The 57,671-nt window shown below is 44.9% G+C and carries 50 protein-coding genes and 1 pseudogene (2 of these 51 running past the window's edge); 45 read left to right on the top strand and 6 right to left on the bottom strand.

Annotated features, from left to right (window positions below; genetic code table 11):
- From ggt to NSQ91_RS06670, 22 genes are all read left to right on the top strand, one after another.
- On the top strand, positions 1–1,226 hold the 3' portion of the coding sequence (gene ggt, locus NSQ91_RS06565; RefSeq protein WP_076305704.1) for a gamma-glutamyltransferase. 352 nt of this gene lie to the left of the window's left edge; the window shows 1,226 of its 1,578 coding nt (coding positions 353–1,578); its start codon lies beyond the left edge, outside the window; it ends in the stop codon at positions 1,224–1,226.
- Positions 1,227–1,350: 124 nt separating this feature from the next.
- On the top strand, positions 1,351–2,781 hold the full coding sequence (locus NSQ91_RS06570; RefSeq protein WP_256716694.1) for an amidase family protein: 1,431 nt from the start codon (positions 1,351–1,353) through the stop codon (positions 2,779–2,781).
- Positions 2,782–3,680: 899 nt separating this feature from the next.
- A complete protein-coding gene (locus tag NSQ91_RS06575) occupies positions 3,681–3,851 on the top strand; it encodes a hypothetical protein (protein ID WP_340012063.1) in 171 nt (56 codons plus the stop codon).
- Positions 3,852–3,886: 35 nt separating this feature from the next.
- On the top strand, positions 3,887–4,201 hold the full coding sequence (locus NSQ91_RS06580) for a hypothetical protein (protein ID WP_340917008.1): 315 nt from the start codon (positions 3,887–3,889) through the stop codon (positions 4,199–4,201).
- Between the two features lie 486 nt (positions 4,202–4,687).
- On the top strand, positions 4,688–6,262 hold the full coding sequence (locus NSQ91_RS06585) for a PucR family transcriptional regulator (protein ID WP_076279511.1): 1,575 nt from the start codon (positions 4,688–4,690) through the stop codon (positions 6,260–6,262).
- Between the two features lie 95 nt (positions 6,263–6,357).
- Positions 6,358–7,482, top strand: coding sequence for an XdhC family protein (locus tag NSQ91_RS06590; RefSeq protein WP_340917011.1), 1,125 nt, complete (start codon positions 6,358–6,360; stop codon positions 7,480–7,482).
- Positions 7,424–7,996, top strand: coding sequence for an NTP transferase domain-containing protein (locus tag NSQ91_RS06595; RefSeq protein ID WP_339801425.1), 573 nt, complete (start codon positions 7,424–7,426; stop codon positions 7,994–7,996). Before NSQ91_RS06590 ends, NSQ91_RS06595 begins: the two co-directional genes overlap by 59 nt.
- 254 nt (positions 7,997–8,250) lie before the next feature.
- Positions 8,251–9,399, top strand: coding sequence for a BMP family ABC transporter substrate-binding protein (locus NSQ91_RS06600; protein ID WP_340917015.1), 1,149 nt, complete (start codon positions 8,251–8,253; stop codon positions 9,397–9,399).
- Between the two features lie 109 nt (positions 9,400–9,508).
- On the top strand, positions 9,509–11,041 hold the full coding sequence (locus NSQ91_RS06605) for an ABC transporter ATP-binding protein (protein ID WP_076279513.1): 1,533 nt from the start codon (positions 9,509–9,511) through the stop codon (positions 11,039–11,041).
- Positions 11,038–12,180 (top strand): ABC transporter permease, encoded by a 1,143-nt coding sequence (locus NSQ91_RS06610; RefSeq protein WP_340917019.1) that lies wholly within the window; start codon positions 11,038–11,040, stop codon positions 12,178–12,180. Before NSQ91_RS06605 ends, NSQ91_RS06610 begins: the two co-directional genes overlap by 4 nt.
- Before the next feature lie 3 nt (positions 12,181–12,183).
- The gene (locus NSQ91_RS06615) at positions 12,184–13,113 is read left to right on the top strand and encodes an ABC transporter permease (RefSeq protein ID WP_042185778.1); all 930 of its coding nucleotides are present in this window, start codon (positions 12,184–12,186) and stop codon (positions 13,111–13,113) included.
- Between the two features lie 58 nt (positions 13,114–13,171).
- Positions 13,172–14,071, top strand: a complete 900-nt coding sequence (locus NSQ91_RS06620; protein WP_340917028.1) for an FAD binding domain-containing protein — start codon at positions 13,172–13,174, stop codon at positions 14,069–14,071.
- Between the two features lie 34 nt (positions 14,072–14,105).
- Positions 14,106–16,400, top strand: a complete 2,295-nt coding sequence (pucD, locus tag NSQ91_RS06625; protein WP_340917031.1) for a xanthine dehydrogenase subunit D — start codon at positions 14,106–14,108, stop codon at positions 16,398–16,400.
- Positions 16,387–16,923, top strand: coding sequence for a (2Fe-2S)-binding protein (locus NSQ91_RS06630; RefSeq protein ID WP_081391982.1), 537 nt, complete (start codon positions 16,387–16,389; stop codon positions 16,921–16,923). The genes pucD and NSQ91_RS06630 overlap by 14 nt, the downstream gene beginning before the upstream one ends.
- A gap of 4 nt (positions 16,924–16,927) precedes the next feature.
- Complete coding sequence (uraD, locus tag NSQ91_RS06635; protein WP_076125440.1) at positions 16,928–17,440, top strand: 2-oxo-4-hydroxy-4-carboxy-5-ureidoimidazoline decarboxylase; 513 nt, start codon at positions 16,928–16,930, stop codon at positions 17,438–17,440.
- Positions 17,441–17,483: 43 nt separating this feature from the next.
- Positions 17,484–18,434 carry a factor-independent urate hydroxylase gene (pucL, locus tag NSQ91_RS06640; RefSeq protein WP_076125438.1) on the top strand — a complete coding sequence of 317 codons (951 nt, stop codon included), beginning with the start codon at positions 17,484–17,486 and terminating at the stop codon, positions 18,432–18,434.
- Positions 18,434–18,808: a hydroxyisourate hydrolase gene (gene uraH, locus NSQ91_RS06645; protein WP_076125436.1), complete on the top strand. Its 375-nt coding sequence runs from the start codon at positions 18,434–18,436 to the stop codon at positions 18,806–18,808. Before pucL ends, uraH begins: the two co-directional genes overlap by 1 nt.
- A 33-nt stretch (positions 18,809–18,841) precedes the next feature.
- A complete protein-coding gene (locus NSQ91_RS06650; protein ID WP_340917038.1) occupies positions 18,842–20,236 on the top strand; it encodes an allantoinase in 1,395 nt (464 codons plus the stop codon).
- Positions 20,233–21,489, top strand: a complete 1,257-nt coding sequence (locus tag NSQ91_RS06655; protein WP_340917041.1) for a Zn-dependent hydrolase — start codon at positions 20,233–20,235, stop codon at positions 21,487–21,489. The genes NSQ91_RS06650 and NSQ91_RS06655 overlap by 4 nt, the downstream gene beginning before the upstream one ends.
- Positions 21,490–21,523: 34 nt before the next feature.
- A complete protein-coding gene (locus NSQ91_RS06660; protein WP_340917043.1) occupies positions 21,524–22,756 on the top strand; it encodes a pyridoxal-phosphate-dependent aminotransferase family protein in 1,233 nt (410 codons plus the stop codon).
- 234 nt (positions 22,757–22,990) lie between these two features.
- Positions 22,991–24,808 (top strand): adenine deaminase, encoded by a 1,818-nt coding sequence (locus tag NSQ91_RS06665; RefSeq protein ID WP_076125510.1) that lies wholly within the window; start codon positions 22,991–22,993, stop codon positions 24,806–24,808.
- 358 nt (positions 24,809–25,166) lie between these two features.
- Entirely contained in the window at positions 25,167–25,619 is a 453-nt protein-coding gene (locus tag NSQ91_RS06670) for an IDEAL domain-containing protein (protein ID WP_076125508.1), read from the top strand.
- Positions 25,620–25,712: 93 nt separating this feature from the next.
- Here NSQ91_RS06670 and hemH read toward each other — a convergent pair whose 3' ends face one another.
- Entirely contained in the window at positions 25,713–26,726 is a 1,014-nt protein-coding gene (gene hemH, locus NSQ91_RS06675) for a ferrochelatase (protein ID WP_179088751.1), read from the bottom strand.
- A gap of 450 nt (positions 26,727–27,176) precedes the next feature.
- Here hemH and NSQ91_RS06680 point away from each other — a divergent pair, with 450 nt between their 5' ends.
- Together NSQ91_RS06680 and NSQ91_RS06685 are read left to right on the top strand one after the other, a co-directional pair.
- Complete coding sequence (locus tag NSQ91_RS06680) at positions 27,177–29,474, top strand: FMN-binding protein (RefSeq protein ID WP_340917050.1); 2,298 nt, start codon at positions 27,177–27,179, stop codon at positions 29,472–29,474.
- Positions 29,475–29,671: 197 nt separating this feature from the next.
- Positions 29,672–30,628, top strand: coding sequence for a 3'-5' exoribonuclease YhaM family protein (locus NSQ91_RS06685; RefSeq protein WP_036680004.1), 957 nt, complete (start codon positions 29,672–29,674; stop codon positions 30,626–30,628).
- 70 nt (positions 30,629–30,698) lie between these two features.
- Here the strand turns inward: NSQ91_RS06685 and NSQ91_RS06690 are convergent, their stop codons facing one another.
- Complete coding sequence (locus tag NSQ91_RS06690; protein WP_036680002.1) at positions 30,699–31,355, bottom strand: 3'-5' exonuclease; 657 nt, start codon at positions 31,353–31,355, stop codon at positions 30,699–30,701.
- A gap of 111 nt (positions 31,356–31,466) precedes the next feature.
- On the opposite strand from NSQ91_RS06690, the pseudogene NSQ91_RS06695 reads away from it, so the two are divergent.
- The 4 genes and pseudogenes from NSQ91_RS06695 to NSQ91_RS06710 all read left to right on the top strand — a co-directional run.
- Positions 31,467–31,982, top strand: a pseudogene (locus NSQ91_RS06695) (TerD family protein); the annotation flags it as partial.
- Positions 31,983–32,093: 111 nt separating this feature from the next.
- Positions 32,094–32,765, top strand: coding sequence for a vWA domain-containing protein (locus NSQ91_RS06700; protein ID WP_256715766.1), 672 nt, complete (start codon positions 32,094–32,096; stop codon positions 32,763–32,765).
- A gap of 184 nt (positions 32,766–32,949) precedes the next feature.
- Entirely contained in the window at positions 32,950–33,567 is a 618-nt protein-coding gene (locus NSQ91_RS06705) for a DNA-3-methyladenine glycosylase family protein (RefSeq protein ID WP_340917053.1), read from the top strand.
- Positions 33,568–33,589: 22 nt separating this feature from the next.
- On the top strand, positions 33,590–34,300 hold the full coding sequence (locus NSQ91_RS06710; RefSeq protein ID WP_076275372.1) for a DNA alkylation repair protein: 711 nt from the start codon (positions 33,590–33,592) through the stop codon (positions 34,298–34,300).
- Positions 34,301–34,328: 28 nt separating this feature from the next.
- On the opposite strand, the gene NSQ91_RS06715 is transcribed toward NSQ91_RS06710, so the two are convergent.
- Both NSQ91_RS06715 and NSQ91_RS06720 read right to left on the bottom strand, forming a co-directional pair.
- Positions 34,329–35,021 (bottom strand): PspA/IM30 family protein, encoded by a 693-nt coding sequence (locus NSQ91_RS06715; RefSeq protein ID WP_076136267.1) that lies wholly within the window; start codon positions 35,019–35,021, stop codon positions 34,329–34,331.
- A gap of 59 nt (positions 35,022–35,080) precedes the next feature.
- On the bottom strand, positions 35,081–35,299 hold the full coding sequence (locus tag NSQ91_RS06720) for a PspC domain-containing protein (RefSeq protein WP_038569266.1): 219 nt from the start codon (positions 35,297–35,299) through the stop codon (positions 35,081–35,083).
- Positions 35,300–35,585: 286 nt separating this feature from the next.
- Here NSQ91_RS06720 and NSQ91_RS06725 point away from each other — a divergent pair, with 286 nt between their 5' ends.
- Positions 35,586–35,999, top strand: coding sequence for a zinc ribbon domain-containing protein (locus tag NSQ91_RS06725; RefSeq protein WP_036679993.1), 414 nt, complete (start codon positions 35,586–35,588; stop codon positions 35,997–35,999).
- 292 nt (positions 36,000–36,291) lie between these two features.
- On the opposite strand, the gene NSQ91_RS06730 is transcribed toward NSQ91_RS06725, so the two are convergent.
- Positions 36,292–37,395 carry a GerAB/ArcD/ProY family transporter gene (locus tag NSQ91_RS06730; RefSeq protein ID WP_036675894.1) on the bottom strand — a complete coding sequence of 368 codons (1,104 nt, stop codon included), beginning with the start codon at positions 37,393–37,395 and terminating at the stop codon, positions 36,292–36,294.
- A 145-nt stretch (positions 37,396–37,540) separates the two neighbouring features.
- Between NSQ91_RS06730 and NSQ91_RS06735 the strand changes: the two genes are divergently transcribed.
- The 16 genes from NSQ91_RS06735 to NSQ91_RS06810 all read left to right on the top strand — a co-directional run bounded on the left by NSQ91_RS06735 (position 37,541) and on the right by NSQ91_RS06810 (position 56,891).
- Positions 37,541–39,055, top strand: coding sequence for a spore germination protein (locus NSQ91_RS06735; protein WP_076282262.1), 1,515 nt, complete (start codon positions 37,541–37,543; stop codon positions 39,053–39,055).
- Entirely contained in the window at positions 39,052–40,275 is a 1,224-nt protein-coding gene (locus tag NSQ91_RS06740) for a Ger(x)C family spore germination protein (RefSeq protein ID WP_076125410.1), read from the top strand. The genes NSQ91_RS06735 and NSQ91_RS06740 overlap by 4 nt, the downstream gene beginning before the upstream one ends.
- A gap of 6 nt (positions 40,276–40,281) precedes the next feature.
- A complete protein-coding gene (locus NSQ91_RS06745) occupies positions 40,282–40,512 on the top strand; it encodes a hypothetical protein (protein WP_076218299.1) in 231 nt (76 codons plus the stop codon).
- A gap of 239 nt (positions 40,513–40,751) precedes the next feature.
- Positions 40,752–42,311 (top strand): response regulator transcription factor, encoded by a 1,560-nt coding sequence (locus NSQ91_RS06750; protein WP_076276678.1) that lies wholly within the window; start codon positions 40,752–40,754, stop codon positions 42,309–42,311.
- On the top strand, positions 42,308–44,098 hold the full coding sequence (locus NSQ91_RS06755; RefSeq protein WP_076192957.1) for a sensor histidine kinase: 1,791 nt from the start codon (positions 42,308–42,310) through the stop codon (positions 44,096–44,098). Before NSQ91_RS06750 ends, NSQ91_RS06755 begins: the two co-directional genes overlap by 4 nt.
- Positions 44,099–44,282: 184 nt before the next feature.
- Positions 44,283–45,584, top strand: a complete 1,302-nt coding sequence (locus NSQ91_RS06760) for an ABC transporter substrate-binding protein (protein WP_076125404.1) — start codon at positions 44,283–44,285, stop codon at positions 45,582–45,584.
- 228 nt (positions 45,585–45,812) lie between these two features.
- Complete coding sequence (locus tag NSQ91_RS06765; protein ID WP_232061505.1) at positions 45,813–46,625, top strand: carbohydrate ABC transporter permease; 813 nt, start codon at positions 45,813–45,815, stop codon at positions 46,623–46,625.
- Positions 46,625–47,446: a carbohydrate ABC transporter permease gene (locus NSQ91_RS06770; protein ID WP_076185385.1), complete on the top strand. Its 822-nt coding sequence runs from the start codon at positions 46,625–46,627 to the stop codon at positions 47,444–47,446. The genes NSQ91_RS06765 and NSQ91_RS06770 overlap by 1 nt, the downstream gene beginning before the upstream one ends.
- A gap of 37 nt (positions 47,447–47,483) precedes the next feature.
- On the top strand, positions 47,484–50,555 hold the full coding sequence (locus tag NSQ91_RS06775) for a glycoside hydrolase family 2 TIM barrel-domain containing protein (protein WP_076305461.1): 3,072 nt from the start codon (positions 47,484–47,486) through the stop codon (positions 50,553–50,555).
- A 158-nt stretch (positions 50,556–50,713) separates the two neighbouring features.
- On the top strand, positions 50,714–51,424 hold the full coding sequence (locus tag NSQ91_RS06780) for a lantibiotic protection ABC transporter ATP-binding protein (protein WP_076136283.1): 711 nt from the start codon (positions 50,714–50,716) through the stop codon (positions 51,422–51,424).
- Entirely contained in the window at positions 51,421–52,167 is a 747-nt protein-coding gene (locus NSQ91_RS06785) for a lantibiotic immunity ABC transporter MutE/EpiE family permease subunit (RefSeq protein ID WP_076185382.1), read from the top strand. Before NSQ91_RS06780 ends, NSQ91_RS06785 begins: the two co-directional genes overlap by 4 nt.
- Positions 52,168–52,169: 2 nt before the next feature.
- On the top strand, positions 52,170–52,931 hold the full coding sequence (locus NSQ91_RS06790; protein WP_076305460.1) for a lantibiotic immunity ABC transporter MutG family permease subunit: 762 nt from the start codon (positions 52,170–52,172) through the stop codon (positions 52,929–52,931).
- A 15-nt stretch (positions 52,932–52,946) separates the two neighbouring features.
- A complete protein-coding gene (locus NSQ91_RS06795) occupies positions 52,947–53,606 on the top strand; it encodes a response regulator transcription factor (RefSeq protein ID WP_076305473.1) in 660 nt (219 codons plus the stop codon).
- A gap of 101 nt (positions 53,607–53,707) precedes the next feature.
- Positions 53,708–54,970, top strand: coding sequence for a HAMP domain-containing sensor histidine kinase (locus NSQ91_RS06800; protein WP_179088256.1), 1,263 nt, complete (start codon positions 53,708–53,710; stop codon positions 54,968–54,970).
- Between the two features lie 289 nt (positions 54,971–55,259).
- Positions 55,260–56,033: an SDR family NAD(P)-dependent oxidoreductase gene (locus NSQ91_RS06805; RefSeq protein ID WP_036675873.1), complete on the top strand. Its 774-nt coding sequence runs from the start codon at positions 55,260–55,262 to the stop codon at positions 56,031–56,033.
- 498 nt (positions 56,034–56,531) lie between these two features.
- On the top strand, positions 56,532–56,891 hold the full coding sequence (locus tag NSQ91_RS06810) for a hypothetical protein (protein ID WP_036675871.1): 360 nt from the start codon (positions 56,532–56,534) through the stop codon (positions 56,889–56,891).
- Positions 56,892–56,955: 64 nt separating this feature from the next.
- Here NSQ91_RS06810 and nrdF read toward each other — a convergent pair whose 3' ends face one another.
- On the bottom strand, positions 56,956–57,671 hold the 3' portion of the coding sequence (nrdF, locus tag NSQ91_RS06815) for a class 1b ribonucleoside-diphosphate reductase subunit beta (protein WP_076099522.1). Its footprint extends 244 nt past the window's final position; the window shows 716 of its 960 coding nt (coding positions 245–960); its start codon lies off the right edge, out of view — the gene reads right to left on this strand; its stop codon occupies positions 56,956–56,958.

Raw genomic sequence — 57,671 nt, forward strand, 5'->3', positions numbered from 1 at the left:
GTAAGTATGGCCGCTTTACGCTGGCGGAAGTACTGGAGCCTGCCGTTGGTTACGCTTTGGAGGGGTTTCCGCTGTCGCCGGATCAGCGGAATAACACGGCTGTTGCGGGCTCTGCGCTGTCACCGGAGGCGGCAGCGATTTACACGCCAGGCGGCGTGATTCCTTGTGCTGGATCGCGATTCCAGCAAAAACAGCTGGCGGCCACCCTGCGGACATTGGCGGCGGGTGGGCGGGATGCTTTTTATAAGGGAAAGATTGCGGAGGACATCTGTGACTTTATGCTGGCATCTGGCGGGTATCTGACTCGGGATGACTTTGCGGATCATCAGGGCGAGTGGGGCGAGCCGCTTCATACGGATTATCACGGGCATACGGTGTACCAAGTGCCGCCTAACTCTCAAGGTTTCACAGGACTAATGAGTCTTAATATGTTGGAGTATTTCAATTTTGAAGCAATCGAGCATGGATCGTATGAATATTATCACCTGCTTGTTGAAGCGTTGAAGTTAAGCTTCCGCGATCGGGACAGGGTGCTTACGGATCCGGATTTTAGTGCTATACCTTTGGAGCAGCTGCTGGAAAAACGTTATGCAGGACAATTAGCGTCTGCGATTTCGATGCAAAAAGCTGCACAACTGATAAGTCAGCCTATCGGCAGTGATACAGCTTATGCTGCGGTTGTGGATGAAGACGGGAATGCGGTCTCTTTTATTCAGAGTCTGTATTTTGAATTTGGTTCGGGCGTGATCGCTGGGGATACGGGGATTTTGCTGCAGAATCGAGGTTCGTTTTTTTCGCTGGATCCCGGGCACATCAATACGCTTGAGCCGCATAAGCGCAGTTTCCACACACTGATGCCAGCGATGGCCTGCCGCGAGGGAAAACCTGCAATTCTTTATGGGACGCAAGGTGGCGAAGGTCAACCACAGACTCAAACTCTGCTGCTCACAAGGATGCTGCATTATGGCATGAATCCACAAATGGCTGTGAATGAGCCACGTTTTGTGTGGGGGAGAACGTGGGGAGAGCCTACGCAAGAACTAAAGGTGGAGAGCAGGGTAGCTGATGAGGTGCTGGCAGATTTGGCCGCAGCCGGTCATACTGTCCGGAAAGTAGATGACTATGATGGGGTTATGGGTCATGCACACGTGATTTCGATAGATGACAATGGATACCGCAGTGGGGGAACGGACCCGCGCTGCGATGGTGCGGCGATTGGGTGGTAGGTATAGGAATGATGGAGCGGCCGGAAGGACTCTGAAGGAATCGTAGGAGAAAAGGTGACGGATTCGAAAGGCTGTTAGAGGGATTGTGATAGTAATGGTGAAGGGAGGAGGAGTAATTATGGTTTTGGATAATCGGTATGGTGCGTTTATAGATCCTGAGCTTACGGTTGAGAGTTTAGGTAGCGGGATATTGGATGGACTGACCTTTGCAGTAAAAGATGTATTCGCTGTAGCTGGACACAGCTCTTCAGCAGGGAATCCTGATTGGCTGCATAGCCACCATCCGTCCACGGAGCATGCGGTGGTTGTACATCGTTTACTGTTATCGGGTGCTACACTTCGTGGTGCTGCCCATACGGATGAGTTGATGTATAGTCTGGGCGGCGAGAACCTTCATTTTGGAACGCCGATTAATCCGCGTGCTGTAGGTCGTATCCCGGGCGGATCTTCAAGTGGTTCGGCAGTAGCGGTAGCTTCTGGTAGTGTTGATTTTGCGCTCGGTACGGACACCGGTGGCTCAATTCGAGTACCTTCCTCCTATTGCGGAGTATATGGCTTTCGACCAACGCATGGAGCTGTAGATTTTCAAGGTGTTATTCCATTATCTCCGGCTTTTGATACCGTTGGCTGGATGTCAGATCGTTTGGATGTGCTCCAGAAGGTAGGGGAAGTGTTGCTTGTGGCTGGGAGTACATCTGTGAAGATGGCGAAGAAAATAGAAAGTAGTATAGAGGAAACTGTAGGGAAGAGCATGGAAAAGAATGTAATGAAAAATTTAGAGAACAACCTAGAGGGAGACATGGTGAAGACTGATGAAAATAATTTAGAAATGAGCCAGAAGGAAAGTTTAGAAACGATTTTGGAGAAACGTATTGAGAAGAGTGCTGAGAAGAGTACGGAGAAAATTTTAGAGATTGGCCCGGAAAACAAGGTGAAAAAGTATATGGAAGACAAAAATAAAATGGGTACTTTATTTGTTGCTACTGACTGCTGGGCTTTGGTTAATCTGGAGAATGCAGCTATTTTATCGGAGGGATTAAGGTGTTTGCGATCCGGGGCAGATCATCTCATGGAGATAGAAATTGCTTTGGAGGGGTTAAGGGTCTGGATGGATGTTTTTAGAGAATTGCAGGGGAATGAAATTTGGGAAACTCATGGCGTTTGGATTGAGAACGAGAAACCAGTCTTTGGGCCTGATATTGCAGCGCGATTCTCGTGGGCTGCTAGTTTGGCGGAAGAGGATCATAGTGTTGCGAAATGTAAACAAAAAGAGATTTCTAATCAGATGCGCTTGCTGCTAGGTGAGGACAATTGTCTTGTGATTCCGACAGTTCCGGGACCAGCGCCGCTGCGTGGAGGGGATTTGCGCCAATTGGAGGAGAATCGTAGCGGTGCGATGATGTTGAGTTGCATAGCAGGGTTGGCGGGTTTGCCTCAGGTAACAATACCTATGCTCTCCACAAGTGGATTGCCACTGGGATTATCCGTTATTGCCGGACATGGTCAGGATCTCCGGTTACTCTCTTGGGTGAATGAAGTGTGGCAGCAGTCCTGAGATACTGGGTGCAGTGGTCTTGAAAAAGTGATACTAAACAGACTGAAGGTACTGAACAACATATCTTGATGATACTTTTCTAGTTACTGTTAACTGGTACTCCTCCATTACCCTCTAGGAATACACTCTTGGAATACACTCTAGAAATACACTCTAGGAGTACACTCTAGGAATACACTCTAGGAATACACTCTTGGATTACACTCTAAGAATATACTCTTGGAGTACACTCTTGGAATACACTCTAGGAATACACTCTTGGAGTACACTCTTGGAATACACTTTTGGAATACACTCTAGGAATACACTCTTGGATTACATTCTAGCAATACACTCTAACGCCACACTCACTTATTCATTCACAAATTAACGAAATGCACATGTCATTCCCTCCTGCTTTTAGTTTTATTGACACCGGGGAGCCTAGTGGAGTTGCTTTTAATACTAAGGTAGTTGGAGTTAGCTCAATAGTGGGGCAGTAGTGTGAAAAAGATAAATTCAGCGCTCGATTGTGTGGTGTAAGACCAGTGGAATTAAGTGAATACGTCGCTGGAGAGAAAAGAACGGTATAAATCCCGCAGAAATCGGAGAAATGGCTAAAGAAGCTAAAAAGTACAGTATAAATCCCGTAGAATCTAGGAAAGTGGCATAAGTAACTAAAAAGAACGGGATAAATCTCGTAGAAGTCGGGGAAATGGCTGAAGTAGCTAAAAAGAACGGGATAAATCCCGCAGAAGTCGGGGAAGTGGCACAAGTAACTAAAAAGAACGGTATAAATCCCGTAGAATCTAGGGGAAGTGGCACAAGTAACTAAAAAGAACGGTATAAATCCCGTAGAATCTAGGGGAATGGCTAAATAAGCTTAAAAGAACGGTATAAATCCCGCAGAATTCGGGGAAGTGGAACAAGTAACTAATAAGAAGGGGATAAATCCCGCAGAAGTCGGAGAAATGGCTGAAGTAGCTAAAAAGAACGGGATAAATCCCGCAGAAGTCGGGGAAGTGGCACAAGTAACTAAAAAGAACGGGATAAATCCCGTAGAAGTCGGGGGAAATGGCTCAAGTAACTAAAAAGAACGGTATAAATCCCGTAGAAGTCGGGGGAAATGGCTCAAGTAACTAAAAAGAACGGTATAAATCCCGTAGAATGTGGCGAAGACACCTATGTAGCCAAAAAGAAGGGCAAAAGTGCCCTTCATCCCGGCACTTCCGGCCGAATAGCCAAAAAGAAGGGCAAAAGTGCCCTTCATCTCGGCAGTTTCGGCCAAACAGCCAAAAAGAAGGGCAAAAATGCCTCACACCTCGGCAATTCCGGCCGAATAGCCAAAAAGAAGGGCAAAAGTGCCCTTCACCTCGGCGATTTCGGCCAAACAGCCAAAAAGAAGGGCAAAAAAGCCCTCCACTTCTACCAGCAGCAGTAGATCTATAAGCGCTTGTACCTCCGCCACAGCTACAGTGGGGTGGTATTATCTCTACTCGTACGGATCTCCTACACCGCTCAATTCCCCGTCTTGCAGCGCTGGTGTGCCTGCGACTTCGATCCGATGGCCAATGCGAATGGCCCGAGAATACCCTCCCATCAACTCCCATGTTGAACCCGTAAAAACTTGTTTTTACTCGAAAGCCCTCCCTCAACTCCACCTACTATTTTCCAATCCCCTTATACAGTTCACATGAACGATATGAGCTAAAGTTCAATAATTCATAATTCATAATTCATAATTCATAATTCATAATTCATAATTCATAATTCATCATCCATGTTCAATTTGTGTTAAGTTTATTTACATATAATCATGAAATTTTAACTTTCCTCTATTCAACACGGTTCATTTTAATTATAATGTTACATAAAATAACATTATAAATCAGAAATGGTTCTATTGATCCTAATAAGGAGGGGTGGCATGCATCTTACGGTTGAAGAAGCGTTGTCCATTTATCCTTTGTCCGAGGCGAAGCTTATCGCTGGGTCTAAAGGGAAACATCGAATTGTGAAGTCAATTAATGTGATGGATGCCCCCGATATTTCGGATTGGATCAAAGAAGGCGAGATGCTGCTAACGACAGCCTACTTGATAAAGGACAATATGGAGGAAGCCTCTGCCTTGCTGCAGACTTTAAATCGCCGGGGATCTTCGGCCTTGGGCATTAAGCTGGGGCGGTTTTGGGATGAAGTACCAGAGCAACTGGTCGCAGAAGCGGAGAGTCTTAACTTCCCTCTAATCCAACTGCCGTTCGAGTTTACTTTTTCGGATCAGATGAATGGTCTGTTTCGCGCCGAGCTTAGCCGCAGCACTCACGTTCTGCAGAGCATTATGGAGAAGCAGAAAAAGCTGATGCAATTCGCCTTAAGATCTGTCCGCAGCCGTCCGTTGTTTGACTCGGTGTCTGAAGTGATTGGTCATTCACTTGTGGTGGTTAGCGCACGGGGGGATGTGATCTACAACAACTCTGAATACCATCCTTCACAGCTGCTGGAGGGGTGGCCATGGCAGAAACGGAATCAGCGCTTTCGTGTGGGAGATCATGTGAGCTACCGTACGCCACTTTTGCAAGGAGAGAAGTGTTCCGGATATCTATTGTTTTGTGCCATCGACCCTTTATTGCTCCCAATGGAAGAAAGTTTGTTTGTTCAGGGAGCTGAACTTATTTCATATCATATTCATTCAGGATACGAAGATTATTTTGAACAGGCAGAACACAGGGAGTTTAGCGGATTGCTGAGACGTTGTTTGAGTGGTAATTTATCTTACACAGAATTGGCGCAGGCTGCTCTCGATTTGGAGATTGAGCTGCTTCAATTACCATTTTGTCTCTTATTGACCGATACAGCTGCGACTGGGGAAGAACGCCAAGGGGAGCTACTCAGGCTAAAAGAAGAATATCTTGAACATCCCGGGCTGCGGGAAGTAAAGGGAATTCATGTGATCATAGATCAAGGACTTTTGTCTATATATCCGGGAGATCGTCAGCGTCCTGAACAATTTCGGGATCTAATCCAGCTTTGTTTTGACAACATGAAGTTTGATAAGGGATATTATCCGCGAGCTGCGATAAGCAGTTGTAAAGCGAAGCCGGAGGGGCTGAAGGAGGCTTTTGCCGAGGTAAAGGATTGTATGGGAATGCTTCAGGGCGGGGGAGTAAAAGGGAGTGTTGTGCATTACCGGCAGCTTGAGCTTAACCTGCTGCTCGGGCAAATCCCGGCAGAGGTTATGGAGAAATATTGTAATGGAAGTCTTAGAGGGTTGCTTAGCCGAGAACCGGAGTATGTCAGGGAAATGCTGCGGACGCTGGAAGTTTATCTAGAGAACGATGGTCATGTTAATGAAACGGCTAAGAAACTGTTTATTCATCGAAACACGGCTACCTACCGGATCGAGAAGCTTAGTGAGCTGCTGGACGTCGATTTTAAAAAAATAAATGATCTCATGAGGTTGAAGTTAGTATTCATGTTTCGGAGGATGCTCGGACGGGACTAAGGTCTGAGTTCTAAGGTCTAAGGTTTAAAGTCTAAGGTCTAAGTTCTAAGGTCTAAGTTCTGGATTGAAATGCAAACACGGAGGAGGGGTACCTCGTGAATACACATGAGATCGCCATGCATATTCAAACCCATCAGGCGCCTGCGGTGCTGGCAACGCTGATAGAGGTGGAGGGACACTCGTATCGTAAACCCGGAGCGGTGATGTTGTTTTTTGAAGGAGGTACGATTGGGAGCCTGAGTCCAGGTTGTCTGGAAAACGATCTGCAGCTGCGGACTTCTGAAATCTGGGAACGAGGGCTGCCCGAAATTGTGGAATACAACATGCTGTCTCCGGATGATCTGTCCTGGGGTGAGGTTGTCGGCTGTGGAGGCAAAATCAAAGTAGTGCTTGAACCCGTGCAGGGTCAGCTCTACAAGCTTTTAGTGCAGGCGAGTGACAGATTGGCTAGGGGAGAAAAGCTAATTCTGTTCCGCGAAGCAGTGGAGAAAGGTTTTGCCTATAAGCTGGAGCTGGATCCAGAAATTGTACTGCCGCAGAGCAAGAAACATCCGAAATTATCCCACTCGGCAAAAGAAAACCTGGCGGCAGGTCGCTTTATGGCCGCTCCAGCAGAATTGACAGCATTCCATACGTCTTTCGTATCTAAACCGCGGCTTGTGATTTTTGGCGGGGGACGTGATGTGGTTCCTATTGCGGAACTTGCTGACAGAGTTGGCTTTCGGGTAGCGGTTGCGGATTGGCGTGAAGGAAGCTTGCACAATAAGTTTCCTCGAGCTGAACAAGTAATTTGTTCCCCCATGGAGGTTGTTCAGCGATTGGGCGTAGCTCGGGAGGATTATGTATTGATTTGCAGTCATCAACTTGGGCGGGATAGACAGTTCCTGGAGAGTGTGATTCCGCTTGCTCCTCTATATATAGGGATTATCGGTTCGAAGGCGCGAATATCTCTTTTACTGGAAGGGTTTGAGGCTCCTGCATCTTTGCATGCACCTGTAGGGTTGCCGATTGGAGGAGAAGGTCCGGAGGAGATTGCGGTCAGTATTATAGCAGAAATTATTCAAATTAGAAGGGTGGGCTCACGAGAGCTGCCCAAAGGAGCGGATAGTATTGAAGGTAGCAGGAATATATTTGGCAGCGGGGCAGAGCAGGCGGATGGGTGTGTCCAAGGTTTCGCTGAAATTGTCGCAGGAGGTCTCCCTCGGGAGCGTCGCGCTTAGTGAATTGGATCGTTGCAATCTAGAACCGCTAATCGTGGTAGTGCGTGCGGATGACAACTTGGAATGGCTGCCACCCGCGATTGAGCCGCAAGGCTCCAGACGTACCGAAACTTGCTTAACCGCACATCTAGGATTGTCTTTTTCACTGCGCTGCGGCCTTAATGCGGTATTGCCTTTACAGCCCGATGCAGTAGTTGTGGCGCTTGCGGATCAGCCATTTATTACTACAGCATTAGTGAACCGTCTAATACAAACGTTTGAACAATCTCCGGAGATGGATTATGTCGCTAGCGTCAGTAATGGGTCGGCTATGCCCCCGGCTTTGTTCTCGAAGACGTTGTTTCCAGCACTACAGGGATTAGATGGAGATCGAGGAGCGGCGGGGATATTGCGTTCACCTGATTATAAGGGGATTGTTCTGGAATCTGAGTCTGCCCATTATTTCATGGACGCAGATACAAAAGAAGATTTTGGTGAGATTCAGGAGCAATGGATTCTGAAAAATGGAAAGTGAAGTAAAGAATAGTCTGGAAAGTAATCTGAAAAGTAATCTGAAATAGTGTTCCTTTTCCACCTTTGGTCATATAATATGACACGCAACTCACCTTACAAAAACCAATTAGTGCATTACACACAAAAAAAGTTCTGATTCTTATATTCCTATACAAACGTATGTTATATAAATTTACGCCAAGGCCACCTCTAAGTATAGTAGAAGTACATTAATGGTTGCAGCCATGATGAGAGATGATTTGGAGGAGGAGAATTATGAAAAAAAGGGGTCAGTTCATAACATCTTGTCTTGCATTAATGGTTCTAATGACGGTGGCTTTGGTGGGGTGTGGCAGCAATAATAATACTTCTACAAATGCAACGGAGGCACCAGCGACAACAGAGGCAACTGCAACAACAGAACCGGCTGCAAAGAAACCGACGGTTGCTTTTGTTTATATCGGACCTCCAGGGGATGGCGGCTACACGTACCAACATGATCAAGGACGGCTGTATATGGAGAAGGAGCTGGGGATTAAAGCTGACTTTGTAGAAAATGTCCCTGAAAGTGCTGACGCCGAACGAATCATCACAGAGCTTGCGCAATCACACGACATCGTGTTTACAACGAGCTTCGGATATATGGATTTTACATTAAATGTAGCGGGCAAATTTCCCAACGTGAAGTTCCTGCATGCTTCGGGTTACAAAACCGCAGAGAACATGGGGACCTACTTCGGGAAAAACTATCAGGCCAGCTATCTGAGCGGCATAGCGGCAGGGAAAATGACCAAAAATAATCAGTTGGGTTATGTAGGGGCTTTTCCGATCAGCGAAGTGATTTATAACTTGAATGCTTTTACCCTTGGAGCACAAAGTGTCAATCCTGATGTAAAGGTGAATGTGGTATGGACGAATACATGGTATGACCCGACGACTGAACGTCAAGCGGCAATCAGCTTGCTGGATAAGGGGGCGGATGTGCTTTTGGCCTATCAGGATTCACCTGCAACCCTGCAGGCTGCTGCTGAACGAGGGGCTTTTGCCGGGGGAAATGACTCGGATATGAGTAAATACGCTCCGGACAATTATTTGACGAATCCGGTATGGAATTGGGGGCCGTATTACGTAAAAGCTGTGCAGGCAGTTATGGATGGAACCTGGAAGAGCGAGCAATATTCCGGTGATATGGCTGACGGTATGGTGGAGCTGGCTCCTTTCGGGAACAAGATCCCAGATGATGTGAAAAAGCTTGTCGAAGACGCCAAAGCCAAAATTATCAGTGGTGAGCTTGAGGTTTTCACAGGTCCGATCTCAGATAATCAAGGGAATGTGAAGGTTCAGGAGGGTCAGAAGCTGACCTTGGAGGAAGTGCTGGGCATGAACTGGCTCGTAAAAGGTGTGGAAGGAACTATCCCGCAATAATGTTTAAAAATAGGGAATAAGATGTGCACAATCTATGGGTGGGGCGGGTTCCGTTAAGCGGAAACTTCCCCACCCGTACTACAACTTGAAGGAAGGAGGGGTTCAGGCCATGCGGGGAACTTCAGTTGAAATGCGGGGGATTGTGAAAAAATTCGGCTCGGTAACCGCCAGTGATCAAGTTGACTTTTCGGCAAATGCGGGTGAGATTCATGCGTTGCTTGGGGAGAATGGGGCCGGGAAGAGCACGGTGATGAGCATGCTGTCAGGGGTGTACAGAGCAGATGAAGGAGAAATCTTCATTCATGGGAAAGGTGCTCAGATCCGTTCTCCTAAAGATGCTGCGCAGCTGGGTGTAGGTATGGTGTTTCAGAACTTTAGGCTGGTGCAAAGCCTCACAGCAGCAGAAAATATCGTGCTTGGCGAAAAGTCGTCTTTCTGGCGCGGCCGTAAGTGGATGAAGAACAAACGCGAGGAGATAGAGGCATTAGCGGAACGGTTTGGACTGAATTTCCCGGTGGATCGCCCGATCTGGCAGTTGTCCGTGGGTGAGCAGCAGCGTGTTGAAATCGTTAAGACGCTGTATCGCGGGGCTGACATTATTATTCTGGATGAACCAACCTCTGTATTGACCCCGGGAGAGGTGGAACAGCTATTTGAAACGCTGCGGGTCATGAAGCAGGCAGGAAAAACGGTCATTATGACTACTCATAAAATGAAAGAGGTTATGGCGTCCTCCGATCGGATTTCCGTCATGCGCAAAGGGAAAATGATCGCCACACTGACCACGGCAGATACAGATGAACTGGAGCTGGCTCGTCTGATGGTGGGCAAGGAAGTAACCATCACCCGTCAAGAACGGGAAGCCACTGAAGGGGATTCTTTATTAGTAGTGAAAGATGTGGACGTATATGCCGATCACGGGCGAAAAGCACTGGATCACTTCTCACTGAACGTATGTAAAGGGGAGATTGTAGGCGTAGCTGGGGTAGCTGGTAACGGGCAAAAGGAACTGGCTGAAGTGTTAACAGGTCTTAGAGGCTGGAAAAGTGGTGAAATCACGTTTGATGGAAAAACGGTGAAATCGGCTTCGGTTAGAGGGGCAATTGATTCAGGAATCTCCCACGTGCCGGAGAACCGGATGAAGAGCGGTTTAGCTGGACGCCTCGGATCGGTGGATAATCTTTTGTTTAAGTCTTACCGCTCAGAGGAGCACTCCAAATTTGGTTTCTTGAAGTCCGCGAAGAACCGTTTGTGGTCACAGGAGCTGGTCCAGCGCTTTAACGTCAAAACACCTGAGCTGGAGACGCCAGTACAACAGTTGTCAGGTGGTAATCAGCAGAAGCTGCTCTTTGCACGTGAAATCAGTCATCGGCCTAAGCTGATGGTCGCCGTTCATCCGACACAAGGGCTGGATGTAGGTGCCACGGCTGGTGTTCACGACCTTCTTATGGAGTTGCGCGGTTCAGGTAGTGGCGTGTTGTTAATTTCGGAGGATTTAGATGAATTGCTTCAGTTGTCCGACCGGATTCTAGTGATCTATAACGGCTCAATTATTGGTGAGAGTACACATGAGGAAGCGAATCGAGAGAGCATCGGACTACTAATGGCTGGTATTCATAATAGAGAGGAGAGCGCCGTATGAGCCCGGAGAATGGAAGAAATACCGCAGCAGCTGTACTGGAACCCCTCCCCTCTCACTCCGGAAAACGATTCTCTCTACGTTTCGAATACGATGCCAGCCGCATCCGTTCTCCTTGGTGGACACCTATTGTATCTATAATTTTAGCGCTATTGTTGTGTGCCCTATTTATTGCGGCGAATGGCATGAATCCGGTGCTGGTCTATGAAAAAATGTTCCGTGGCGCATTTGGCACTGCGTATGGGCTCACGGAAACGATGGTTAAAGCGATCCCGCTACTCCTATGTGGGCTTGGGATTGCTGTGGCTTACCGCATTTCGGTATGGAATATTGGAGCAGAAGGCCAGTTAACTGTTGGGGCTATGGCGGCCACAGCGGTCACGATTTATTTTCCTGACTTACCTTCATTCTGGTCCCTGAGCTTAATGCTGCTGTTCGGGATTGCCGCGGGTGCGCTTTGGGGACTGCTGACTGCTATTCCGCGGACGCATTTTGGAGTGAATGAGCTAATCACTTCATTAATGCTGAATTATGTTGCCCTATTGGCGCTCGATTACGTGGTATTCGGACCCTGGAAAGATCCTAAAGGATTTAATTTCCCGGGATCCCCTATGTTTACTGCGGCTCAGTCGCTGCCTGTTCTCGGAAGTACAAGATTGCATATTGGATTGTTATTTGGACTTATCGCCGTTGTGATTTATTACTTAATGATTCGTTTTACCAAGTGGGGTTACGAGCTCCGTCTGATTGGGGCCAATCCTGTTGCAGCCAGATACGCGGGGGTTCCTATCAAGCGCCATATTATTATCGTCATGCTGATCAGTGGGGGGCTCGCCGGGATCGCTGGCATGGCGGAGGTCTCCGGTGTTACACACAAGCTGATGCAGGGCATTTCACCGGGTTATGGATACACCGCCATTATTGTGGCTTGGTTGGCCAAATTGAATCCACTCGGTCTAATCGTTACTTCTATTTTATTCGGTGGCTTAATTGTTGGCGGATATAGTGTTCAAACCATCGGGCTGCCCTCATCGATATCAGAAATGCTGCAGGGCTCCATCCTGTTTTTCTTGATTGCTGGCGATATGATCTATCGTTTCCGCATTCGTCGTAGCCGGGTTGAGCTGAAAGGGGGGAGATAGGCGATGGATTTTACAACACAGCTACTTATTGCCGCTATTTCCGCAGGGACCCCGCTGCTGCTGGCTACGCTGGGAGGCATTCTAAATGAACGAGCCGGCATTATACAGCTTGGGGCTGAAGGTCTGATGCTGATGGGAGCGGTCACCACTTGTATCGTGTATATTCGCTCCGGAAACCTGTTGCTGGCTCTGTTGGCTACCGTAGCTGTAACGGCTGTGCTTGGTTTGCTGCATTCTTTTCTCTGTGTGACCTTGCGGGCGAATCAAACGATGTCCGGTCTTGCGATGACCTTGTTCGGCAGTGGGTTGAGCGCTTATCTTGGTAAACCAATCAGCGGCATTCCTTTGCCGGGAACCTCCCCTAAGCTGCATCTGGCTTGGCTGGAAAATGTACCGTTCATCGGAAAAATATTCGGCAACATGGATTACCTAACCTGGTTCAGCCTGCTGCTAGTGCTTGCTTTGCATCTGCTAATTCACCGCACTTCATGGGGCCTGCATTTGCGGGCAGTCGGAGACAGTCCGGCTACCGCAGATGTGATGGGGATCCGTGTGCAGCTTATCCGCTACAGCTATGTGATCACCGGTGCTGCTCTCATCGGCCTGGCCGGAGCGGATATGGTATTGGCCTATGCGCCAACCTGGAATGAAGGGCTGACAGCCGGTCGAGGCTGGATTGCGGTAGGGCTAGTGATTTTTGCCAGATGGAATCCGCTGCGCGCCTTGTTCTGCGCTTACTTTTTTGGGGCATTGGATTCACTTGGCTTCCGCATTCAATTGCTGGGCAGTGCAGTTCCGCCCTATTTTCTCAAAATGATTCCGTACCTTGTGACCATTCTGGTCCTGATGTACCTGGGGTACCGCAATCGCAACAAACCATCCGGTACACCGGAGGCGCTCGGAGTTCCTTATATTCGGGAACAAAGGTTTTAAGGCAGGCTATACGAGAAGGGAAGCGGCAATCTGGTACTCAAAAAGGGAGGCGGAGTGTATGGGAGTTATACGGGAAGAGGATGGAAGACTACCTGAAGTAATTCAACCCCACAGCCTGCACGAAGCTTGGGAGAGAAAAACGGCGTTTGGAGACAGTTCCCGATATGTCGCAGGAGGAACATTGCTGAGAACAGGGTGGGAAAATGGAACGGATCATATGCCGAAACAGCTGATTGATCTTCGGCAAATCACAAATCTCGGCGACATTACCTTAACGGAATTTCACTTATCTCTGGGCGCTCTTGTTCCACTCTCCCAGTGCCGCAGTAATGAGCATTTGCAGGCCGTGGCTCCTGCGCTGCAAGAGGCTGCACGTTGCATAGCGGCTCCGTCGGTGCGTAATCTTGCCACGCTCGGGGGCAATATCGCTTCTGGCTTCGGAGATATTCTACCTGCGTTACTGGTCTATGACGCGGAGTTAATCTCCTTTGACGGCAAATTTATGACGGCACTACCTTTGATAGAGTGGCTAAACAATCACTGGAGCGGGGTAAAACCTGCGGCAGATCTTGTGGCTGAGATTCGCATCTCACCTACTCGCTTAGAGAGTCCGTTAACGGATAGGCTAGAAATTTTTCGTAAGGTTGGCCGCAGGGAAGCGTTCACCCCTTCACTTGTAACGGTAGCAATCTCAGCATCAATCGATGAGGAACTCCGTTTCCGTGAGGTGCGTATCGCCGCAGGTGGGGGCTCTGGGCGGCCGCAGCGACTAAGTAGGGCTGAAGTTATGCTTGAAGGTGTGAGGTATACAGAGGAGCTGTTGGCTTCTTTATATGAAGAGGTTGAGAACAGCTTTGAGACGTATAGTGATCCCTTTGCATCAGAACTTTACAAGAAAAAGACTGCTGGGAATTTGGTTGTATCTGAGCTGTGGAAGGCTATGAATATACGGAGTTAAGAGGTGAATAACCCGACGAAAGGAGAGAGGGAAAATGCTGCTGAATAAGGAATCCAGCGGTAGCCGCTGGCGTACACGACCCGATGGAGAGGGCAAGGTATCCGGTAAGCTGCAGTATTTGACCGACATGAGGGCAGAAGGAATGTTGATCGGCCGCGTGCTCCGCAGTGAGCAGGCACATGCTCGTATTTTGTCCATACGCATTGAGAAGGCCGTTGAAGTCCCTGGTGTACACGCTGTAATTACTCATGAGGATGTGCCCGGACTTAACGGCTTTGGCATAGCTTTGCCGCATCAACCGGTATTTTGCAGTGACCGTGTGCGTTACACTGGCGATGCGATTGCGGCAGTCGCGGCAGAGACGGACGAAATTGCGGAATATGCCTTATCTCTTATCGAAGTGGATTATGAGCTTCTACCCTTACTTGAGAATCCGGAAGAGGCGATGAAAAAGGACGCAATTCTGCTGCATGCCGAGGGAAACGTGCTTCATCATACGGAATATCGGAAAGGGGAGCCGGAAGCGGTATTTACGGATTGCTGTCATGTGGTAGAGGAGACTTATTATACACCACGCCAAATGCACACCTATATGGAGACTGAAGGTGGACTGTTTATCCCAGAGGATAACGGACGGCTTACCGTATATTCAGCTACACAACATGGGTTGATGGATCGCCTGCAGCTATCCAGAATTCTGGCTATTCCTCAAGAAGATATTCGCGTCATCTCGAGTCCTATCGGCGGGTCCTTTGGAGGAAAAGACGAGCTGAATGTACAGCCATATGGAGCGCTGCTCGCCTTGCGGACACTCCGTCCGGTAAGACTGCATAATTCGAGAGCTGAATCGGTACGTGCAGGACTAAAACGCCATCCCATGAAAATCACCATGAAAACTGGCTGCGACCCCGAAGGAATCATCAGGGCACATCAGGTCAGAATTATTTCGGATACGGGAGCTTACGCAACACTGGGGGCGGAGGTGCTCAACTTCGCGACAGAACATGTGATGGGCCCCTATATCATCGATCATGTGGATGTGAAGGGTTTTGCTGTATATACCAATAACGGTGTATCTGGTGAATTTCGCGGTTTTGGCGGCAATCAGGCGATTTTTGCTTTGGAGGGACAAATCGATCGGTTGGCTGAGCGATTGCAGATCGATCCGTGGGAAATGCGCCGCCGCAATTTGCGTAAATATGGAGATCTGGGGCCGCTGGGTCAGGAAATTGCTCAGACCGATGGTGCCTTTCAGGTGTGGGAAGCGCTGGCGGGTTCGCCTCTTATGACTGAGGCCGCATCTACAGACAGTGATTCAGGTGTGGTGGAACCTTGGATCGTAACTGGAACGGGTGCTGCTATAGCTATGCATGGTGCAGGACTTGGCTATGGTATTCCCGATCCGGCGGGTGGCAGGCTCTCTTTGACGCTAGAGGGCAAAATTGAGGCGGTGTTTGGTTACGAGGAGTTTGGTCAGGGGTTAATCGCAACAATGGAACAAATGCTGATTGAACAGTTTGGCTTGGCGGCAGAGGATCTAAGCATCGTCATTGGCGATACGGATGTTGTGCCCGATAGCGGATCTAGTACGGCTTCCCGATCAACCAGCATGATGTGGATGGCCTTAAAACGGCTGCGTCCAGACTTCACCGCTCGAGTGCTGCAGGCAGCTGCGATGATAAAGCCAGAGCTGGATAACTATGAAATGAAGCTCGGCCCTGGCGGCATTTGGCTAAAAGACGGCGGTCTGCTTCTGACTTACAAGGACTTGGCACAGCATATTTCAGAACCCATTGTCTGTAATACAAAGTTTACTTATCCAACCACACCCTTTAAAAGAGTGGGGGCACATTTCCTATACACCTATTCTGCAATCGCAGTCCGCGTGGAAGTTAATCTGCTTACTGGACGTGTTCGTGTACTGGATCAATATCATGCGGTAGCGGCGGGACCGGTGGCTAATCCGCAAGGTTATCTTGGACAGATCGAAGGTGGCAGCAGTATGGCGGTCGGTTTCACCTTGTCAGAGGATGCTGTGATGTCTGGCGGCAGCTATGTCACCAAAAATTTAGACACCTATTTGGTGCCGACCATTGCCGATATGAATGGCAGCATTCAGGTGCAGCCGATAGAGGATTTGCCGGATCATGACACGTACGGTCCTCGCGGCATTGGAGAGGTGGGTTCCGTCAATTTAGCTCCGGCAGTCGTGTCGGCCATATTTCAGGCTGTAGGGAAGCGGATAACCAAGCTTCCCATTGATCCCGAATGGCTGCAGTCTACACCGTTTATTCCACAAAAGGTGGTGAACATCCATGTCGAGCCATAATTCAGATGCGAATCTAGATGAAGATAACCTTGCCCCCTTATCGTCTGAGGAAGCTTTTGCAGAAGAAAGGTTCACCTTTAATTGCAATCTCAATGGTAAAGCGATATCCACGGAGCTTCCACCCTCCCGCCGGCTTTTAAAGGTCATTCGTGAAGATTTGGAGCTGACCGGCACAAAACGTTCTTGTGAGATTGGCCGCTGCGGGGCATGTATGGTGCTGGTGGATGGACGTCCAGTGAATTCATGTCTGGTCATGGCCTATCAATGCTCAGGTGCGGAAATTACAACGATTGAGGGTCTTAGTGAAGTAGGCCTGCATCCCGTTCAGCGGGCTTTTTTAGAAGAGGGGGGGTTCCAATGCGGTTATTGCACACCAGGGATGGTTATCTCGGTGGTTGCTCTGCTGGAAGAGAACCCGCATCCTACTCAGGCTGAAGTGGAAGAAGCTTTATCGGGTAACATTTGTCGCTGTACGGGGTACGGTGGCATTTTACGAGCTGTTAACAAAGCTATTGGAGGTTGAGTGGATGGTCGTTTCTGAAGGCAGGTTTACGATGGAAGAGATAAATGCCATGAGTATAACGGATTTTGTGAAGCATCTAGGCGGCATTTTTGAACATTCACCGTGGGTAGCAGAGGAGGCTTATAAGCAGATTCCGTTCCATTCTTTAGAGCATTTGCATAGCACCATGATGCAGACCGTACTGAGTGCTGACCGGAGCCGAATGGAGGGACTATTAAAAGCTCACCCGGATTTGGCGACTAGGCTTCAAGTTACGGCTTTGTCTGCCTCAGAGCAGCAGGGAGCTGGACTGGATCGGTTAACAACGAAAGAGTTCAATCTATTAAATGATCTGAATCGAAAGTATACGGACAAATTTCATTTTCCTTTTATTCTAGCTGTTCGTGGCAAAAACAAAGATGACATTATCAGCGCCATTGGAGTGCGAGTAGAGCGTTCCCCTCAGGAGGAATGGGTTCAAGCCTTTTCTGAAGTCGGTACAATTACGAGATTTCGCCTAAGTGATTTAATTATTTAATTATTTAATTATTCATTCATCATAAACGGGGAGGGTGTCAGCCATGCTGGAACCAATTAACGGACGTACAATGTTTTATGGAAAAAGTGATGTGCTAACTTATCGTACCTATGCTAAACCGCTGGCCGTTACCCCCGTTCCCGAATCTTCCTTCACGGGCTGCGACAACATTATATTCGCACATAATATTACATTCGCAGTCACGGGCGAAGCGTTTCTTCCTTCTTTTTCAGAGGGGGATAATTCCATGGTTGTTGCTACCGATTCTATGAAAAATTTCATCCTGCGCAATACCGCGGACTACACTGGAAGCACAACGGAGGGGCTACTGCAGCTTCTAAGCAGCCGTTTTCTCGATAAATACGATCATGTCACCGCAGTTTCAGTTTCCGCAGACCGGTTACCTTTTGAACAGGTGATGGTGCCCGGGGTTGAGGGGCTTAAACAGAGTCATTTAGTACTGCGTCACTCCAATAATGAATCTTATTCGGCTTCGTTAACTATAAAACGTGGAGAGAATGGGACTGAGGTTATCGCTCATGAATGCCGATTGAAGGATTTACAGCTGATAAAAGTGAGTGGAAGCTCGTTTTATGGATTCGTCCGTGATGAGTATACAACATTGCCGGAGAGCTTTGACCGTCCGCTTTATATTTTTCTGAATATTAACTGGACCTACAGTGATGTTCAGCATGCTCTGGATGGAGATCTAGGCCAATATGTGGCATCGGAGCAGGTTCGCGATATCGCCCATAGCGCTTTTCATGAGCTGAACAGTCCATCAATCCAATCGTTGATTTATCAAATTGGGCTGCGCGTATTGTCCCGTTTTCCACAGCTGGCTACCGTTTCATTTGAGTCCAATAACCGGACTTGGGAAACCATTGTTGAGCCTGAAGAAACTAAAGGTGGAGTCTTCACCGAACCTCGTCCACCCTATGGCTTTCAGGGCTTTTCTGTCAGCCGTGCAGATCTGGCCGGAGAGACAGCGTAATGAGCGGGCGTCTTACCACCCATGTGCTGGATCTGTCGCGGGGGATTCCTGCTACAGGTCTGACGCTTCAGCTCTGGAAGCTTACGGATGGGATGAGCAAGCTTCTGTGTGAAGAAGTCACGAACAGTGACGGGAGGCTGGATGCTCCGCTGCTGGAGGGAAACGAAATGGAGTCTGGATGTTACGAGCTGCTGTTTATGGTTGGCGATTACTACCGTAGAGCGGATGCCAAAGCGTCAGCAGACACTCAACGTGAGATGCCTTTTTTTCTAGAACAGATACCTATTCGCTTTCATATAGAGAGCTCCATGCAACACTACCATGTACCTTTGCTAGTAGCACCTGGTGGATATAGTACGTATCGGGGAAGTTAAGAGAAAGTTGACGACCGGAGGAGGTGGCAGCTCATGAAGGAATCCTATGAACTTGTGATTAAGAACGGGAATGTAGTGCTGCCCGATCAGGTACTCAAGCTGGATATTGCAGTATCAGAGGGTAAGATTGTCGCACTTGGAAAGGAACTTTCGCTTGCGCCGCTAACCAAAGTCATCGACGCAGATGGGTTCTATGTGCTCCCCGGTATGATTGATATGCATGTCCACTTTAATGAACCAACGTTTGGACATTGGGAAGGCTTTCGCAGCGGTTCTGCGGCGTTGGCAGCTGGCGGCTGCACAACCTATGCAGATATGCCGCTTAACGGCAATCCACCTACTGTGAACGAGGCTGGGCTTCGTCAAAAGGTAGATGCTGCGGCTGGAAACTCTGCCGTTGATTATGTGCTGTGGGGTGGGCTCGTTCCCGGCAATCTGGATGATTTAGAAGTTTTGGCAGCCGCTGGCGTCACTGGGTTTAAAGCCTTTCTCTCCAATCCTGGAGGGGAGGGCGAAGGCAGATTCCGTGAAGTGGATGAGGATACACTCTATCAAGGGATGCAGCGAATCGCTTCTCTGGGCGGGATTCTGGCGCTGCATGCAGAAAGTGAGGCTATCACGGCGGTGTTGACCGCAGATGCAGTGCGAAATGGCAGAACCAGCGCAAGTGATTTTGCGGCTTGCCGCCCTGCTGAAGCAGAGCTGGAGGCAGTGTCCAGGGCGCTGCTGTACAGTGAACGTACGGGCTGCCGGTTGCATTTTGTTCATATCAGCACGGCCGCCGCCATTGAGAAAATCTATGAAGCTAAGCTTCGAGGTCTGGACGTTTCGGCCGAAACCTGTCCACATTATCTGGTCCTCACTGAAAATGATATGAAGGCTTTAGGCCCTGTGGCGAAGTGTGCACCTCCGCTGCGAAGTGCGATGGAGCAGGAGAAGTTATGGGAGATGCTAGCCCAAGGCAAAATCGATCTGATTGCTTCGGATCATTCCCCCTGTCCAACGGAATTGAAGGTGAAGCCGGACTTGTCTTTTTTTGCAGCTTGGGGTGGGATCTCGGGTGCGCAGAGCAGTCTGGAGCTTATGTTCCATGAAGGCGTGAATGTGCGGGGTTTGGATGTTACATTAATTTCCAGTCTGCTTGCAGGGCAACCCGCAAAACGTTTTGGAATAGAGCATCGCAAAGGCGCTATAGCTCTAGGTCTAGATGCCGATCTAGTTCTGATGAATCCAAGCACAACCTATACGCTGACTGCGGAGGATTTATTGTATCGCCACAAGCACAGCCCCTACATCGGAAGAACTTTATCCTGCAAGGTAGTTGCTACGATCTGTCGCGGGAATGTGATCTATACCTCTGAAGAAGGAGTGATCAGTGAGGGAGGTGGACAGTGGCTGCGAATTAGGAAGGAGCAGTACAGCCTATGAATGATTGCAGAGTTCAAGCATCGACTCAGAAACTGTTGGAGCTGCTGGAGGAGCTGGCGGCATTCAGCACACCTGGGCCAGGAGTTACTAGACTGCTATATACGGAGGAATGGAGCCGGGCGCAGATTTTTTTGCGGGAAAAAATGGCTGGGTTCGGCTTAGAAGTTTCCATAGACAAGGTTGGCAATGTATATGGACGATTGAGTGGATGCAATCCGCAGCAAAAGGTTATTTTAACCGGATCGCATATCGATACTGTAGTCAATGGCGGAAAATATGATGGTGCCTATGGAATCGCTGCGGCTATGATTGCGCTTCAAGATTTGCAGAGGAACTTTGGCCAGCCGCAGCGGACGCTTGAGGTCGTATCTTTTTGTGAAGAAGAGGGGAGCCGATTTCCGCTTGCTTATTGGGGTTCGGGCCATGTCACGGAAAGGTATGACGGAAGCGAGGCCGAGACCTGTATGGATGCAGAGGGCGTGACGTTAAAAGCAGCAATGGCACAATCCAGCTTCTTACAGGACATAACGGAGGAGAAAGCTTCTAAGCGGACTGGAGTCAGAAATGATATTGGTGCTTTTGTAGAACTGCACATCGAGCAGGGGATTATTCTGGAGAAGACGGACACTCAGATAGGCGTAGTTCAGGGGATTGTTGGCCAGAGACGATATGTGGTCAAGGTCAGTGGTATTGCTAATCATGCGGGCACGACACCGATGTTTATGCGGCAGGATGCACTGGCTAGTGCGGTTGAAATGCTGTACGTGCTTGAAAGTTCTGCTAAAACGGCTGGTGAACCTCTTGTAGCAACCTCGGGTAAGCTTGAGGTGTATCCGAATACGCCAAATGTGATCCCGGGTGAGGTTCTTTTTACACTAGATATCCGCCATAGTGAAGAGGACGAACTGGAACGTTTCTGTCAGAAGCTTCTTGTGGAATGTAATGAAATTGCTGTTAAACGTGGGGTGATTCTTGAGGTTACATCCGTGCTCCACACAGTCCCTGCACCTATGGATACGAAGCTATCTGCAATGCTGGAAAATATCTGCCGCCAAGAGGGGAAGACGTACCGCATGATGGTAAGTGGAGCGGGACATGACGCCCAGCTGTTTGCGCCGCGTTGCCCTACTGCGATGATATTTGTGCCAAGCCGAGCTGGCATCAGCCATTCTCCGGAAGAGTATACTTCCCCTGAGCAGCTCGTTGCTGGGCTTGAGGTTCTGACTGCGATGTTATATGAGTTAGCTTATTAAAAAGAGTTCGCCGAACTTTTAAGGGAGGATCATCATGAAGCGTTACGAAGATTTGTCGCCGTCCCAACGCTGTATTATGACTCCGGGTCCGGTCGAGGTAGATCCGCGTGTACTGCGGGCGATGTCTTTTCCGGTGCTGGGTCAGTTTGATCCAGAGTTCACCTCTATTATGAATGAAACGATGGAAATGCTGCGGGAGTTGTTTGCTACTTCTAATTCATGGGCTTACCCAATTGATGGTACCTCCCGTGCTGGAATTGAAGCCGTGATGGTTAGTTTGATCCTGCCGGGTGAGCGTGTGCTGATTCCGATCTTTGGCCGCTTCGGACATCTATTGCATGAGATTGCTGAAAGATGTGGCGCTGAGGTGTTCGTGTTGGAAAAGCCATGGGGGAGTGTGTTTGAGCCGGATGAAGTGATAGCAGCTATGGAGACTTTTAAGCCACATGTGGTGGCAATGGTTCATGGGGAGACCTCTACAGGACGTGTGCAGCCACTCGCGGAAATTGGTAGAGCTTGCCGCCGGATGGATACTTTATTCATAGTCGATGCAGTTGCAACCATTGGGGGCATTCCTGTCGAGACAGATGCTTGGATGTTGGATGCCGTCGTTGGCGGTACACAGAAATGCCTGTCCGTCCCTTCCGGAATGGCACCGATAACGTATAATGATCGTGCTGAAGCTAAGCTCATGACCCGAAAACGAGTAGAACGCGGGATTAGAACAAGTGATGTCCAGCCAGGTGACTTATCTTTTGTCCGCAGCAATTATTTCGATCTCAGCATGCTTCAGGATTACTGGAGTCCACAACGTCTCAATCATCATACAGAGATGACCTCAATGCTTTATGCACTGCGGGAGGGCTTGCGGCTTATCCTTGAAGAAGGGCTGGATGCCAGATTCGCCAGACATATCCTCCATGAAAAAGCACTTGTAGCTGGATTAACAGCTATGGGTTTAGAACTATACGGGGATCCTTCCTGCAAGCTTACTGTTGTTACCTGTGTGCTGATCCCTGAGGGGATAGATGGGGAAGCTGTCCGTTCGCTGCTGCTGGGGCGGTTCGGAATTGAAATTGCCAGTTCTTTTGGACCGTTAAAGGGAAGGATCTGGCGCATCGGTACGATGGGTTTTAGCTGTCGTGAGAATAACGTGTTGCGGCTGCTTGGAGCGCTGGAAGCCGCATTACAGCGTCATGGATTTAAGGGGCCTTGCGGGTTTGGGGTTCAGGCAGCACTTGACGTATATGAGGCAAAAGTAAGATAATCGTTGGAATAGAGCGGATGGCGGGAGAGTAAAAACAGGGGCATGTCCGGATGGTTCGGACAATCTTTGGGAATAAGTAAACGGCTATCATCTACAGGGATGATTGAGCCGTTTTTTCTTACAAATACAGACCTGCGCAACTATATTATCCTAGGCTTAATAGTTAGGCAATCCTCTATGATTACGGATCTATTCACTACATCAAGACAACACTTGGATACTAACGGGGGAGAGATGAAGATGACAACTTTTACAAGAAAGCCTTTAGCGGATTGTGTACCTGAGCTTGTGGCTACGGCAAGAGGCGATAAACCGGCAACGCTGGTAATTACAGGTGGAAAGCTGGTCAACGTATGCTCTGGTGAAATTCTAGAAGGAATGTCTGTTGGTGTTCAAGGTGGACGAATTGCTTATGTTGGTAAAGATGTGACACATATGATTGGCGAAGGAACGCAAGTTATTGATGCGAACGGCAAGTATATAGCTCCGGGATTGCTCGATGGCCACTGCCATATTGAGAGCACCCAGCTAACCGTTACTGAATTTTCCCGCGCTGTTCTGCCGCTTGGCACAACAGGTGGTTTCTTTGATGCGCATGAGATTGCTAATGTATTCGGGCTGAAGGGTATTCAATTGATGCTGGATGAGATGCGGGGGACGCCGTTAGCTGCTTACATGCAGGTGGCTTCTTGTGTGCCTGCGGCAGGTGCGGAATTCGAGACAACGGGTGCCTCAATTGGTCCTGAAGAAGTTGCCGAAGCTTTTACGTGGGGCAAAGATGTGATTGCTCTGGGCGAAGTGATGAATTTCCCTGGCGTTGTTTACGGCGATGAGAAAATGCTTGGAGAGATTCAAGCTACGCTGCGGGCAGGCAGATTTGTTGACGGTCATTTCACATGGCCTTCCAGCGACTGGAGACTGCCAGTGTATGCTGCGGCAGGGGTGACTGGTGATCATGAGTGTGTGACAGCAGACGATGTGATTGAGCGCGTTCGACTGGGGATGTATGCCAAAATGCGCCGGGGCTCGGCTTGGCATGATGTTGCCAAGACCATCACCGCTCATACAGAGCGTGGACTTGATCCGCGTCGCATGATGCTGGTAACTGATGACCGCAGCTCGGAATCGTTACGGGACGAAGGTCATATGGATTTCGTTGTTCGCCATGCGATTGCTCAAGGCGTGAAGCCAGTAACAGCCTTCCAAATGGCAACTATTAATACGGCAGAGCGTTTTGGGTTGTCTCAGGATATCGGATCTATTACTCCAGGTTCTTTTGCGGATATTATTCTGCTGGACGGGAATTTGGCCGATGTTCGTGTGGTACTTACGATTGCTGCTGGTGTAGTCGTTGCCGAAAACGGTGTGATGACGGCAGAGCTTGCTAAATTCTCATATCCAGAGGAAGTTTTGGCTTCGGTTCATTTGCCGCAGCGTCCTACCGCCGAAGATTTTATTATCGCGGCTCCAATTGAAACAGGTGAACTTACTACAAGAGTTATTAAAGTAAGAGAAAATCATGTGGAGACCATTGAACATATGGTTTCGGTACCTGTAGTAGCAGGGCAGCTGGATGTAAATGCTGTAGAGGGTCTATGTAAAATCGCTGTGCTCGAACGGCATAAAGGAACAGGAAATAAATCAGTGGCTGTTGTGGAAGGCATCGGTTTTAAAGAACCGGCTGCTATCGCAATGACTGTTGCTCATGATAGTCATAATGTACTCGTCATAGGCAATGATAATGAGCTAATGGCCAAAGCTGCAAACGCGGTGGCGGACGCTCAGGGTGGGGTCGCCGTAATTACATCTAGTGGAGAAACGTTATTCCCGTTGGCCATTGCAGGCCTAATGTCTACAGAGCCATTTGAAATTGCTGCTGAGAAATCAGCTGCGATCAGCAAAGCGTTGTATGATGCCGGCTGTACTTTGAATTACGCGTTTATGACTTTATCGCTGCTTGCTTTGGCGGTTATCCCAACGTTACGTATCACAGATAAAGGACTCGTGCGGATTTCACCCGAGGGAATACAGTTAGTGCCATTGTTTGTTTAAGTAAATTAACTGAAGTATAATCCTAATGCAAAAAACTGTTCTGAGGTCGTAATGACCCTTCAGAACAGTTTTTTTTGTTTAAATATAAGAAAGCAAAAGCTTCACATGATGCGTAATCTTTATACATCTTATTGTAATGAACAATAATATTAAACAGATTTTTAGAGAATGAAACATTTTTCTGAGCGAAATCCTAAAAAAATATAAATAAAGCATAGTCAGGTGACGATAATAATGTTAAATTAGATAAAATTAAAGTGAATTAATGGAGTTAATTTTACATTAATGGCATATAAAGAATTATAGATAATGGCAGGTTTCGAATAACCCAACTAAGAGGGACGAGGTGCATGGAGAGATGATCAGACTAGAAACGCAAGATATTTTGAATATTAGCATGAAGCAAATTGCTACTATTTTTAAGATGAAGCCGCTTGAACTGAGATTTGTCACCGATTTTCAGGGTGAGAAATATCTCTTAACTAATGATAAGTTACACCTCAACAACCAGCAATATTGGGCAAAGGTTATGGAATGTGTCTTTGATGATCATGTTAGACCTGTGTTAATGTGTGAGGTATTATATTTCCTTCGTAATGAATTTCTGGAAAGTGACATTAAGTTATGTTTTTCTTATGATTACGCAGAGGATGGGAATGGCGCAGCTACAGCTACGGCTGAAGTATCCTTTAATGACTCAGCAGATTTACAGCCGAGTGAGATTGCCGAGCTGATTGATTTTGCGTTGACCTTGCAGGACAAGCAGTGGTTCCATGAACTGACTACGAAATATAAGCAGCTTACAGCATAAGTATCCTTTCGATTCTTCATGCTTAACAATTGATATAGATAACCGTCTTGTCTGCAACAGAAATGATCTGTGGACAAGACGGTTTTTTTTGATTTACCATCCTTGGGCGTTTTTTTCTACATGTTCAGCCAAAAAATCAAGCCAATCCTCATGGTCATTCAAACAGGGGATTGCCATAAATTCCTCTGCTTGTCCTCCACCAGCCTCGAATTGTTCTCGTCCTTCTATGGCTAGCTCATGCAGCGTTTCCAGACAATCGGTCACAAGACCCGGTGAAAAAATCAGAGGCTTACGTATTCCTCGTCCGGCAAGCTCTCCCAGAACATCCGCAGTAGAGGGTCCTACCCATTCTTCTCGTCCGAAACGTGATTGAAAACTAAGCTGCCAGCGTTCGGGCTCCCAATTCATAGCAGAAGCAAGAAGATGCGCGGTTTCCATGCATTGCTGCGGGTAGGGATCGCCGGTATCCGCATACCGTTTGGGAATCCCATGGAAGGTCAGTACAAAATAATCAGGTTCTTTGCCCAGAATCTCCATTTGACGCAGTAGGTGTGACTTCAAGGCTGAAATATAACCGGGCTCATTATAGTAGGCATCAATAAATCTTAGAGCCGGAATCAGACGTTTAGTTACAGGTCCAGTGGAGCTTTGGCGACCTAAGGCTGCAAAGCTGGCCTGATCGAATACGGACGCGGTAGTCGTGGACGAATATTGCGGAAACAGCGGCACAATGATAATTCGGGTAACTCCGGCGGTGTCGAATTTCGCCATCGCTTGCTCCATGCTGGGTTCGCTATAAGCCAATCCAAGCTCTACCTGATACCGTGGACCCAGCAGTTCTTGTAATCCAGATTGCTGAGCTAAAGAGTGAAAGAGCAATGGTGATCCTTCGGTTGTCCATATTTGACTGTACAGCTCAGCGGACCGGTGTGGACGTGAACGCAGAATGACACCTCGCAGCAAAGGCTGCCACAGCAGAGGAGAATAATCTATGATTCGGCGATCTGATAAAAAACGTTTCAGATAAGGCCGTACAGCTTTTGCAGTTGGTGCAGTAGGGGTGCCGATTTGGGCGAGTATAACTCCAATAGGTGGCTGTTTGCTCAAAGCACAGAACTCCTTTCCCATATAAGAGATCGTTCTAAAATAGCATAGCTAGCCTTGAATGCACAGTTATTGAGATCACTTTGCGCGTATAAATTAAATTTAATCGCAAATAGTGATGTTTCTTATAGGGTGTGTGATTTTCGATACAGAAGAACCGCAGAAAGGTCTGGTAGTATCAAACCAGAAATTGATGGAAAACGGGTGTAAGTGTTTTTATAGTAACTTATGTGAATTATTTCACCTTTTATACAGCTTTGTGTTAAAAGGAAGAAATGAAATAGATTCAAGCTATTTTTTATTGAAAATCGAGCGTGTAAAGGCATGAGAGGGGGGATGAGTTCTTATGAAGAGAGAAGTTATGCTTCATAAGAAGAGAAGGGGCATCGTACGAAAAAGGTTTGGTTAACAAAAAGCTACATATCACTGGGGTTTGGTAAAGGAGAATTTTCATTGAAAAAACTAATTTCTTTAACGGTTAGCGCGGCTATATTGTTAGCGCCGTTTGCTTACACACTTAATGTGCCTGCTGTAAACTTGAAGGTGGATGCAGTATCGGCAGCCTCCGAAGAAGCGGATGCACCGGCAGCAAAACCAACAGCAAAACCCACGGCAAAACCAGCAGCAACACCAAAAGCAACGGCAAAACCAGTAGCAACACCAAAGCCAACGGCAAAACCAACAGCAACGCCAAAGCCAACGGCAAAACCAACAGCAACACCAAAGGCAACAGCCAAACCAGCAGCAACCCCAAAAGCTACAGCAGCACCAGTAGCAACCCCAAAAGCAACCGCTGTACCAGCAGAGGCAGTAGTACCAGCGGAAACTGTTAAGCCTGTGGCTACAGCAAAGCCTGTTACAGTTAATGAAAACGTATACCAAGATGGAGTTTACGTAGCTTATGGCGATGCATACTCCAAAGGCACGGAAGGTGCCAAGATCGAAATTAAAGATGGCAAAATTACTAGCATTGAGCTTTTGAGAACCAGTCCTAAGCTGATTGATAGAGATGCTCGTAACAATTATAGTGCTTTATGGCAAGCTTATGGATTGATGAAGGATAGATTGCTTGGCAAAACAAGAGATGGAGCAGCGGCAGTTGATGCTGTTTCGGGAGCTACCCGCTCCAGTAATGGCTGGAAATTGTCTGTAGATAGAGCGTTTGAAAGAGCTCTGACAGTGAAAGATACAAATGCCGTTTACTTTGATGGAGTTCATATGGGCGTAGATCCTACAGGTAAATATTCTGTATTCGCGACCTACGAATCCAACAAGCTTACAGATGTTAAAGTGTATCCTATGAACAGCGCTGGTGATTTCATTGAGGAGAAAGCTTACACAGCTGAGCAAGCGGCAGCGGTTGCAGCTATAGCTCCAGCCTTGCTGGCCAAAGGAACAGAGGCACAGCCTGTTGCAGGTCTTGAAGCCGACTTTATAGCAGCGATTAACGCTTTCTGGGATGCTGAGCAGAATGCAATAATCAACAATACATCTGCTTATGTAGACGGATTCTATTCCTCTTATGGTACGGCAAGAAGTGTTGGCGTTGAAAGAGCCGACATCGTGATTCGCAACGGTAAGTTGGTTGATGTGAAGCTGTTTAGACTTGGCAACAACCTGATTGACAGAGGCGCAACAGCTTATGCGGAAGTAGTAAAAGCAAATGCTCCTATGACAGCTAAGCTGCTAGCGAATGGTTCATATATCGCTAACTATGATGAAAAGGTTGACGGAATTTCCGGAGCTACGGAAAGCAGTCACAGCTGGAACCAAGCTGTAGAAAGAGCATTTGAGAAAGCGCTGAAGGTTCCTGCTGAAGGTCAATATTTTGACGGCAAATTTGCCGGAGTAGATAACCAATCTAAAGTACTGCTGCTAGTTGATGTAGATGCAGATGCGGTAACAGGTATTAAAGTAAGTCTGTTTGGAGCTGACGGCAAGCTGATTGCTGACGATAAACTGAGTGCAGAACAAAAAGGATGGGTAGCTACACTCACATCCGGGCTGTTAGAAAAAGGTGTGCAAATGGCCGATATTACAGGCCAAGAAGCATTGTCGGCAGCAGCTAAAGCAGCACTGACAGATGCTTTGACCAATGCATCCAAAGTCCAAGGAACCTATAAAGACGGAACCTTTACTGCATTTGGTGATGCTTATGATAAAGGAACGAACAGAGCGGACGTTACCCTGCGTAACGGCAAAATCGTAAATGTAGCCTTGTACCGTGTAGGAATGAACCTTATAGATAGAGGGAACGCTGCTTATCCTGAGGTGGTAAAAGCAATTCCTCAGTTGACGGCTAGCTTCCTCGCAGCAGGGACTAGAGAAGGTGTGCAGGAAGTAGATGCTGTGTCTGGTGCAACTAGCAGCAGCGTGGCTTTGAAGACTGCGGTGGATAGAGCATACGGAAAAGCTGAGATTGTAGAAGCTAATAAAGCGGCTTATTTCGATGGAATCTTCATTGGTGTAAGTGCCGATAAGCTTGTAAATGTTATGGTGAATGTAGAGTACGGTGTTCCTGTCAAAATGCTTGTTTATTATTTGGATAAAAACGGAAGTGTAAGAACAATCAATCAGTTAACGGACGCGGAGCTGGCAGTGAAAGGTGAAATCGAGTCGACATCGACCGGATACAGCCTGCACAAATATGGTTACCGTCCAGCAGCCTTCGGAAAAAATGATGCAGAGAAAGAAATATCCGCTAAAGCGGTAGAAGCTATTAAATCAGCGCTTGAATCGGCTGGTAAATAATTATCGTTTTATAATAAAAGGAGGATATTCCAGTGCCAGAATATGGCCGGGGAGTAGCCTCCTTTTTCAAATATTCTTGGCTTGTACATAAATATGAAAATAGATCGTATAGTGATTTAAAGGGATTTTGGAGGTGAGTGTCTAAAGTTTAATATAGAGAGCAGGCCAAAAGCCTGTTATTAATAGGAGGCTCCAACATGACACAAATTAAACAGCTCGCTCCACAAGATGAATTTGTTGGCTTTTATCTTTTAAGAGAGCTGGCAATTAAACAAACGAACGGCACTCCTCCAAAAGATTATTTCGACATCGTTCTGGGGGATTCCACTGGACAATTATCTGCGAAATATTGGGATGCCAGCACAACCGATAAAGAAACTTTTTTTCCTATGGCGCTTGTGAAGGTACGCGGGATTGCTCATACTTATCGTGAGAAATTACAAATAAAAATTACTAAAATCAGGTTGGTTAACGATGAGGATGGTGTTGCACTTACGGATTTCATCCGTTCTGCCCCAATTCGTCCAGTAGACCTTATTCATACGATTAAAGGGGTTATGGCAAGTATTTCAGATCCGGAAATTGCTTCGATTGTCTCTTTTTGTGTGGGTAAAGTGGAAGAGAAATTGATGCATTATCCGGCAGCCAAAACACATCATCATGCTTATTTTGCCGGACTTGCTTATCATATGGTGCGTATGCTGGAGATTGGTGATTTTCTGTGCAAGCAGCGTCCGTTCTTGAATCCAGATCTAATGAAGGCAGGAATCATTCTGCATGATATCGCGAAGCCGGAGGAGATGGTCTCCCAGCTTGGGATTGTCTCGGAATACAGCGTTCAGGGCAAGTTGATTGGCCATATCTCGATGGCGTCTAACTGGATCACGGAAGCGGCTATCCGTTTAGATATTGATTTGAATTCGGAAAAGGTTATGGCGTTACAGCATCTCGTATTGTCACATCATAATTTGGGCGAATGGGGTAGTCCTGTTCAGCCACAGACAGCTGAGGCAGTCGCTCTGCATCATATCGATGCGATGGATGCGAAGCTGCAAATGGTGGAGGATGCTTTGGACACCACACCGGAGACCGAGGAATGGACACCGTTCATCAGAGGTCTAGAGAATAAGGCTGTGTATCGTTTGAAGATTTAAGAGATACCCTGTAAAACCAAACCCCCAATCAGCAGAAAGGAGCTGGTTGGGGTTTTTTGATGTTCTTTGGTTATTTGGACAAAGTGGCGCGGCTGCTATAAATGGAGGGTTTATGTTTAGTGCCTTGTTTCTTAGCAGGCTTTTTCGCGCGAGTGGAAAATGGGGTATACCCGCCGGCAAACATCGTTCCGCTAGTATATCCTTGACTGGCAGAGAGCAATAGAGGATCATAGTGCTCCTCCTGCTCCATAAGTTTTACTAGAATTGCAGCGGCTGCGCGTGCGTCATCCAAGGCATCATGGTGCTTTAGCGTAATGCCGAAAAAATCGGAGACTACATTAAGTTTATGGGAGGGCAGGTCGGGCAGCATTTTTTTGCCTAATAAATAGGTACATAAGTATTGAAAGCTTGGGTAGCTCAGGGACATTCCATCGAGACAATAACGCAGGACACTCATATCAAAAGCAGCATTATGCGCCACGACGATTTGTCCGTGTAGTAACGGTTCAACGGTGGGCCACAGTTCTTGAAAAGTAGGTTGCCCGATTACCATTGATGGCGTGATGCCGTGTATCGAAATGTTCATGCCATCAAACCGCTGCTGCGGGTCAATTAGCCAAGAATGTTCTGCGGTTATATTTCCAGCTTTAACTTCCACAAGTCCCAAGGCACATGCACTGGATCGACTGGAGTTCGCGGTCTCAAAGTCAATTGCTATAAAGTCCATTCGTAAAGCTCCTTATCTATCATATATACGTTTCATATTAAAGTAGTAAAATGATAAATACAATCTAGTGAATCACAATGAGCTGTTCAGTAAAAATAAGGAGATGATAGAGTGCGGCTTATAAAGGGGCAAAAGGTGGATATTACGAAAGGGAGAAACGTGAACAAGCTTTTGCTGAAATTTGGGTGGATGACTGCTGATACTAGAATTGGCATAGACTCTGCTGCTTTTTTACTGTCAGAGCAGAACCGTTGCGAACGCGATGAGAACTTTATCTTTTATGGTAATCCGTTGTCTATAGACGAAGCTGTAACTCATTCTGTCTTACAACTAGGGGATAAAGAAGCTATCGCCATTACACTTTCTCGACTTCCTAAGGATATTACTAGAATAGCTTTAACTTTAACGATCTATGAAGGAGAAAAATTAGGACACTCTATGAAGCAAGTAACCTCTCCTTATCTACGCTTAGTGGATGCTGCTAGCGGCGAGGAAATATTCGTTTTCGAGTATGGCTCTGACCTGTCGACGGAGACAGCTATTGTGGTTGGAGAGGTATATCGCTATGGTCCAGAGTGGAAATTCAGTGCGATTGGTAGTGGCTTTGAGGGAGGATTGGCTGCGTTATGTACAAACTATGGGCTCGTTATTGAAGAAGACGAAGGGAACCCTGAGGTAGCGGCCACAGCTGAGTTAACCCTGCCTTTAGAGACGATCCGTTATGAAGAGAAGAATGTACTGTCCTCTATTGATTTACGTAAAAAAATTGTTCAGATTACCTTAGAAAAAAAGAATCTGACAGGAGTCATTGCAAGGGTAGGCGTTGTCCTGGATATTACAGGATCTATGAGAAATCTCTATAATAATGGAACCGTTCAAGAAGTAGTTGAGCGTATATTAGCCGTTGCCTGCAAATTTGATGATAACCAATCGTTAGATGTGTGGGTGTACGATACGGAGTTTAGCCGGCTGCCACCTGTGACAGAGCAGGATTTAGGAAGATATGTGTTTACACATATTTTAAATAATCGTACCATTCATAAGTTTGGCCGCAATAATGAACCGCCAGTAATGGAGGATATCATTAAAAAATATACGGAGGAAGAACCCGATTCTACACCGGTATTTATCATATTTATTAACGATGGTGGTGTAGTGAAATCCACTAAAAATGTGATTATGGCTGCTTCGGTCCAACCGATTTTCTGGCAGTTTGTCGGAATCGGTAACTCGGATTTTGAAGTATTGAAGCAACTTGATACGATGAAGGGCCGTTTGGTGGATAACGCCAATTTTATTCATCTGGACCACATTGAAAAGGTGACTGATGAAGATCTGTATGATCAGCTGCTGAATGAATTCCCCTTGTGGCTAAGCGCAGCGAAAGAAAAAAGAATCCTGCGAGCATAAAAATACATTACTGAGAATGAATAAGCCTGTGCGCTACAATAGGCCATAACCACCTATCTTAGGAGGTCTTATGGCTTTTTTTAGTTTCGCTATCTTGCTATTCTATTCAACAATCCGTACACTGCCAAATAGGTATTGTATATTAGGATTAGGATCATCACTATCAGATACGGGAGGAAACACTTTGAGCAGCGTAATTACTAAGTTTTTTGATTATGGGCAAGAAGACATAGATTATCTCCGAAGTGTGGATCCAGTACTTGGTGCAGCTATGGCACGGATGGGCAGAGTGGAACGTGTAATTATACCGGATCTTTTTACTGCGCTTATCTATGCTATAGTAGGACAGCTTATTTCAGTAAAAGCGGTTCGGACCATTTGGAACAGAATGTTGGCTCATTTCGGAGACATCACTCCGCAACAGTTAGCCTTACATACGGCGGATGAGATTCAAAGCTGTGGGATGACGATGAAAAAAGCACTATGTATCCATGAGATTTCCAATTTGGTCGCTCAGGGTGATTTTAAGCTGGAGGAATTGCCTGGGTTATCAGATCAAGAGGTTATACAAAAACTTATGACGTTAAAGGGCATTGGCAAGTGGACGGCAGAAATGATGTTAATCCATTCTATGGAACGACGGGATGTGGTCAGCTGGGGAGATATTGCGATTCGTCGGGGGATGATGAAGCTGTATGGACTTGATAAGCTTACCAAAGATCAATTTGAACAATACCGGCTAAACTATTCTCCTTTGGGTTCTGTGGCTTCTATATATTTATGGGAAATTTCATTTGAATAATGGACGGGTAAGGAGTACTACTATGGAAAAAACAATAAGAGAACAGCTATTGAATTTGGTAGATGTGGACTACCAAAAGTTTTCTGCGGCCTTAATTCCGACGATAGATAATGTTATAGGCGTCAGGCTACCGGAACTGCGCAAGCTTGCCAAAATCATTGCAAAGGGTGATTGGAGAGCCTATTTGGAGCATGCCGAGACAGATTATTTTGAAGAAGTGATGCTGCAAGGTATGGTGCTTGGCTACGTGAAGACAGATCTTGAAGAAATCCTACGTTATATCGCTGACTTTATTCCCAGAATCGATAACTGGTCGGTATGCGATAGCTTTTGCACAGGCCTGAAGTTTACCGTAAAGAATAAAGAACGGGTATGGGAGTTTATAATGCCGTACTTATCATCAGATAAAGAATATGAGATCCGATTTGCTGTGGTAATGCTGCTTAATTTCTTTATTGAAGAAACGTATATCAGCCGGATTTTACCATTGCTCGATAAGGTCAGTCATGAAGGCTATTATGTAAAAATGGCGGTTTCTTGGGCGCTTTCGATTTGTTATGTGAAATTGCCAGAGCCTACGATGAGTTATTTGAGAAACAACAGCTTAGATGATTTCACTTACAACAAGGCTTTGCAGAAAATCACGGAGTCTTATCGCGTGGATCCGGAAACGAAAAAATGGATTCGCGGGATGAAAAGAAGTAAAAAACAAACCCCTTATTCAGCACAATAGCTGAGTAATAAGGGGTTTATTGTCCTATTTATTTTTTCTCAGTGTTTACTTCAGTGTTAGTTTTACGGTTGCGGATTCGCTCGATTTCGATGTCAACAGCGCTACGCAGGTTAGGATCGATGGAAGGACTTATTCCTGTACCTGTATTGAATTTATTTTTGGAGTTTTCCGCCAATGCTTCCCACTCGAAAATCTTCTCTTCCATACGTTCGAAGCCTTGCGAAGCTGATCCTACATTTAGTCCTTTCGTAGAACTACGTGGAGCTGAGTGGAGTGTTTCTGTGGCTTGTTGAGCGCGAGCGATAAGCTCAGTTCTTTTCGCTTTGAGATGTTCACGCTCTTCTTTAGCTCTAGCGATATTGATCTCAAGCTCTGCCAGGGATTGCTTAGTTTGTACTTGGCTATTTATGGACTCTTCCAGCTGTTCCACGTACCGTAACTTGGCTATGAGTGCCAGGCGAGCTCTTTCTTCATTTCCTTGCTCAACTGCTTGAACGGCTTCGGCTTCACTTTGCTCTACTAACTGAGTATATTCTTGCTTGCGGCGTTCCAACACACTTGCTGTAACTTGCAGATCACGCTCATTACGTTCCGCCTTAGCAATATCATTTTCAAGATCACGTAAATACTGACCTGTCAGCAATACCGGGTTTTCTAATTTATTTAGACCTTCGTGTAGGGCTGCTTTAGTAATTGTGGAAATTCTTTTTAATAGACTCATATTCTATCTCTCCTTTTTTATGGCTATATTAGGGCTGGCTTGTATTAAACGACGATTAATTAATAGAAATCATGTCCATCTGAAAAGCTGTTAAAAGGTTCTTTAGGAACGATGATACTAGCGATGACGTAGAAGATAAGTACAGTTCCGAAGCTGAACAATGCTGCGGCAACAGCAACAAGACGGATTACTGTAGCATCAATACCAGACCAACGAGCAAGACCTCCGCACAAACCACTTATCTTCTGATCACTTTGGGAACGATATAATTTTTTCATTTATTGTTTTCTTCCTCTCGTATGGGTGTGATTGTTATTGAATCCTGCAACCCGTTTGCTTATGTACTCATTCTAATGTCTTTTTGCATGCGAAAAAACGGCCTGGAGGCGGTTTTGTATACCAGACCTGAGTCGAGGTTCGTTCCCGCAGGAAGGCGGGGAAAGGGTTAGTAAATCGGTTATAGGCTACAAACCATGGACGAAGTTAGGTACAATAAAGAAAGGAATACTTCTGGCGGTGTCGAAATATGCTTATATATGACTACTACGGAATTGGGGGCTGAATATGAGTTTTTTTAACAAAGTAAAAGCAGGGGTAAGCGAGGCTGGGAATAAAGCAAAAACAGTGGTGGAGATTAACCGGTTGAAGCTGCAAAATAACGGTAAGCAAAATGATATTGACCAGCAGTATCAGGTCATGGGCAAACTGTTATTTGAAGCCGTAACTCAAGGTGCAGGACCACTGCCAAGTGAGCAAATCGAGACTAATATTAATCGTATTCTCGAATTGAAGGCGGAGATTGAGACGAACCTTCAGCAAATTGCTGAGTTGTCCGATGTAAAGCATTGTAAAGCATGCGGTGGGAATGTTGCGATCGAGGCTCGCTTTTGTCCGGCCTGCGGATCCACTTTTGAAGTGGCAAAAGAACCTGTCAGTGATGTAACTCCATCGTCGATTTCTTTGGATAAGAAGGAATAGAGTTACTTCATACAAGAAACTTATGAACAAAGAGGCTGTCTTAAAAGTAGTGAATACTACTTATGAGGCAGCTTCTTTTTTAGTAAAAAGGCTATAAGCGGATTCTTGCTTTAGCCAATAGACTATGGGCTACGCACACAAAGTATTCTATGCCATTAGGTTGGGCGGCGGAATATTCACTTTGTGAATTTCAGGGAAAAATTCCCAAATTATTTTAGTGGATCGTAATTAGATCATTAAGTGGGATTCGTATCTACAATCTTAATTTCACTTATTCACAATCTAGTGTCGTTTAAACCTTAGAAGCGTGGCGTTTCTTAAATTTATACACAACTAGCAACATAAGCGGCAGAACAAATGCACAGGTGAAATCCCAATCTACCCAGTAGGCGGGGATCTCCTTCACATAGAAAATGATGTCTTTGGCAATCAGCTGTGACATCCCGAATAACAAAAATCCAGTGGGGATGATCAGAGGACGGTGGCTTTTGAGTTTAAATAATTGGGCTGTACCTAAGGTTAAAGCATAGTAATAAACTGCAGTTTTGAAGTATGTGCTGATAATCCATGCTGTAGCCATAAGCGCTTCAATACGTTGCAGAGAATTAGCAATATTAATTTTTTGAGCAAGAATATAAGCGGCATAAAATTGATGTTCAGAAGCGTAAACACCTAGAACGGTAAGGGAAAACAATAAGATGAGGTTAAGGCCCAGAGCTCCGATGATCAAGGCTATGAAAATATCCCGGCTTGTTTTACTATTTTTCTGAGCATAAGGATATATCATTAGAAACACGCATAATTCGCCAAAAGGATAAAAAACACCATACATCAAAGTATGAAGCATGTCCGGTACTGGTGTGTTCAAGATGGGGTATAAACGTTCCATTTTGACATCGGGGGTCAGCAGGAGCAGCAGACCGATTAAAAAAACTGCAAATAAAGGGAAAAAAAGCTGAGCTGCCCGGCCCAAGGTTTCTAGGCCAAGTCGTACCCCATATACCAGCAGGAAAATGGCCATGAAACGAATAACCCCCCCGGGTGTTTTCTCGTAAATCTGTGTACACATGAAATCTTCAATTTCTCTTATGTAGGTGGAGGCAGCAATCAGGAAGAACCCTAAATAGAATAAGGCCACAGCAGTTCCGACCCATTTTCCTAAAATTTGTAGGCTAAGCTCGATAATATTCTTGTTGGGTTCAAGGTCTGCTAAGCAGAGTAACAGTTTTATGGTCACTAGACCCAAGGGAATGCTAATCAAAGCAGCAATCCATGCATCTTGCTTCGCTCCTGATATCATTAACGCCGGATACACAAGCGCCATATCCCCAATAAATGTGAATAGCCCGAGTATAATCATTTGATTGGTACTAATTCGATCTTTCTCCAAACTCATATACCCCCTCAAATTTATTGGACTAGTTTTAGTATGGTTGTAGTTACCAGAATTATGCCATCCCGATTTTTTAATCCGAAGGAATAATTATCATAATTAACATCAAACTATACTCATCTATCTATGGAGAAGTGGAGGTTGCATCATGAAAGATACGGAGATTGGTACATTATCAAGCCGGTTGGAAGTTAATATTGCTAATTTGTACCAATTGATGGGGGAAAGCTCTGATGTAGTCATAAAAGAGTTGCAGATAGAAGAAAACACTCATATTTCTTTGGTTTACATAGATGGTCTTGTGGATACTCAGGTGCTGCATAATTCAATTTTGTATTCCTTGCAGGAACACATTCCTTACGAACAGCTGAGGGGGCTTTCTCCCGAGCAGAAGTTTGAGATGATTAAGAAACAGATATTAATAGCCGGCGATATAGCCGTCATTGACGATTACAGCCAATTTATTCATCATTTATTGTCCGGTAATATAATGCTGCTGCTTGACGGGTTATCCAGCGCTCTGCGGATCGGCTTACCAGGCTGGGAAGATCGTAATGTAGGGGAGCCTAGCTCACAGTCGGTTGTTCGGGGTCCAATGGAAGGATTCACTGAGAATTTACGGACGAATACGGCACTGGTTCGGCGAAAAATCAAAGATAGCCATTTATGGCTGGAAACCGTTCAGATCGGAAGGGTGACTCAAACCAGCGTATCCATTATGTATCTAAGTAACATCGCGAATAAGGAACTGGTGCAAGAGGTAAAGCGCCGTCTGAATAAAATAGATACGGACAGTATTCTCGAGAGTGGATATATTGAAGAGTTTATTCAAGAGACGGCAGTTACACCTTTTCCTACCGTATACAACAGTGATCGTCCAGATACGATTGCAGCGGGTATTTTGGAAGGAAAAGTGGCCATTCTTGTTGATGGAACTCCTTTTGTACTGTTGGTGCCCACATTTTTTGTGGCATTTTTCCAGTCAGCTGAGGATTATTACCAAAGGGCCGATATTGGAACATTGCTGAGATTAGTTCGTTTTATTTCATTTTTTATTACTTTGCTTGCCCCTTCATTGTATGTTGCGATTACTACTTATCACCAAGAGATGATACCGACCAATCTTGTAATCAGTTTAGCTGCCCAGCGGGAGAGTGTTCCTTTTCCTGCTTTTATTGAGGCGCTGATCATGGAAATGACTTATGAAATTTTGCGGGAGGCCGGGGTGCGGATACCCAAAAATATTGGTCAGGCGATTTCCATTGTCGGAACGCTGGTGATAGGACAAGCCGCGGTAGCAGCGGGTTTTATTTCATCCGCAATGGTCATTATTGTATCGCTAACAGCCATTTCTAGTTTTGTTATTCCGGAGACAGGAATGTCTATTGCTGCGCGGATGATCCGTTTTGTGCTTATAGCTTTGGCCGGATTTATCGGATTATATGGAATTCTCTTCGGTATTTTCATCATCGTATTGCATTTGTCGAGTCTGCGTTCTTTCGGAATGCCTTATATGAGTCCGCTCGGACCGTATAATTCCAAAGATTTAAAAGACTCTATTTTTCGCTTTCCGTGGCCGTTTTTAAAGACAAGGCCTGCTGAGAATAAGACGCAGAACCTGTTTCGTCAAAGCACATCCAGTGATAAGGAACCAACAAAATGAATAAAAAATTAGTTAGAGGCGTTCTTCGATTAATGATAGCCCTCCAATTTACGTTAGTGCTAAGCGGCTGTTGGGAAAGAAATGAGCTGAATGAGATAGCTTTTGTCTTGGGGATAGGGATTGACAAGGCAGAAAAAGGTTATACCGTTTCGATGCAGGTCGTTATTCCATCTGCGATTTCCTCCCAAACGAATGGAGGAGGGGGAGGCAGTGGAGTCCCAGTGGTTGTATATAAATTTACTGTACCTACGTTTTATGATGCGCTGCGTAAGCTGAATCTGGATAGCTCTAGGTCAAGTTATCTCGGTCATATCCGGGTGTTGGTGATTGGGGAGGAGCTTGCCCGCACCGGAGTGGGTGAGATACTCGATGTATTTAAAAGAAGTCGGGAACCCCGGATGGATTTCTACGTTATGGTTGCCAGAGATACAACCGCCAGCAATGTCTTGAATGTCCTTACACCTATGGATAAATTACCAGCGAACAAATTATTTAGTTCCTTGGATAATTCTTATAAAGATTCAGCAAAAACAGTCGCTGTCACGCTGGATGATTTTATTGAGAATTTATTGTCTGAAGGCGAGAATCCTGTGCTAACCGGAGTGAAAATTATAGGCGATCCCAAAGATGGAGAGGACAAAAGCAATGTAGAGCGAACAATGCCTAAGGCAAGATTGGAATACCATACTGTAGCTGTGTTCAAAAAAGACAAGTTGATCGGTTGGCTAACCGAGGGAGAAACGATTGGTTACAATTATATCAACGATAAGGTAACCGCACATTCTGGCCCGATCGCAGGGGAAGATGGAAAGCCCATTGTAATCGAAGCGATCCAGGCTACAACTAAACGCAAAGTGAAAATCATTAATGGGGAGCCGCATATTTACCTTAGTGTTAAGACGCTTTGCAATATTGAAGAAGTGCAAAGTGTAGAAAATTTGGAATCGGAAAGCACTATAAAACGTTTGGAAAAGGAAACAGAGGAGCGGATTATAGAGCGGATGCAAAAAACTGTGGAGCATGTAAATGATCGTTTCAATGTTGATATTATGGGATTCGGACAATCGATCTACCATGCCAGCCCTAAAGCTTGGGCAAAGCTGCAGCAACAAAAGGGTGACGATTATCTTAAATCATTGCCCATCCATTACAAAGCCTCAGCAGTTATTAACCGCGTGGGTCTCACAGATAATTCTTTTCTTGAAAAAATCAAGGAGTGAAGTAAAATGCTGGTACTGTTATTCTTGGTGATTGCTGTAGGTTGTATGGCACTTGATTTGCCTAAATTAATGCGAAAGCGCCGAGTGCCTGATCTTAGCATATATTTTATTTTTTGGATTTTGGGTCTAGGTGCGACCTTCTGCTCGTTGTTAAAATTGAACATCCCCAGTCCGCTGTTTCTTATTATTTTTATCTATAAGCCAATAAATAATTTATTTGGATTATTGTTTCATTAACAAAAAAGCTGCAATTATCGCAGCTTTTTTTGTTGCATCATCTAGAAGTTTTTTCCTTAAATTTAAGAATATTTCATGGGATGAAAAATGAGAGGTTGACCATATTTGTCAGTGGGGCATATGATTTGGAATGAACAATTTTTAAGTAAGCTTACGGCTTTACTTGTCTAGAAGCTTGCTCCTTGTTGGATGTATTGTATACTAACAAATGGAAAGAAAACGGTTACAAGGGGGAAGAAATGAAACCAATATTCAAAATTATGATTGTTGATGACGAGATGCTAGTAAGACAAGGAATCAAACATCTTTTGGATTGGGAGAATGAAGGGTATCGAATTGTTGGTGAGGCTGCTAACGGTCTTGAAGCACTAAATATGATGGATGAGGTCAGCCCACATATCATCATTACAGATATTGTTATGCCAATCATGGGCGGAGAGAAACTGGTTAAGATAGTTAAGGAGAAATACCCTCATATTGAAGTAATCGTCTTAAGTAGTTTCAGTGAATACGATTATGTCCGATCCACATTTCAAAGTGGGGTAGCGGACTACATTCTGAAGCCAAAGCTAGAAGCTGATTATTTGTTATCCATCCTAAATAAAACCACTGCTAAATTGGTAGGGATGGAGATGTCCGATCAAGGAACGGATTCTGGCGAAAAGCAAATTTTGCTAGTTATCGAGAAGCTTATGACCGGATATGAGTCTGGGATTGAACCTGCTTTGCTTCATGCGAAGTTTCCACACCCACTATTCGCTTTCTTCGGAGCGGATATGAGACATATTAAAGATTCTGGGGATAGGTTAACTTTCACACAGAAAATAGAAAAAGGGCTTAGTACGCTCCCTTTGGGTGATACAGTGTTTATTCGGTTGAAGTTTGTCAATGATTCAGTTATTTATTTGCTTAATGCAAACCCGGAACAGTGGGACGAGCTTGTTATAGAGCTCCGATATCTGGTCTCGGAAATGGATCATTGGGCGAGAGAAACACATTTCGTTATCAGCCAAAGCTTTACGGATTTTAATAAGCTGGGAGAGATTTATCGAGACAATTATTTAAAGCTTACACGATACAGTTTCTACTTGCCGGATCGAAGCTTAATTGAAAACGATCATTTGCCCAGCCTTCCGAGAGCCTATCAGGAATATGATATGGGCGAATTAATGGAACAACTGAAACGTAAGCAATACCAGAAGGCATTTACTGGATTTCTGGAATATGTTCATCTCCGTTCGATGGATTATAGGACCGATATTTTCGAATTCAAATCGTTATTGGGGAATTTCATATTTAACGTAGCGACCACACTTGGAAAAATGAAGTACGAGACTGGAGGCTTGGAGGCATCCAAATACGACTTCTTTCGAAAAATAGATGAAGCGATGTATGCCGGAGACGCAATCGCTGTTGCTGAAGCCTTTATTCGCGAAGCTGAACGTGCGATTGGTGAGACGAACCTAACGATCAATCCCAATATGACCCGATTGCTTGAATACATTCAGACTCATTACGCTGATCCCATCACGTTGACTGGGGTTGCACGGCAGTTTCATTTCAACGCTTCTTATTTATCGAGCCATTTCACTGCTCAGAATGGTGAAGGATTTAATGAATATTTGAACAAGGTCCGGTTGGAGAAAGCCATGGAGTTACTCGTGACGACGGAAAAAACAATTTCTGATATCAGCGCTAGTGTGGGGTATTCGGATCAGAGTTATTTTACTAAAGTGTTTAAGAAACAGGCTGGTATTTCTCCGAGCCAGTACCGAAGACGGGACGTAGAGCGACCATGATTGGAACTATCATTAACAAGATTAGAAAGCAGGGCCTATTTCTTAAGCTTTTTCTTGTGACCCTCATAAGCATTGTTGCTGTATCCCTGCTGACTTTGTCTATTACCATCCGTATGTCAGAAAATTTATTCTTAAAGACCTTCAGCATAACGAATGGCAAACTACTAAATCAGATGAAGACAAACTTGGAGTCCTACAACAACGTTGTAGCTACGGGTGCTACAATGACAGCTCAGAAAGGTGCCATCCGCAGCTATTTGTCTGGGGGAGAGACGGATTCATTGACACTCGCTATCAAAACCTACCAGATGACAGAAAGCATGCGGGCAGTCCGCTCCAACCTCAGTGCTTTTGATGTGGGGATTATGATTGTAGGTGCGAATGGCAGAAGTTACTCAACTGACCCTTGGTATTGGTCTGCTACTGCTGAAGAATTGAAGAACCACCCGATTACGAAAGCGACAGTGGCTCATCCGCAGCAAATTCTGTACCAGCTTTATCAAAAAGAGGATGGTCAAACCCATAAGAAAGAGATCATGTTAGTGGCTTCTAAAGCTCTATTTGATCATTCGACCGGCAGTATCTATGGCACTATGTACATTGCAATTCGTGATAGCGATTTCAAGGCCTTCTATGCCAATTTTACGAGTGAAGGTAATGATGTTGTGTTGCTGAATGCAAAAGGGCAAATTGTATCCAGCAACAGGACAGAGCTGATTGGACTGAACGATCAACAGCTGCTTCAAGAAGTAGTTGATGAACAGAGCACAGGAGACAATGGAGAATCTGTCTATGTGATGGGGAATGAACGGGTAGTATTCTCGGAATACTTGCCTGAATTTGATGTTTATTTGGTGAATCTGATCGATAAAAAAGCTGTGACCGGGCAGATGGTTAATGCCAAAGCAGTGTCGTTGACGATCATGGCTATCGTAGCCATTTCGCTTATTATTGTATTTTTAATTACAAGGAAAATGACGAAGTCCCTGCGTGTACTCGTTGAACAGATGTCGAGTATTCCTAAGGGGGGATTCGATAACCACGTGGATGTCGCTACTAGTAGTTATGAAGTTAAGGAGCTAGGCAATGCCTTTAATTTTATGCTTGATTCCCTACATGATTATGTTGATCGGTTGATGGAGACCCAGAAGCAGCAGCGTAATGCGGAGCTGGCCGCCCTTCAAATGCAGATCAATCCCCATTTTTTATACAATACACTGGCTTCTATCAAATTTCTGGTGCAACAGGGTAACAAAGAAAAAGCAGCTGGCACGATAAATTCGCTAATCTCACTCCTGCAAAATACTGTCAGTGATGTTCAATCCACTATACCTGTTAGTCAGGAATTAGAATCGCTGAAGCATTATGTATATATCAATCATGTAAGGTACGGCGAGAAGATCCGCGTGAATTATTTTGTGGAGCCTGAAAGCTTGGATTATCATATGCCAAAGCTAATTCTGCAGCCTTTTATCGAAAATGCGTTCTTTCATGCATTCAATCTTAAAGATGAGGGAAGAATTCTAATCATGATCGCTGTTCAGGAAGATCAGCTTGTATGTGAAGTTGTAGATAATGGTGACGGGATGGACCTTGATCCTAATTTTCTGAAAGAAGAACAGTTGCCAGCCTCGAAGCACAAACGCCAATTGTTCTCCGGGATCGGTATACGGAATGTGGATGACAGAATCAAATTGCTGTACGGAGAGAGTTACGGTATTAACATTACAAGCAAACGAAATGAAGGTACGAAGATCATAATTACGCTTCCATTGTTAAAAGGCTAAAAAATTTACAAAAATCTAAAATTAGTACCATTGTCGATCTCAGAGGGAAAATAGAATCCAATAATAACACCAAAGCTAACAAAGATACTGCCAAAGAAAGCGAATACAAAATGATAATATGGAATTGTAGCAGAGAAAACGCTTCCATCTTTATTATTTTACAGATTAACAAGGGGGTTACGAAGTGAAAAAATTATTATCCGTGATGCTGGCTAGTGTGGTTCTACTTTCGGCATGTTCCTCAGGTGGAACGAAAAACGAAACGGGCAACTCCGGAAGCGAAGGTAGCAGTAAGCCACAAGAAATCACAGTTTGGGCTTGGGACCCAGCGTTTAACATTGCAGCCATGAATGTTGCCAAAGAAGCTTATGCGAAAGTCAATCCAGACATAACGGTAAACGTCGTAGAGAACGCACAGGCTGATATCGTGCAAAAGCTGAACACAGGGCTGAACTCTGGATCTACGAAGGGTCTTCCTAACATTGTATTGATCGAGGATTACCGTGCGCAAAGCTTTTTACAAGCGTATCCGGATTCCTTTTATGAATTGACTGATGTTGTAAAAGCCGCTGATTTTGCGGATTATAAGATTGGCCCGACCAGTGTTGACGGCAAGCAATACGGTGTTCCGTTTGATTCTGGTGTGACTGGAATGTATGTACGGACAGACTATCTTGAGCAAGCAGGCTACAGCCTGGATGCACTACAGGATATCGACTGGAAGCAATATATCGAGATCGGTAAAGCTGTAAAAGAAAAAACCGGCAAAAGCATGATCACACTGGATCCCAATGATCTTGGACTTATCCGGGTCATGATTCAATCGGCGGGTGCATGGTATACGGGTGAAGACGGTCAGACTCCGACCATTGCAGACAACGCTGCTTTGAAAGAGGCACTTGTATTGTACAAAGAAATGATGGATTCCGGCATCGTGAAAGTTAACTCAGACTGGAGCCAATTTGTAGGCGCATTTAATAGCGGTGAAGTGGCAACCGTGCCGACGGGTAACTGGATTACCCCTTCAATTAAAGCCGAAGCTTCCCAATCCGGTAAGTGGGCAGTAGCTCCACTTCCTAAGCTGGCAGCAACAGCAGGCTCCGTCCATGCATCTAACCTTGGGGGCAGCTCCTGGTATGTAATGAATGTAGATGGTAAAGAAGCCGCTGCGGAGTTCCTTGCAAAAACATTTGCTTCTGATGCTGATTTGTATCAGACGTTGAATACAAAAGTTGGTGTTATCGGCACTTTAAAAGCTGCGGCAAGCGGAGAAGCTTATTCAGCAGCGGATGAATTTTTCAAAGGTCAAAAGGTTGTATCAGATTTTGCGGCATGGACCGAGCAAATTCCTAACGTCAACTACGGCATGAACACTTACGCAATAGAGGACATTATGGTTGTAGCAGTGCAATCTTATCTTGGTGGAAAAGATGTAGATACTGTTCTGAAAGATGCCCAGAAGCAAGCAGATACCCAAGTTCGCTAATCACACTTAGGCTGTACAATCTAAGCCCTTGCTTCTACTTCTCCTGTAAATTGGATTTCTACAGAAGGATGGGTAGCAGGGGCTTTCATCTCTAATAAATCAGACAGAAGGGTGTGAAGTGGAGTGGAAAATGTAAAGCCAGGGCTAAGCTCTCAAAGACATAAAAGCTCTAAGGGTCAACGGCAGATCCATCTGACAGGTTGGTTATTCGTTATTGTGCCGGTAATTATGATCAGTATTTTCTATTTCTATCCAATGATTCAAGCCTTAATTCTATCCTTCAAGACAGGTAGAGGCAACAATCTTCATTTTACCGGCCTTGATAACTATATTCGGCTGTTTAGCGACACCACTTTCCTTACAGCCGTCAAAAACACTTTTATTTACTTGATTATTCAGGTCCCAGTTATGCTGGTGCTGGCGCTCTTTATCGCTGTGCTGCTAAATGACGAAAGACTGAAATTTAAAGGATTTTTCAGAACGGCCATATTTCTGCCAACGGTAACTTCACTTGTAGCGTACTCCGTTGTTTTCAAGTACATGTTTGGAGCCGAAGGTATCGTCAATAAATTTCTGGTGAATCTGCATCTAATCAGCGAACCGATTCAATGGATTACTGACCCCTTCTGGGCTAAAGTCACTATCATTATCGCTATCACTTGGCGCTTTACTGGCTATAATATGATTTTCTATTTGTCCTCACTGCAAAATGTCGACAAATCAATATATGAGGCTGCTCATATAGATGGTGCGAGTGCATTTACACAATTTTTCAAAATTACAATTCCCCTATTGAAGCCGATTATCTTGTTTACGACGATCACATCGACCATTGGTACCCTTCAGTTGTTTGACGAGGTGGTTAACATCACGAAAGGTGGACCCGGCAATGCAACCATGTCGATTTCCCAATATATTTATAACCTTTCCTTTGAATACACACCTAACTTTGGATATGCTGCAACTGTCTCCTATTCGATTGTTGTAATGGTGCTCATTCTGACGCTTATTCAGAACAAAGTAGGAGGGGATAAGAGATAATGAAAACCAAACGCATGTTTACTTACGTATTTCTAATCATCGCTGCGCTGATCTCTATCTTTCCATTTATCTGGATGGTTATAAGCGCCACGAACCAGTCGGTTGATGTAACCAAAGGAACATTGTTGCCGGGTGCACATTTAGTGAAAAATATAAACAATCTTTTTAGTTCAGTGGATATGTGGCAGGCTCTCTGGAACTCTGCAAAAATCTCTGTGGTGACTACTGTGCTTTCACTGCTAGTCGCATCGGCGGCTGGATATGGTTTTGAAATGTACCGCAGCCGGAGTAAAGATATCGTATTCAATATTTTACTTGCTTCAATGATGATTCCATTTGCGGCGATCATGGTACCTCTATTTCAAATGTTCGCAAAAGTATCTAGTGTAGTGCCTTTTCTGGGCATCGATACAGCATCGGCGGTCATTCTTCCGACATTTACAACAGCATTTCTAATTTTCTTCTTTCGTCAAAGTACAAAAATGTTTCCTAAGGATATGATGGAGGCTGGGCGCATCGATGGTCTTTCGGAATTTGGTCTGTTCTTCCGCATTTATATGCCAACGATGAAATCAACTTATGCCGCCGCTGCGATTATCACATTTTTAAACAGCTGGAACAATTATCTGTGGCCTTTGATCGTACTGCAATCACCAGAAAATATGACTGTGCCCCTTCTTATCTCGAATCTAGGTTCAGGTTATGCCCCTGACTATGGTCTGATCATGTCTGCGATTGTCATTACGACCTTGCCGACAGCACTAGTGTTCTTCATGATGCAAAAGCAATTTGTAGCTGGGATGACGGGTTCGGTTAAATAAGTTAGCGATTATGTTATGAATAGAGGAGGATATATAGATGAAGCAGCAGGTTGAACGAAACCTCACTCCAAGTCTGGAATGGTTATCAGACCCTTCCATTTATGCAATAGGCAGAGTGCACGCGCATTCTGACCATCGATATTACCAAACGAAAAATGAAGCCGAAGCGCTTGGAGAAATGCCCTGGCGCCACAGCCTGAACGGCAGCTGGAAATTTAGCTATGCCCAAAATGCCATGGAACGACAGGTTCATTTTTATAAGGAGAACGTGTCTTGCAGAGGCTGGAAGGATATTAAAGTTCCCGGTCATATCCAACTTCAGGGTTATGGGCAGCCTCAGTACGTGAATACGATGTATCCATGGGACGGTCATGAGCATCTTAGACCTCCAATGATCTCTGAGGACCACAATCCTGTAGGCAGCTATGTCAAATATTTTGAAGTTCCTGCGGGCTGGGAGCAACGTCCGGTGTATATATCTTTTCAAGGAGTTGAATCGGCTTTTTATATATGGCTAAACGGGGAATTTGTTGGCTATAGCGAAGATAGCTTTACACCGAGTGAATTTGATTTAACATCGTACTTGACGGAAGGTGAAAATAAGCTGGCGGTCGAAGTCTATCAGCGCAGCACGGGGAGTTGGTTGGAGGATCAGGACTTCTGGCGCTTTTCGGGAATCTTTCGTGAGGTGTATCTATACACCGTGCCGGATGTTCATGTGCGGGATCTCCACGTTCAAACCGATTTGGATGAAAAGTTTGAGCAAGGAACGCTGACGGCTGTCATGCAATTGATAGGTAATTCTGCCTCAAAAGTGCTCCTTGAGCTAAAGGATAGAGCAGGTAATCTTGTAGCTAGTGGGGAAAGTGAAGTTTCAGGAGATTCCCTTTCGCTTACGCTTGCGGCAACAAAGGTGCAGCTGTGGAGCGCAGAAGCTCCTAATCTGTATACCCTTTACGTCTCTGTTTACAACGCATCCGGGGATCTTGTAGAAGTTGTGCCGCAAAAAATTGGTTTTCGGAAATTCGAAATGATAGATAAGATTATGCACTTAAACGGCAAACGTATTGTATTTAAAGGCGTCAACCGACATGAGTTTAATCCGCGCTTTGGACGCAGCATTACAAAAGAAGATATGCTATGGGACATAAAAACCTTAAAGCAGGCGAACATCAACGCTGTGCGGACCTCGCACTATCCGAATATGACGCTCTGGTATGAGTTGTGTGATGAATACGGAGTCTATGTCATTGACGAGATGAATTTAGAGTCGCATGGATCATGGCAGAAAATGGGGGCCATTGAGCCGTCTTGGAACATCCCCGGCAATAAGCCTGAATGGCAGGATATCGTGATGGATCGTGCGATTTCCATGGTAGAGAGAGACAAAAACCATCCCTCCATTCTAATTTGGTCCTGTGGGAACGAATCTTTTGCAGGAGAAGTAATTTTGAACGTAGCCAATTATTTTCGAGAGAAGGATCCTACTCGTTTGGTTCATTATGAAGGGGTGTTCCATAACCGTGAATATGATGATTCGAGCGATATGGAAAGCCGCATGTATGCGAAAGCGGCAGATATTGAAAGATATTTAACAGAAGATCCGTTAAAGCCATATATTAGCTGTGAATACATGCATGCGATGGGTAATTCCGTCGGGGGACTGCATAAATACACAGAGCTAGAACAGAAGTATCCAATGTATCAGGGTGGATTTATCTGGGATTATATGGATCAGGTGATTATAAAAAATGATCGATACGGTAAGCCCTTCATGGCTTATGGAGGAGACTTTGATGACCGTTCAACCGATTACAACTTCTCCGGTAACGGAATTGTGTATGCGGATCGGAGATGGTCGCCAAAAATGCAGGAAGTGAAATTTCTGTATCAGAACGTCAAGCTGCTCCCGGACAGTCAGGGTTTTACAATCAGAAATGAAAACTTATTTGTGGGCTTGGATGCTTATGAATTACAATACGCTCTGAACTATGAGGGTAGGGTCATCCAGCGTGGAACTGTATTCGCTCAGGTTAATCCAGGCGAGGAAAAATATGTAGAAGTTGATCTACCCGATATCAAGAATCAGTCTGGCGAGTATAGCTTGGATGTTTCACTTGTCCTGAAGGAAGATTCATTATGGGCGAATAGCGGTTATGAAATCGCTTTTGGCCAGCATGTTTTTCAAGTGGCCAATACGTCAGCCGAGGAGTCTTTAACAGTTGCTAAAATAACATCTGTCGTGAATGATTTTCGCGTGGTTGAAGGAGATGTGAATATTGGTGTACATGGTCGTGACTTCTCCGTAATGTTCTCAAAGCAGGCGGGTACATTAATTTCTGTTAAATATTCAGGACAGGAAATGATCTCTTCACCGCCGGCACCACTCTTCTGGAGAGCAATGACAGACAATGATAAGGGGGCAGGAATGCATTTCGACTCTTCCCCTTGGTATGCAGCAAGCTTGACCCGTAGAACGTTAAGCTTCGAGCTCGTGGAGGAGAAAGATCGTGCGACCGTGACTTACGTGTATAAGCTTAGTGTATCAGAGGAGGTACGTGCACGTGTAACTTACACAGTGTTCTCCGATGGAAGCATACAGGTGAAATCAAGCTACCATGGAGCAGCGGGTTTACCAAAGCTTCCACTCTTCGCTTTAAGCTTTAAGGTGCCAGCGGATTATCACCAGCTGAATTGGTATGCAAATGGGCCGGAAGAAAATTATATCGACCGTGCGTGTGGAGCGAGATTGTGTCGCTTCCAGAATCATGCGGTGGATAATGTGTCGTCCTATTTGGTGCCGCAGGAATCGGGCAACCGCACAGGTGTGCGCGAAGTATCCATTAAGAACGATTATGGTCAAGGCATTATAATATCGGCACCAGCTACAGCCCCTGTTGAAGCCAATATCTCGCCTTACTCGGCAATGGAGCTGGAGAATGCGACACATCATTATGAGCTGCCGAACGTTCACTATACCGTTGTTACCATTGCTGGACGTCAAATGGGCGTAGGCGGGGATGACAGCTGGGGAGCTCCAGTTCTTGATGAATATCAAATCAATCCATCCTTAGATATGGATTTTGAATTTACAATTCGCAGAGCATGATGATAAAAACTCAACAGGCTCGGTTCAACGTTAAATTTGAACCGAGCTTTTTTTTATGCTCGTTATAATCCCGTATAATTTGAGCTCAGTAAAACCTTATAAAGTCCTTAGATTTGCTATATATGATTAACGTATAGCAAATGAGAGGATGATATAGGATGGGAGAGTATATTTTACAAACTAATAATTTATCCAAGAGTTTCAGGGGGCAGCGTGCGGTTAATGATATCAGCATAACCGTAAAAACTAATTCGATTTATGGACTGTTAGGCCCAAACGGCGCAGGTAAATCGACGACTCTAAAAATGATAACAGGGATTCTTCGAGCGACGTCAGGACAAATTTTATTTGACGGTCATCCATGGACACGTAAGGATTTACTACACATTGGAGCGCTGATTGAGTCCCCGCCACTTTACGGGAATTTGACTGCTGCCCAAAATTTGAAGGTACATACGACAATATTAAACTTACCGGATTCTCGGATTCGGGAAGTTCTTGAAATTGTTGATTTAACAACAACAGGCAAAAAAAGAGCGGGACAATTCTCTATGGGCATGAAGCAACGTCTCGGGATTGCGATCGCCTTGTTAAATCAACCTAGACTCTTGATTCTGGATGAACCGACAAATGGGCTTGATCCGATTGGGATTCAGGAATTACGTGAGCTTATACGCTCATTTCCTGCACAAGGGATTACCGTCATCTTATCGAGTCATATTCTTCATGAGGTGGAGCAAATTGCCGATCATATTGGGATCATTAGTAATGGTGTTCTAGGGTATCAGAATGCAATATATCCTGGTGATGATTTGGAGAAATTGTTCATGGAAGTCGTGACTCGGAACAGACAGGAGGTAACAAGATGATCCACTATCTGTTATCCGAAAATCTTAAATTCAAACGAACATTTTCGCGAAAATTGATTGTTGCGGTGCCACTGTTTTTTCTTCTATTTTCATTTTTCACACAACAGAACCTGCAAACGGAAGACCACTATTTTATGGAAATGGTATTTAATTGGTGGCCGCTGTTATTCATGACCATAGGATCTGCTTTGTTGTCTACACTATCGAATAACAAGGATCGTAAGGCTGGAGGGTACCGTAGCTTAAGCAGTCACGGAATTAGTATCGCTAAACTTTGGCTCAGTAAAATAATTGTGGTGTCATATTATTTGTTGCTGTCTTCGCTGCTTCTTATTGCAGTAATGTACCTATCTGGTCTTTTGTTTCCTTTGGGTGCAGCACCCTTATCTGAAATTACAACAGCCGCTATTGTTGTTTGGTTGACCTCTTTGGGGATGATTCCAATCTATCTATTCTTAGCCGAACAATTTGGGGCGGTAGTATCTATTCTTGCAGGTCTGTTTGGGATGATTGTGAGTGTACTAGCAGCGGATCAACCTTCATGGATTTATGTTCCGTGGAGTTGGGCTTTAAGGTTAATGTGTCCCATTGTTGGTGTGCGTCCCAATGGTGTGGCTCTTTCAGCACAGGATGCTCTAAGAGACTCTTCGGTTATTTTACCTGGAATTGTGGTGTCGCTGGTATTCTTTTTGGTGACCCTCACCTTAACTAGCTGCTGGTTTAGTAGAAGAGAGGTGCGATAGAGATGGTGATACTCCGACTATTACAAGCTGAATGGTTGATGACTAAGCACACTGCAATTCGTTGGTTGATATTCCTTGTTCCTGTTCTATATCCGATGATGGTACTTTGGTATTTTTCACAGCGTGCGGATCAGCTTCACATCTATGATGGTTATTTTTCATTAATAGCCTTTGGGTTGCCTGTTGGGATAGGATTATTCTCTGCTTTAATGAGTGGTTTAGAGGAGGGGGCAGGGGGATTCTATAATCTATTAAGTGCTCTTTCACGTCCGAAGTGTTATATAAGAAAACTAGGGTTCATAATCTTGGCGATGATATGGATCGTATTCGGTTCAACATCAATTCTAATACTGGGCATGAAAAAAATTTTGCATATAGAGCGGATACAATATCTAATATTCTGGCAAGGAGCTTGTTGGGTAGTAGGCACTGCTCTAATCTTAATGATCTTTCATCTCGTCTTAAGTTATGCTGGAGGCATGGGACTTTCTCTAACGGTGGGTAGTGCAGGTACGCTAATTGCAGCTATCGTAGGTGGAACAATTGTAGGCGATAAAGTGTGGTTATACATACCGTGGGCATGGTCGATGCGGATGATTCAACTTCCCTTATTTTATGCTCAACCCAACAGGCTCATTGAAACGGAAGTATTGAAGCTGCAACTTATTCATTCCGTACCTGCTATACTTATTAGTACAATGGTAATGGCAGTGTTAGGCTTGATATGGTTTCATTACTTTCAGGGTAGGAAATCATATGAATAAATAGGAGTGAGGTCACTGGCTAATATTTTAATAATAGATGATGAACCTGATATTTTGGCGCTAGTAAATAATATTCTTAGCAAAGATCACCATAGGGTTACGGTAAAAACAAGTGCACGACATATGCCTTTGAACGAGTACTCGACATTTGATTTAATTCTGTTGGACGTGATGATGCCAGATATCGATGGTTTTGAGCTCTGTACTCAAATCAGGGATATCGTAGACTGTCCGATTCTGTTTCTTACAGCTAAATCAATGGAAACGGATATTATGTTTGGACTTAGTGTAGGTGCAGACGACTATATCGTGAAGCCTTTTCGTGCAGGCGAGTTGAAGGCTCGGGTGAACGCTCATTTGCGGCGTGAAAATCGAGAGAAAAATCATATGTTAAGCGCATCTGGAGTGAAATTCAATCTCTCGGCAAAGGAGATTTTTGTTGATAAAGAGAAAATAAATCTCACTAAAAGTGAATATCAGATATGTGAATTTCTTGCTAGAAATAAAGGTCAGGTTTTTTCCAAAGAACAAATTTATGAATCGGTTTATGGCTATGACAGAGAAAGCGATAGCTCAACTATTACAGAACATGTGAAAAATATCCGCAGTAAGCTGAGTGCGAGGGAGGTTTCACCGATTGAAACCGTTTGGGGGATAGGTTACAAATGGGTGTGAAACGAATACGGCTCCGTACAGTCTTCATTCAATATTTATTATCATTAGGTGCGTGTACTCTATTATTGGCATTTCTGTGTTTAGGGGTATTTACTCTCTTAATGCAGTATGGAATGATTGTTCCAGCAAACCATACCGAGCAATCCATTGCAAAGTCTTGGGATGTTTTGCAGCGTGCGCCACAAATTACGGAAGAAATGATCCCTTGGGGAGCGGAATATGCGGTATTGGATCAGCAAAAGAACTATATTTCAGGAAATATTCCTAAAGAACGCGCTCTAGATATATTGCAGAAGAATCAAAGCAGTTGCAATCTCATGGGTACAAACTGCAGCGATGTGATTGAGCGGGAGCATGAGGTTATCGTACTGCAATATGCAATTGTACCGCAGTTCACCTCAAATTTTCTGCATAACACGCTGCCTAATCCGCAATTAACGCTATTGCTGTTTTTTGTAGTTCTGATGTTACTGGAAGTTATTCTGATTTCTGGATTTTTCGCTCGAAGACTGAGTCAAAAAATGGCTTCCTTGCAGGAAGCTGCACATCACATTGAAGCTAAAAATTTGGATTTTACTGTCGTGTATTCTGGGGTCAGTGAAATTGATGAGGTGCTATCATCCCTGGAACAGCTGAGAGAGGAATTGAAAAAGTCACTAGAACAGCAATGGAATCTGGAACAAATGAAAAAAGAGCAGATTTCTGCGCTTGCCCACGACATTAAGACTCCTCTTACGATTATTCAAGGAAATGCAGATTTGCTGATAGACTCAGATTTAGCAGAGAATCAGCAAGAATATATAGGGTATATTTCCAAAAATGCAGATCAAATCGAACAATACATGGCAACACTCATTGAGATTTCTAATACAAGAAAACAAATTTCTCCCCGCTCTAAATGGGTTGCAACGGATGCCTTTATCCAGCAAATTCGTATGCAGTTAGATGCGTTGGTTGTCCCTAAGCGTCTTCAGATAGAATTTCACCAGGACAATAATCTGCCCCCTGAGGTGTTGATTGACGATGAGCTACTTCATCGGGCTGTGATGAATGTACTCGCTAATGCGGTAGAGTATTCCCCGTATGAGAGTGTGATTTATTTGCAGGTTGAGGCAAAACAAGATCGGTGGAGTATAACGGTAGCAGACAGTGGATCAGGATTTACGAGTGAAGGACTCCAATCAGCACTTAAGCAGTTTTATCGAGGGGACAGTAGCCGTACCTCCAAAAGTCACTATGGATTGGGACTTTATATTGCCGACACCATTGTCAGGCAGCATCAGGGCAGTCTGCATATTAGCAATTCTACCCTCACGGGTGGAGGTCAAGTTCGAATCGACGTCCCAGTTCGTGGAGTTAGGTAGAGGTTTATTACACCTCTTAGAATAACATTGGATAAAACTTCTGGTTTATCTGATGAAATTCTAAGGGGTGTATTTTTTATGACGATCAAAACCAAATTCTCAATTGTTGGAAAAGTAGATTAAAATATTGATTGCTATATACAATTAAATACAATAAAGTTGTCATATAGAGGATAATTTTGTCGATTTTTCTGCAAAAATGTTCCAATCCACATTGTATCAGGTGACATTAGGGTCTATGAGGTTCAAATCCTCTTCCTGAAAAAGACATAAGAAAGTGGTGCGCATAATGAGTAGCAACAGATTTGAAAACAAAGTAGTTATTATTACGGGTGCTGGTACCGGAATCGGAAAAGCTACAGCATTGAGAGTAGCAAGAGAGGGTGGTACTGTAGTAGTTGCCAATCGATCAGATGCTGGCGCTAACACAGTCGAAGAAATCAAAGCTTTAGGTGGAGAAGCGCTGTTTGTGCGGTCAGACGTTTCAGTTGAAGCAGACTGCAAAAATATCGTAGATCAAACCTTAGCAGCTTATGGAAAGATTGATTGCCTTTATAATAACTCAGCAATTACAGGAGATAATGCGGATGTTACAGAATATGATCCGATATTGTTTCAAAAGGTGATTCAGACAAATCTTAATGGCCAATTCTACATGTTGCATTATGCATTACCACATATGAAATCCGGTGCTTCCGTTCTAAACTGTTCCTCCTTGCATGGTATTTTTATTGGGATGGCAAATGATGCAGCTTATTCAGCAAGTAAACACGCCATTGTGGGCATGACTAAATCGGTTGCTAAAGAAGTGGGTCACCGTAATATCAGAGTAAATGCTATTTGCCCTGGTCCTATTCCTACACCAACCATGAACAGATACGAAAAGCTGTTGTCTGATGATGTAGAGATGCTTCAATCTCTTATCGCTTCTGGAACGGCTTTGGGCAGATATGGTACGCCTGAGGAAGTAGCTGCTTTTGCATGTTTCCTTCTAAGTGATGAGGCTTCATTTATTACAGGTACAGCACATGTGATTGACGGGGGCTACTCCGCAACTAAGTAATTAGACGGATTAATTTACTTATATAAGCATCTAGTATTGAAGGCTTTGCGGCGTATTCCTGTTCGAATATCCTGTAGGATGAATGGACTGGAGTTGGAAGGCGCACGCAGAGCCTTTTTTAGTTGTTTCTAAACGATAACGGAATTACACAATTGTGTATGAAATTAAGGCAAATATAACCATGAATATGTTGGAATTTGTAGAAATTTGTATTTTAATATAAATAAAAAAAGAAATTTGTCGATAATAATATAGGTAATAGGTATGAGTTAAAATATATTAGAAAGGATGTTGCAATAAAACGATACAGGAAATAGATGTCATTAACTATTGATTGTAACGATATGGCATCATTTAAACAAGGCAGTTTGTTCCAAACCCAGTTGCCAAAAGTAGAAGTTACTGAAAAGCCTGGGCAGAAATTTTTTGTCTGTTGGAGTTACATACATTACTTTCTATTATTAAAAAATAACTATTAAAACTTGGAGGAATACAATTATGTCATACACAATTAAGTACAACAAAAGTGAAAACCACATCGATGTAGTATCTATCGATTTTTCTGCTGAGGATGTTCCAGGATACTTGAAAGATTTTGAGAATATCATGAAGCTTGTTAGTCCTAAATTTACGGGTACAACTGATGTAACTGAATCTGCAAGTGTACTTTCCCCTGAAGTTGCAGCAATGTTGGCTCCAACAGGTGAGATGGCGAAAGCAGCTGGCCAAGCAGGATGGGCTTATGTAACTAAAAACCCAATTTGGAAAATGCAATTGAAACGTATTTTTGGCAGAGATTTTGCTGATGCTTACGATACCTATGAAGAAGCTAGAACAGTACTGAAAAAATTGCAATAATCTAATAAATAGAGTTAGCAAAAAGTGCGGAGAGTTTTCTCCGCACTTTTTGTTTTATCTATATTTAAAATTGAAAATCTTCATCCTTCAGTGGCTCCACATTAAGCGCCCGGACATATCCGTTGCCTTTCTTCGAGAAGAAGTCATGCTGCTTGGTGTGGGTGCTGATCCCGTTCTGTACAATCGGGTTGATCTCTTCCTCGTCAAATAGCGGATCATGGCCCAGATTCATCATCGCTTTATTGGCATTGTATCTTAGGAAAGTCTTAACCTCGTCCACCAATCCGATAGGGGCATAGATCTGCTCGGTATAACGCTCTTCATTCTCATGCAGCAGTCGAAGCAATTCTACCAGCGTATGGTGAAGTTCGCGTTGCTCGTCTTCTGGGAGCCCGTCAAAGATCTCCTGTGCCAGCACACCGACATATACCCCATGGATGCTCTCATCCCGTAGAATAAGGTCGATGATCTCACCGCTGCAAGTCATTTTGCCCTGCCCAGCCAGATATAGGGGATAGAAGAAACCACTGTAGAACAAGTAGCTCTCGAGCAGCACGGAGGCTGCCATGGCGAGGTACAGGTCTTTTGGTGAGTCTATGTTTTTGTAATATTGTGAGATAGTCTCCGCTTTGAACTGGAGGAAGGGATTCTCTTCTACCCAGCGGAATACACTGTCGATCTCCTCTGTAGAGGACAAAGTGGTGAAAATACTGCTGTACGATTTGGCGTGAATTTGTTCCATCATACCCATGAAGCCCAGTACGGCTTTGCGTTGAAGGC

The sequence above is a fragment of the Paenibacillus sp. FSL R7-0048 genome (assembly GCF_038004505.1).
In the GTDB taxonomy this organism is placed as follows: domain Bacteria; phylum Bacillota; class Bacilli; order Paenibacillales; family Paenibacillaceae; genus Paenibacillus_AQ; species Paenibacillus_AQ odorifer.

What these genes read in the sequence shown, in the direction of transcription:
- NSQ91_RS06580 (WP_340917008.1), top strand. Translation starts at nt 3,887, where the DNA reads ATGGCTCAAGTAACTAAAAAGAACGGTATAAATCCCGTAGAATGTGGC.
- NSQ91_RS06585 (WP_076279511.1), top strand. Translation starts at nt 4,688, where the DNA reads ATGCATCTTACGGTTGAAGAAGCGTTGTCCATTTATCCTTTGTCCGAG.
- NSQ91_RS06600 (WP_340917015.1), top strand. Translation starts at nt 8,251, where the DNA reads ATGAAAAAAAGGGGTCAGTTCATAACATCTTGTCTTGCATTAATGGTT.
- NSQ91_RS06605 (WP_076279513.1), top strand. Translation starts at nt 9,509, where the DNA reads ATGCGGGGAACTTCAGTTGAAATGCGGGGGATTGTGAAAAAATTCGGC.
- NSQ91_RS06610 (WP_340917019.1), top strand. Translation starts at nt 11,038, where the DNA reads ATGAGCCCGGAGAATGGAAGAAATACCGCAGCAGCTGTACTGGAACCC.
- NSQ91_RS06615 (WP_042185778.1), top strand. Translation starts at nt 12,184, where the DNA reads ATGGATTTTACAACACAGCTACTTATTGCCGCTATTTCCGCAGGGACC.
- NSQ91_RS06620 (WP_340917028.1), top strand. Translation starts at nt 13,172, where the DNA reads ATGGGAGTTATACGGGAAGAGGATGGAAGACTACCTGAAGTAATTCAA.
- pucD (WP_340917031.1), top strand. Translation starts at nt 14,106, where the DNA reads ATGCTGCTGAATAAGGAATCCAGCGGTAGCCGCTGGCGTACACGACCC.
- NSQ91_RS06630 (WP_081391982.1), top strand. Translation starts at nt 16,387, where the DNA reads ATGTCGAGCCATAATTCAGATGCGAATCTAGATGAAGATAACCTTGCC.
- uraD (WP_076125440.1), top strand. Translation starts at nt 16,928, where the DNA reads ATGGTCGTTTCTGAAGGCAGGTTTACGATGGAAGAGATAAATGCCATG.
- pucL (WP_076125438.1), top strand. Translation starts at nt 17,484, where the DNA reads ATGCTGGAACCAATTAACGGACGTACAATGTTTTATGGAAAAAGTGAT.
- uraH (WP_076125436.1), top strand. Translation starts at nt 18,434, where the DNA reads ATGAGCGGGCGTCTTACCACCCATGTGCTGGATCTGTCGCGGGGGATT.
- NSQ91_RS06650 (WP_340917038.1), top strand. Translation starts at nt 18,842, where the DNA reads ATGAAGGAATCCTATGAACTTGTGATTAAGAACGGGAATGTAGTGCTG.
- NSQ91_RS06655 (WP_340917041.1), top strand. Translation starts at nt 20,233, where the DNA reads ATGAATGATTGCAGAGTTCAAGCATCGACTCAGAAACTGTTGGAGCTG.
- NSQ91_RS06660 (WP_340917043.1), top strand. Translation starts at nt 21,524, where the DNA reads ATGAAGCGTTACGAAGATTTGTCGCCGTCCCAACGCTGTATTATGACT.
- NSQ91_RS06665 (WP_076125510.1), top strand. Translation starts at nt 22,991, where the DNA reads ATGAAGATGACAACTTTTACAAGAAAGCCTTTAGCGGATTGTGTACCT.
- NSQ91_RS06670 (WP_076125508.1), top strand. Translation starts at nt 25,167, where the DNA reads ATGATCAGACTAGAAACGCAAGATATTTTGAATATTAGCATGAAGCAA.
- NSQ91_RS06685 (WP_036680004.1), top strand. Translation starts at nt 29,672, where the DNA reads ATGACACAAATTAAACAGCTCGCTCCACAAGATGAATTTGTTGGCTTT.
- NSQ91_RS06690 (WP_036680002.1), bottom strand. Translation starts at nt 31,355, where the DNA reads ATGGACTTTATAGCAATTGACTTTGAGACCGCGAACTCCAGTCGATCC.
- NSQ91_RS06710 (WP_076275372.1), top strand. Translation starts at nt 33,590, where the DNA reads ATGGAAAAAACAATAAGAGAACAGCTATTGAATTTGGTAGATGTGGAC.
- NSQ91_RS06715 (WP_076136267.1), bottom strand. Translation starts at nt 35,021, where the DNA reads ATGAGTCTATTAAAAAGAATTTCCACAATTACTAAAGCAGCCCTACAC.
- NSQ91_RS06720 (WP_038569266.1), bottom strand. Translation starts at nt 35,299, where the DNA reads ATGAAAAAATTATATCGTTCCCAAAGTGATCAGAAGATAAGTGGTTTG.
- NSQ91_RS06725 (WP_036679993.1), top strand. Translation starts at nt 35,586, where the DNA reads ATGAGTTTTTTTAACAAAGTAAAAGCAGGGGTAAGCGAGGCTGGGAAT.
- NSQ91_RS06730 (WP_036675894.1), bottom strand. Translation starts at nt 37,395, where the DNA reads ATGAGTTTGGAGAAAGATCGAATTAGTACCAATCAAATGATTATACTC.
- NSQ91_RS06735 (WP_076282262.1), top strand. Translation starts at nt 37,541, where the DNA reads ATGAAAGATACGGAGATTGGTACATTATCAAGCCGGTTGGAAGTTAAT.
- NSQ91_RS06740 (WP_076125410.1), top strand. Translation starts at nt 39,052, where the DNA reads ATGAATAAAAAATTAGTTAGAGGCGTTCTTCGATTAATGATAGCCCTC.
- NSQ91_RS06745 (WP_076218299.1), top strand. Translation starts at nt 40,282, where the DNA reads ATGCTGGTACTGTTATTCTTGGTGATTGCTGTAGGTTGTATGGCACTT.
- NSQ91_RS06750 (WP_076276678.1), top strand. Translation starts at nt 40,752, where the DNA reads ATGAAACCAATATTCAAAATTATGATTGTTGATGACGAGATGCTAGTA.
- NSQ91_RS06755 (WP_076192957.1), top strand. Translation starts at nt 42,308, where the DNA reads ATGATTGGAACTATCATTAACAAGATTAGAAAGCAGGGCCTATTTCTT.
- NSQ91_RS06765 (WP_232061505.1), top strand. Translation starts at nt 45,813, where the DNA reads ATGATCAGTATTTTCTATTTCTATCCAATGATTCAAGCCTTAATTCTA.
- NSQ91_RS06770 (WP_076185385.1), top strand. Translation starts at nt 46,625, where the DNA reads ATGAAAACCAAACGCATGTTTACTTACGTATTTCTAATCATCGCTGCG.
- NSQ91_RS06775 (WP_076305461.1), top strand. Translation starts at nt 47,484, where the DNA reads ATGAAGCAGCAGGTTGAACGAAACCTCACTCCAAGTCTGGAATGGTTA.
- NSQ91_RS06780 (WP_076136283.1), top strand. Translation starts at nt 50,714, where the DNA reads ATGGGAGAGTATATTTTACAAACTAATAATTTATCCAAGAGTTTCAGG.
- NSQ91_RS06785 (WP_076185382.1), top strand. Translation starts at nt 51,421, where the DNA reads ATGATCCACTATCTGTTATCCGAAAATCTTAAATTCAAACGAACATTT.
- NSQ91_RS06790 (WP_076305460.1), top strand. Translation starts at nt 52,170, where the DNA reads ATGGTGATACTCCGACTATTACAAGCTGAATGGTTGATGACTAAGCAC.
- NSQ91_RS06800 (WP_179088256.1), top strand. Translation starts at nt 53,708, where the DNA reads ATGCAGTATGGAATGATTGTTCCAGCAAACCATACCGAGCAATCCATT.
- NSQ91_RS06805 (WP_036675873.1), top strand. Translation starts at nt 55,260, where the DNA reads ATGAGTAGCAACAGATTTGAAAACAAAGTAGTTATTATTACGGGTGCT.
- NSQ91_RS06810 (WP_036675871.1), top strand. Translation starts at nt 56,532, where the DNA reads ATGTCATACACAATTAAGTACAACAAAAGTGAAAACCACATCGATGTA.